General features: G+C 56.6%; 50 protein-coding genes and 1 tRNA gene (2 of these 51 running past the window's edge). 24 read left to right on the plus strand and 27 right to left on the minus strand.

Going from position 1 to position 57671, the window contains the following annotated elements; all coding sequences use genetic code 11:
- On the minus strand, nt 1-929 hold the 5' portion of the coding sequence (hisS, locus tag ACR0JG_RS01970; protein WP_480567389.1) for a histidine--tRNA ligase. 571 nt of this gene lie to the left of the window's left edge; only the first 929 of its 1500 coding nucleotides appear in the window; the start codon lies at nt 927-929; its stop codon lies beyond the left edge, outside the window.
- Nucleotides 930-1054: 125 nt separating this feature from the next.
- Between hisS and ACR0JG_RS01975 the strand changes: the two genes are divergently transcribed.
- Complete coding sequence (locus ACR0JG_RS01975) at nt 1055-1249, plus strand: SlyX family protein (RefSeq protein ID WP_010443294.1); 195 nt, start codon at nt 1055-1057, stop codon at nt 1247-1249.
- A gap of 4 nt (nt 1250-1253) precedes the next feature.
- Here the strand turns inward: ACR0JG_RS01975 and ACR0JG_RS01980 are convergent, their stop codons facing one another.
- The 3 genes from ACR0JG_RS01980 to dnaE all read right to left on the minus strand — a co-directional run bounded on the left by ACR0JG_RS01980 (nt 1254) and on the right by dnaE (nt 5427).
- On the minus strand, nt 1254-1622 hold the full coding sequence (locus ACR0JG_RS01980; protein WP_170392485.1) for a hypothetical protein: 369 nt from the start codon (nt 1620-1622) through the stop codon (nt 1254-1256).
- Between the two features lie 5 nt (nt 1623-1627).
- Entirely contained in the window at nt 1628-1840 is a 213-nt protein-coding gene (locus ACR0JG_RS01985; RefSeq protein WP_170392486.1) for a YMGG-like glycine zipper-containing protein, read from the minus strand.
- An 86-nt stretch (nt 1841-1926) separates the two neighbouring features.
- Nucleotides 1927-5427 carry a DNA polymerase III subunit alpha gene (gene dnaE, locus ACR0JG_RS01990; protein WP_480567390.1) on the minus strand — a complete coding sequence of 1167 codons (3501 nt, stop codon included), beginning with the start codon at nt 5425-5427 and terminating at the stop codon, nt 1927-1929.
- Nucleotides 5428-5769: 342 nt separating this feature from the next.
- Between dnaE and xdhA the strand changes: the two genes are divergently transcribed.
- The 8 genes from xdhA (at nt 5770) to ACR0JG_RS02030 (ending at nt 16427) form a co-directional block, all read left to right on the plus strand.
- Nucleotides 5770-7131 (plus strand): xanthine dehydrogenase small subunit, encoded by a 1362-nt coding sequence (xdhA, locus tag ACR0JG_RS01995; RefSeq protein WP_480567391.1) that lies wholly within the window; start codon nt 5770-5772, stop codon nt 7129-7131.
- Nucleotides 7128-9530 carry a xanthine dehydrogenase molybdopterin binding subunit gene (gene xdhB, locus ACR0JG_RS02000; protein WP_480567392.1) on the plus strand — a complete coding sequence of 801 codons (2403 nt, stop codon included), beginning with the start codon at nt 7128-7130 and terminating at the stop codon, nt 9528-9530. The genes xdhA and xdhB overlap by 4 nt, the downstream gene beginning before the upstream one ends.
- Nucleotides 9530-10465 carry a xanthine dehydrogenase accessory protein XdhC gene (gene xdhC, locus ACR0JG_RS02005; protein ID WP_480567393.1) on the plus strand — a complete coding sequence of 312 codons (936 nt, stop codon included), beginning with the start codon at nt 9530-9532 and terminating at the stop codon, nt 10463-10465. Before xdhB ends, xdhC begins: the two co-directional genes overlap by 1 nt.
- The gene (locus ACR0JG_RS02010) at nt 10462-11979 is read left to right on the plus strand and encodes an ABC transporter ATP-binding protein (RefSeq protein ID WP_480567394.1); all 1518 of its coding nucleotides are present in this window, start codon (nt 10462-10464) and stop codon (nt 11977-11979) included. The genes xdhC and ACR0JG_RS02010 overlap by 4 nt, the downstream gene beginning before the upstream one ends.
- Nucleotides 11980-12017: 38 nt before the next feature.
- Nucleotides 12018-13100: an ABC transporter permease gene (locus ACR0JG_RS02015; RefSeq protein WP_170392492.1), complete on the plus strand. Its 1083-nt coding sequence runs from the start codon at nt 12018-12020 to the stop codon at nt 13098-13100.
- A 1-nt stretch (nt 13101) separates the two neighbouring features.
- The gene (locus ACR0JG_RS02020) at nt 13102-14022 is read left to right on the plus strand and encodes an ABC transporter permease (RefSeq protein WP_170392493.1); all 921 of its coding nucleotides are present in this window, start codon (nt 13102-13104) and stop codon (nt 14020-14022) included.
- 34 nt (nt 14023-14056) lie between these two features.
- The gene (locus tag ACR0JG_RS02025) at nt 14057-15130 is read left to right on the plus strand and encodes a BMP family ABC transporter substrate-binding protein (protein ID WP_170392494.1); all 1074 of its coding nucleotides are present in this window, start codon (nt 14057-14059) and stop codon (nt 15128-15130) included.
- 262 nt (nt 15131-15392) lie between these two features.
- Nucleotides 15393-16427 (plus strand): S41 family peptidase, encoded by a 1035-nt coding sequence (locus ACR0JG_RS02030; RefSeq protein ID WP_480567395.1) that lies wholly within the window; start codon nt 15393-15395, stop codon nt 16425-16427.
- A gap of 195 nt (nt 16428-16622) precedes the next feature.
- Here the strand turns inward: ACR0JG_RS02030 and ACR0JG_RS02035 are convergent, their stop codons facing one another.
- Both ACR0JG_RS02035 and ACR0JG_RS02040 read right to left on the minus strand, forming a co-directional pair.
- Nucleotides 16623-17855: an HlyD family secretion protein gene (locus tag ACR0JG_RS02035; RefSeq protein WP_170392496.1), complete on the minus strand. Its 1233-nt coding sequence runs from the start codon at nt 17853-17855 to the stop codon at nt 16623-16625.
- Nucleotides 17856-17858: 3 nt separating this feature from the next.
- Nucleotides 17859-18269, minus strand: a complete 411-nt coding sequence (locus tag ACR0JG_RS02040; RefSeq protein ID WP_170512621.1) for a hypothetical protein — start codon at nt 18267-18269, stop codon at nt 17859-17861.
- A gap of 203 nt (nt 18270-18472) precedes the next feature.
- On the opposite strand from ACR0JG_RS02040, the gene ACR0JG_RS02045 reads away from it, so the two are divergent.
- The 3 genes from ACR0JG_RS02045 (at nt 18473) to ACR0JG_RS02055 (ending at nt 20598) form a co-directional block, all read left to right on the plus strand.
- Entirely contained in the window at nt 18473-19534 is a 1062-nt protein-coding gene (locus tag ACR0JG_RS02045; protein WP_480567396.1) for an NAD(P)/FAD-dependent oxidoreductase, read from the plus strand.
- 2 nt (nt 19535-19536) lie between these two features.
- Nucleotides 19537-20190: a DUF938 domain-containing protein gene (locus ACR0JG_RS02050; protein ID WP_480567397.1), complete on the plus strand. Its 654-nt coding sequence runs from the start codon at nt 19537-19539 to the stop codon at nt 20188-20190.
- A 72-nt stretch (nt 20191-20262) separates the two neighbouring features.
- Nucleotides 20263-20598: a carboxymuconolactone decarboxylase family protein gene (locus ACR0JG_RS02055; protein WP_480567398.1), complete on the plus strand. Its 336-nt coding sequence runs from the start codon at nt 20263-20265 to the stop codon at nt 20596-20598.
- A 69-nt stretch (nt 20599-20667) separates the two neighbouring features.
- Here the strand turns inward: ACR0JG_RS02055 and ACR0JG_RS02060 are convergent, their stop codons facing one another.
- From ACR0JG_RS02060 to ACR0JG_RS02075, 4 genes are all read right to left on the minus strand, one after another.
- Entirely contained in the window at nt 20668-23175 is a 2508-nt protein-coding gene (locus tag ACR0JG_RS02060) for a GcvT family protein (protein WP_480567399.1), read from the minus strand.
- Nucleotides 23176-23315: 140 nt separating this feature from the next.
- Entirely contained in the window at nt 23316-24644 is a 1329-nt protein-coding gene (locus tag ACR0JG_RS02065; RefSeq protein ID WP_480567400.1) for a hypothetical protein, read from the minus strand.
- A gap of 86 nt (nt 24645-24730) precedes the next feature.
- Nucleotides 24731-26128, minus strand: coding sequence for an FAD-binding oxidoreductase (locus ACR0JG_RS02070; protein ID WP_480567401.1), 1398 nt, complete (start codon nt 26126-26128; stop codon nt 24731-24733).
- Nucleotides 26129-26155: 27 nt separating this feature from the next.
- A complete protein-coding gene (locus ACR0JG_RS02075) occupies nt 26156-27142 on the minus strand; it encodes a 2-hydroxyacid dehydrogenase (protein ID WP_170392503.1) in 987 nt (328 codons plus the stop codon).
- 169 nt (nt 27143-27311) lie between these two features.
- Between ACR0JG_RS02075 and ACR0JG_RS02080 the strand changes: the two genes are divergently transcribed.
- Nucleotides 27312-27800 (plus strand): SH3 domain-containing protein, encoded by a 489-nt coding sequence (locus ACR0JG_RS02080; protein ID WP_480503753.1) that lies wholly within the window; start codon nt 27312-27314, stop codon nt 27798-27800.
- Nucleotides 27801-27827: 27 nt separating this feature from the next.
- Here ACR0JG_RS02080 and ACR0JG_RS02085 read toward each other — a convergent pair whose 3' ends face one another.
- Nucleotides 27828-28337: a ferritin gene (locus ACR0JG_RS02085; protein WP_170401952.1), complete on the minus strand. Its 510-nt coding sequence runs from the start codon at nt 28335-28337 to the stop codon at nt 27828-27830.
- Between the two features lie 370 nt (nt 28338-28707).
- Between ACR0JG_RS02085 and ACR0JG_RS02090 the strand changes: the two genes are divergently transcribed.
- A tRNA-Gln gene (locus tag ACR0JG_RS02090) sits at nt 28708-28782 on the plus strand.
- 572 nt (nt 28783-29354) lie between these two features.
- Here ACR0JG_RS02090 and ACR0JG_RS02095 read toward each other — a convergent pair.
- From ACR0JG_RS02095 to ACR0JG_RS02140, 10 genes are all read right to left on the minus strand, one after another.
- Nucleotides 29355-29807 (minus strand): SRPBCC family protein, encoded by a 453-nt coding sequence (locus ACR0JG_RS02095; RefSeq protein ID WP_480567402.1) that lies wholly within the window; start codon nt 29805-29807, stop codon nt 29355-29357.
- 102 nt (nt 29808-29909) lie between these two features.
- A complete protein-coding gene (locus tag ACR0JG_RS02100) occupies nt 29910-30518 on the minus strand; it encodes a nucleotidyltransferase family protein (protein WP_480567403.1) in 609 nt (202 codons plus the stop codon).
- The gene (locus ACR0JG_RS02105) at nt 30511-31293 is read right to left on the minus strand and encodes an XdhC family protein (RefSeq protein ID WP_480567404.1); all 783 of its coding nucleotides are present in this window, start codon (nt 31291-31293) and stop codon (nt 30511-30513) included. The genes ACR0JG_RS02100 and ACR0JG_RS02105 overlap by 8 nt, the downstream gene beginning before the upstream one ends.
- Complete coding sequence (locus ACR0JG_RS02110; RefSeq protein ID WP_223116889.1) at nt 31290-32471, minus strand: vWA domain-containing protein; 1182 nt, start codon at nt 32469-32471, stop codon at nt 31290-31292. Before ACR0JG_RS02110 ends, ACR0JG_RS02105 begins: the two co-directional genes overlap by 4 nt.
- Entirely contained in the window at nt 32468-33343 is an 876-nt protein-coding gene (locus ACR0JG_RS02115) for an AAA family ATPase (RefSeq protein WP_480567405.1), read from the minus strand. The genes ACR0JG_RS02110 and ACR0JG_RS02115 overlap by 4 nt, the downstream gene beginning before the upstream one ends.
- A gap of 46 nt (nt 33344-33389) precedes the next feature.
- Nucleotides 33390-35819, minus strand: a complete 2430-nt coding sequence (locus ACR0JG_RS02120) for an aerobic carbon-monoxide dehydrogenase large subunit (RefSeq protein ID WP_170465120.1) — start codon at nt 35817-35819, stop codon at nt 33390-33392.
- Nucleotides 35816-36310, minus strand: coding sequence for a (2Fe-2S)-binding protein (locus ACR0JG_RS02125; protein WP_170392521.1), 495 nt, complete (start codon nt 36308-36310; stop codon nt 35816-35818). The genes ACR0JG_RS02120 and ACR0JG_RS02125 overlap by 4 nt, the downstream gene beginning before the upstream one ends.
- A 12-nt stretch (nt 36311-36322) precedes the next feature.
- On the minus strand, nt 36323-37177 hold the full coding sequence (locus tag ACR0JG_RS02130; RefSeq protein WP_170513581.1) for an FAD binding domain-containing protein: 855 nt from the start codon (nt 37175-37177) through the stop codon (nt 36323-36325).
- 111 nt (nt 37178-37288) lie between these two features.
- Nucleotides 37289-38404, minus strand: a complete 1116-nt coding sequence (locus ACR0JG_RS02135; RefSeq protein ID WP_480567406.1) for an MHYT domain-containing protein — start codon at nt 38402-38404, stop codon at nt 37289-37291.
- A gap of 285 nt (nt 38405-38689) precedes the next feature.
- Entirely contained in the window at nt 38690-39034 is a 345-nt protein-coding gene (locus ACR0JG_RS02140; protein WP_480567407.1) for an adenylate/guanylate cyclase domain-containing protein, read from the minus strand.
- 241 nt (nt 39035-39275) lie between these two features.
- Here ACR0JG_RS02140 and ACR0JG_RS02145 point away from each other — a divergent pair, with 241 nt between their 5' ends.
- A complete protein-coding gene (locus ACR0JG_RS02145) occupies nt 39276-40553 on the plus strand; it encodes a tetratricopeptide repeat protein (RefSeq protein ID WP_480567408.1) in 1278 nt (425 codons plus the stop codon).
- Between the two features lie 127 nt (nt 40554-40680).
- On the opposite strand, the gene ACR0JG_RS02150 is transcribed toward ACR0JG_RS02145, so the two are convergent.
- From ACR0JG_RS02150 to ACR0JG_RS02165, 4 genes are read right to left on the minus strand one after another with little or no spacing between them, the layout of a single operon-like run.
- Nucleotides 40681-41529 (minus strand): ABC transporter six-transmembrane domain-containing protein, encoded by an 849-nt coding sequence (locus ACR0JG_RS02150; protein ID WP_223116892.1) that lies wholly within the window; start codon nt 41527-41529, stop codon nt 40681-40683.
- A 6-nt stretch (nt 41530-41535) separates the two neighbouring features.
- Nucleotides 41536-41955: a DUF2141 domain-containing protein gene (locus ACR0JG_RS02155; RefSeq protein WP_170512800.1), complete on the minus strand. Its 420-nt coding sequence runs from the start codon at nt 41953-41955 to the stop codon at nt 41536-41538.
- On the minus strand, nt 41952-45080 hold the full coding sequence (locus tag ACR0JG_RS02160; RefSeq protein WP_480567409.1) for an efflux RND transporter permease subunit: 3129 nt from the start codon (nt 45078-45080) through the stop codon (nt 41952-41954). Before ACR0JG_RS02160 ends, ACR0JG_RS02155 begins: the two co-directional genes overlap by 4 nt.
- Nucleotides 45081-45083: 3 nt before the next feature.
- Nucleotides 45084-46232 (minus strand): efflux RND transporter periplasmic adaptor subunit, encoded by a 1149-nt coding sequence (locus ACR0JG_RS02165; RefSeq protein ID WP_480567410.1) that lies wholly within the window; start codon nt 46230-46232, stop codon nt 45084-45086.
- 101 nt (nt 46233-46333) lie between these two features.
- Here ACR0JG_RS02165 and ACR0JG_RS02170 point away from each other — a divergent pair, with 101 nt between their 5' ends.
- On the plus strand, nt 46334-46951 hold the full coding sequence (locus ACR0JG_RS02170) for a TetR/AcrR family transcriptional regulator (protein ID WP_480567411.1): 618 nt from the start codon (nt 46334-46336) through the stop codon (nt 46949-46951).
- Between the two features lie 327 nt (nt 46952-47278).
- Here the strand turns inward: ACR0JG_RS02170 and ACR0JG_RS02175 are convergent, their stop codons facing one another.
- Nucleotides 47279-48874 carry a GMC family oxidoreductase N-terminal domain-containing protein gene (locus ACR0JG_RS02175; protein WP_170402106.1) on the minus strand — a complete coding sequence of 532 codons (1596 nt, stop codon included), beginning with the start codon at nt 48872-48874 and terminating at the stop codon, nt 47279-47281.
- A gap of 109 nt (nt 48875-48983) precedes the next feature.
- On the opposite strand from ACR0JG_RS02175, the gene ACR0JG_RS02180 reads away from it, so the two are divergent.
- The 4 genes from ACR0JG_RS02180 (at nt 48984) to ACR0JG_RS02195 (ending at nt 53103) form a co-directional block, all read left to right on the plus strand.
- The gene (locus ACR0JG_RS02180; RefSeq protein WP_170402109.1) at nt 48984-50222 is read left to right on the plus strand and encodes a TRAP transporter substrate-binding protein; all 1239 of its coding nucleotides are present in this window, start codon (nt 48984-48986) and stop codon (nt 50220-50222) included.
- A gap of 66 nt (nt 50223-50288) precedes the next feature.
- Nucleotides 50289-50954: a TRAP transporter small permease gene (locus ACR0JG_RS02185; protein ID WP_170392533.1), complete on the plus strand. Its 666-nt coding sequence runs from the start codon at nt 50289-50291 to the stop codon at nt 50952-50954.
- Nucleotides 50954-52312 carry a TRAP transporter large permease gene (locus ACR0JG_RS02190; RefSeq protein WP_170594355.1) on the plus strand — a complete coding sequence of 453 codons (1359 nt, stop codon included), beginning with the start codon at nt 50954-50956 and terminating at the stop codon, nt 52310-52312. The genes ACR0JG_RS02185 and ACR0JG_RS02190 overlap by 1 nt, the downstream gene beginning before the upstream one ends.
- A gap of 11 nt (nt 52313-52323) precedes the next feature.
- Nucleotides 52324-53103, plus strand: coding sequence for an IclR family transcriptional regulator (locus ACR0JG_RS02195; protein WP_170661686.1), 780 nt, complete (start codon nt 52324-52326; stop codon nt 53101-53103).
- Between the two features lie 271 nt (nt 53104-53374).
- On the opposite strand, the gene ACR0JG_RS02200 is transcribed toward ACR0JG_RS02195, so the two are convergent.
- Nucleotides 53375-54427, minus strand: coding sequence for a LacI family DNA-binding transcriptional regulator (locus tag ACR0JG_RS02200; protein ID WP_480567412.1), 1053 nt, complete (start codon nt 54425-54427; stop codon nt 53375-53377).
- Nucleotides 54428-54583: 156 nt separating this feature from the next.
- Between ACR0JG_RS02200 and ACR0JG_RS02205 the strand changes: the two genes are divergently transcribed.
- The 4 genes from ACR0JG_RS02205 to ACR0JG_RS02220 all read left to right on the plus strand — a co-directional run.
- On the plus strand, nt 54584-54775 hold the full coding sequence (locus ACR0JG_RS02205; RefSeq protein ID WP_480567413.1) for a hypothetical protein: 192 nt from the start codon (nt 54584-54586) through the stop codon (nt 54773-54775).
- Nucleotides 54776-54808: 33 nt separating this feature from the next.
- Nucleotides 54809-55954, plus strand: a complete 1146-nt coding sequence (locus ACR0JG_RS02210) for a TRAP transporter substrate-binding protein (protein WP_170392537.1) — start codon at nt 54809-54811, stop codon at nt 55952-55954.
- A gap of 102 nt (nt 55955-56056) precedes the next feature.
- Entirely contained in the window at nt 56057-56572 is a 516-nt protein-coding gene (locus ACR0JG_RS02215) for a TRAP transporter small permease (protein ID WP_170392538.1), read from the plus strand.
- A gap of 15 nt (nt 56573-56587) precedes the next feature.
- A protein-coding gene (locus tag ACR0JG_RS02220) for a TRAP transporter large permease (protein WP_170392539.1) crosses the window boundary here: on the plus strand, nt 56588-57671 show its 5' portion. The gene runs 248 nt beyond the window's last position; the window shows 1084 of its 1332 coding nt (coding positions 1-1084); the start codon lies at nt 56588-56590; its stop codon lies off the right edge, out of view.

Here is a 57671-nt window from a genome sequence, read left to right on the forward strand (position 1 = left end):
CCACGCACGACCGAAGGATCAATCTCGATCCGGTCCGAACCATACCCGCCTGCATCCAGCAGCGCACCAATCTGCTCCAACTCAGCGATCCCGTCCGCACCGATCTTGCTGTCACCCACAGCGGCACGCAGGTTGGCCAGCGTTCCGGCGGTATCTGCAGCTTTAGAAGTCAGGAAGGCAATCACCGGCTCGGCCTGATCACCGCTAAGACCAACACCATCGATAAAAGCGCCAGAGGCATCCAATCGGCCTTTGGTCAAAAGCTCACGCACACCAGCCTCGCCCACCTTGTCGAACTTGTCGATCGTGCGCAGAACGTTATCTCGGGCGGCGGCGTCTTCACCCAAACCCATCGCTTCGAGCACTCCATTCAGAACCTTACGGTTGTTGACCCGCACCAGATAGTCACCGCGCGGGATTCCAACGGTTTCCAGCGTGTCCGACAGCATCGCGCTAATCTCGGCATCCGCAGCCATCGAAGCCGTGCCCACCGTATCCGCATCGCACTGATAAAACTGACGATACCGTCCCGGCCCCGGCTTCTCGTTCCGCCAGACCGGACCCATCGCATAGCGGCGATAAGGCGTCGGCAGATCGTTGCGGTGCTGCGCATAGACACGGGCCAAAGGCGCAGTCAGGTCATAGCGCAGGGCCATCCAGTCGCCCCCGGAACCTTTTGAGCCGCCTTCGTCAAACTCCTGCCATGCGAACACGCCCTCGTTCGGGCGGTCCACGTCGGGCAGGAACTTGCCCAACGCCTCAACCGTTTCAACCGCGCTGCTTTCCAAGGCATCGAACCCGTAACGATGATACACACCCGCAATCGTCCGCAGCATCTCGGTGCGCTGCGTGACTTCCTCGCCGAAATAGTCACGGAACCCTTTCGGCGTTACGGCCTTGGGGCGGGGCTGTTTCTTGGGCTTGGCCATGTGGGGCGTCCTTGGGATTTAGTGTTCCGCGCGCGGTCTATCCCATGGCCCGCATCGGAGCAAGGCGGGGTTTCTCTGGTCAGGGCGTCACAGGGTCGCTATGAGGCGCCTATAAGGAGAGCCCCATGCAGCATCTGGAAGAGCAGATCGCCCATCTGACCCGCACGGTCGAAGAGCTGAACTCGGTCGTCACAAACCAACAGAGCGAGATCGACCGCCTGACCCGCCGTGTTGAGATGTTGCTGCAGCGCGAGGCAGAGCGTGCGCAGGAAGGCTCAGGTGGCGTTGTGTTCGGCGACGAACGCCCGCCGCATTACTGAGGGGTTACAACCCCAGCGTCGACTTCACCGCGTTATCGACCACACCGCCCAGAAGGGCATTCTTGTCGGCGGCACAACCCTCTGACAGAGCAGCAATGAAGGCTTCGCGCAGTTGGGTCTTTTCCTCGTCAGTGGCCGCATGATCTTCGATATTGATCTGGCGGTTATAGAGTGACAGGGCCGTCATTTTTCCAACAACGGCCACGACAAATTCTTCGTCGCCATCAGCCTCCTCTGCGATCGACGCACATGTGTAGTGCATCACAGGCAAGGCATCCTGTACCATCTGCTCTGCTGAATCGTCAGCCAGCGCGAATGTGGGTACGACAAAGAGCGTGGCACAGAAAGTAGATTTTACGAGAATTGACTGCATCAGCTTCACTTCCAGTTATGTCCGATAATCGCACCGGCCACCCCACCGACCGCAGCCCCTTTACCATCGCCTACCAGCGCGCCAACGCCCGCGCCGACCAAGGCCCCGGTAAGAGTGTTTTTCTTCTTTTTGTCGTCTGCATGTACCGCAGTGGCCAATGCCAGTGAACATGCCGCAGCGAGTGTAAATATCCTGAAAACATTGCCTGAACTTGCCATTTCGGTACCCTCCTGTGAAATGACCTTTGAGGATGTTCACCCAGCCTAGCGGGGTCCATCGCGTGTGGCAACATTACGGTTCGGGATCAGATTTCTTCGATCTCCGATATCCCCTCGAGCGACTTCAGCGCGCCTTTGATTTCTGGGTTGATCGGAAATTCCCGGCCCAGATCCATCTCGACCTCGCCTGGCAGTCCGGGATCGATCAGACAAACATAAACAGGTCCCTTGGCCACCCTTTTAGCTGAAGCCTCTGCGCCTTCCAGTACCGTGGCCATGTTCGGCAAAACCTTCGAATCCTCGACAAACACACGCAAACCCGTTGCACCCGCATCGGCCGCAACTGTATCAACCGGACCAACGGAACGGCCCAGCAGTTTCAGCTGATCGGCCTCCATGGTCGCTTCGGCCGTCAGTACCACTTGTGCGCCGGTTTCCAGAAACTCTCGGGATTTCTCCAGTGTTTCCGAGAATAACGTGACCTCGAATGCTCCGGTGGGGTCAGAGAGCTGGGCAAATGCGAACCGATTGCCGCGCGCTGATTTCCTTTCTTGCCGTCCGGCAACGACGCCTGCCATCTTGGCAATAAATGGGCCAGAGCGCGCCTTTTCAGTCACCTGATCCAGTGTCAGTACCTGTTTGCGCTTCAGGGCCGGCATATAGTCATCCAGCGGATGGCCGGACAGGTAGAATCCGATGGCCTTGAATTCCTCGCTCAGGCGTTCGGCAGGTAACCAATCAGGCGAAGGGGAAAGACGCGGTTCAGGTAAGTCATCGCCTGCCTCGCCAAACAGGGAAACTTGGTTGGAATTCTTCTGCTCGTGAATCGCCGCCGAATACTGAACCAACGGATCAAGGCTTTCAAACACACGGCGACGATTTTTATCGAGCTCGTCAAATGCACCGGCGCGAGCCAGCATCTCAAGCGGGCGTTTGCCGACCTTCTTCAGGTCAACACGGCGGGCGAAGTCGAACAGGTTTACGAAAGGCTTTTCGCCACGCCCCTCAACCACAAGATTCATTGCCTCGACGCCTACGTTCTTGAGCGCGCCCAGCGCATAGACCAAATGCCCATCGGCCACATCAAAGGTCGCTTGGGATCGATTCACGCACGGCGGAACATAGGGCAGCAGCAGCCCCTTGCGGACTTCCTCAAAATAGATCGCGAGCTTGTCGGTCAGATGGATATCGCAGTTCATGACACCTGCCATGAACTCGACCGGGTGGTTCGCCTTTAGCCAGCCGGTTTGATAGCTGACCACCGCATAGGCGGCGGCGTGGGATTTGTTGAAGCCATAGTTGGCGAACTTGTCCAGCAGGTTCCAGACTTCGGTCGCCTTGGCCTCATCCACATTGTTTTCGGCAGCACCTTTGAGGAACTTGGGCCGCTCTGCATCCATCGCCTCCTGAATTTTCTTACCCATCGCGCGGCGCAGCAAGTCCGCGCCCCCAAGGCTGTAACCCGCCATTTCCTGCGCGATCTGCATCACCTGTTCCTGATAGACGATGATGCCCTGCGTCTCATCCAAGATATGGTCGATGGACGGGTGCAGCGTGTCGCGTTCGCTAAGCTTGTTCTTGACTTCGCAGAACTTGGGGATGTTCTCCATCGGGCCGGGTCGATAAAGCGCGACGAGGGCGATGATATCCTCGATACAATCCGGCTTCATCCGCTTGAGCGCATCCATCATGCCAGAGGATTCAACCTGGAACACCGCCACCGTCTTGGCCGCCGAATAGAGTTTGTACGTCGCCTCGTCATCCAGCGGGATGGCGTTGATCTGATTTATTGCCCCTTCGGCGGGTTCATAGAGTTCCGTGCCATCGGGAGCTATGTGAAGGTCACGGCCTGACTTAAAGATCAAATCCATCGCGTTCTGGATCACGGTCAGTGTTTTCAGACCCAGGAAATCGAACTTTACAAGCCCGGCCTGTTCAACCCATTTCATGTTGAATTGGGTCGCAGGCATGTCCGAACGCGGGTCCTGGTATATTGGAACCAGTGCATCCAGCGGCCGGTCTCCGATCACCACGCCGGCAGCGTGTGTCGAGGCGTTGCGCAGCAGCCCCTCGACTTGCTGGCCATATGTGAGCAGACGGTCCACGACCTCTTCATTGCGTGCCTCTTCCCGCAGGCGCGGCTCATCCTTCAGCGCCTTTTCGATGGAAACGGGTTTGACGCCTTCGACTGGGATCATCTTGGACAGGCGATCAACCTGCCCGTATGGCATCTGCAATACACGCCCAATATCGCGCACAGCCGCCTTCGACAGCAAGGCACCGAAGGTGATGATCTGCCCCACTTTGTCGCGCCCGTATTTCTGCTGCACGTAGCGGATAACCTCTTCACGGCGATCCATGCAGAAGTCGATATCGAAGTCGGGCATAGAAACCCGCTCGGGGTTCAGAAACCGTTCAAACAGAAGCGAATACCGCAGCGGATCAAGGTCGGTAATCGTCAGCGCATAAGCCACCAGTGATCCCGCACCCGAGCCTCGCCCCGGACCCACCGGAATGTCATGATCCTTTGCCCATTGGATAAAGTCGGCAACGATCAGGAAATAGCCTGGGAAGCCCATCCCTTCGATGATGCCAAGTTCGAAATCCAGCCGTTCCTGATATTCTTCAGGTGTCACGGCGTGCGGGATCACGGCCAGACGTTTTTGCAGACCCTCGTTGGCGATGCGACGCAGTTCGGCGACCTCATCATCTGCAAACTTCGGCAGGATCGGGTCGCGGCGATAAGCCATGAAGGCGCAGCGTTGCGCGATTTCAACCGTATTCTCGACGGCTTCGGGCAGATCGGCGAACAGCGTCACCATCTCCTGCTGAGACTTGAAATAGTGCTGCGCGGTCAGACGTCGGCGACCGTCCTGCTGGTCGACATAAGCCCCCTCGGCGATACAGATCAGCGCGTCGTGGGCCTCGTACATGTCCGAAGTCGGAAAATAGACGTCATTGGTGGCCACCAGCGGCAGGTTCTTGTCATACGCCATCTCGACATGACCGCGCTCGGTCAAGCGCTCGGCCTCAGGTTGGCCTCCTTCGCCAGGGTGACGCTGCAACTCAACATAAAGGCGATCCGGGAAAATCGCGGACAAACGATCCACCAAAGCCTCGGCAGCAGGGCGCTGACCTTGCTGTAACAGCAACCCTACGGGCCCGTCTAGACCGCCGGTTAAGCAGATCAAATCATCTGATCGTTCCGCCAATTCGTCCAAAGTGACCTGCGGCAATTGCCCGCTTTTGTCTACATACAGGCAGGAACTGAGCTTCATCAGATTCTCATATCCCACCTCGGATTGTGCCAGCAGCACCAGCGGCGCGGGTGCTTTGGGCTTTTCTCCCGGCTGCGCCTGAACGTAACTGAGATCGACCTGACAGCCCATGATCGGTTGCACACCTGCCCCGCTGGCGGTGACCGAAAACTCTAAGGCCGAGAACATTGAATTGGTATCCGTCACCGCGACGGCGGGCATCTCCATCTTCAGGCACAGGTCCGGCAGCTTCTTCAGCCGCACGGCACCTTCCAGCAACGAATATTCAGTGTGAACGCGGAGGTGAATGAATCGGGGGGAACTGCTCATACAGGCTAAGCTATCTCAGCCAGCGACGTTGCAAAAGCGGGAACCGGCACCATCGAATGCCGAAAAAATCATCGGTGATTATTCGGATTTTTCAGAAGGTGCTTCGGGCGCAGGAACGCACACCTTCAAAAAAAGTGTTTATTTTCAATTTATTAAGTTTCACACATACACTACAATCATGGGCCGCTCGGGTGCAATGGTGTATCATATAGGCAGTTTTTCTTGCCAGATAAGGTGCGCTGTTTCTAACATCTGACGGCAAGCTACCGCCCGCCACTCTTTCTACGTCGCATCGAAGGAGGGCCGAACGGGCGCAACCGGGTAACGCGACGGGTTTCTCGAATGAACATCACGTTTCTTCTGAACGGAGAGACAGTGGAGCTGCCGGATGTCGATCCGACGGCCACCCTACTGGACTGGCTGCGTGAAGATCGCGGTCTGACAGGCACCAAAGAAGGCTGCAACGAAGGCGATTGCGGCGCGTGCACGGTCATGGTGACGGACGAAGACGGCGCAAAAGCTCTGAACTCCTGTATCCTGTTCTTGCCCCAGCTGCATGGCAAAGCGGTTCGTACAGTCGAAGGGGCAAGCGGCCCGGATGGCGAAGCACATCCCGTTCAACAGGCAATGGTTGACCTGCACGGCTCGCAATGCGGTTTTTGCACTCCGGGTTTTGTCATGTCGATGGTCGCCAGTCATGCGACGGGCGCCACGGATCATGACACCCAGCTTGCCGGAAACCTGTGCCGCTGCACTGGCTATGCACCGATTATTCGCGCTGCGAAAGCGGTCGAGGACCGTCCCGTGCCAGTCTGGGTCAAAGACAAGCCACTCGCATCTTCTGCTGCGTCGCGCATGCTGCCTGAATCTTCCGATGAACTGGCAGCTGTTTATGCTGAAAACCCGAATGCCACGCTGGTTGCCGGAGCAACAGATGTCGGCCTGTGGGTGACAAAGCAACTGCGCGACCTGGATCCAGTAATCTTCCTCAACCGTTGCGATGATCTCAAACAAATCACCATCACCGACGATGAAATTCGCTTTGGCGCAATGGTCGACATGAATCGGATGGGTGAGGCTCTGGCCGATCTTCACCCCTCTTACGCCGAAATGATCCGTCGCTATGCCAGTGTTCAGGTGCGCCATGCTGCAACGGTGGGCGGCAACATCGCCAATGGCTCGCCCATTGGTGACAACCCGCCTGCGCTGATTGCTCTGGACGCAACCCTTCATCTGCGCAAAGGCGACACCCGCCGGTCCCTTCCGCTGGAAGAGTTCTTTATCGACTATGGCAAACAGGACCGCGTTCCCGGTGAATTCGTCGAAGCTGTCAGTTTCCCCCGTCAGCTGGATCGCCTGAAGGCCTATAAACTCAGCAAGCGGTTCGATCAGGACATCTCGGCCGTCTGCGGGTGTTTCAACATCACCGTCTCGGGCGGCATCGTCACGCAGGCGCGCATCGCGTTCGGCGGCATGGCCGGCATCCCGAAACGGGCAACCCATGTCGAGGCCGCATTGGTCGGTAAACCTTGGGCGCGCGAGACGATTGACGCCGCGCTGCCTGCCTTTGCCGACGATTATTCACCACTCACGGACATGCGCGCCTCGGCCACCTATCGACTGGAAACCGCCAAAGCGATGCTCGAAAGATACTTCTTGGAAGATCAGGGCGAAGTGACCAATGTGCTGGAGGTATCGGCATGAGCGTGACCAAACCCCTCCCCCACGACGCAGCACCGCTGCACGTTTCAGGAACCGCGCGGTATGTGGACGATATCCCGACACCCAGGGACAGTTTGCATCTGGCTTTTGGCCTCAGCCCGATTGCCAAAGGCAAGATCACCGCAATGGACCTGTCTGCGGTGAGGGCCGCCGAGGGCGTCGTGATGGTTATGGCCGCGGATGATCTGCCCTTCGCCAACGACGTATCGCCTTCGATCCATGATGAACCGCTGCTGTCGGACGGAACGGTCCACTATATCGGCCAGCCGGTGTTTCTGGTCATCGCCAGCAGCCATCTGGCCGCCCGCAAGGCGGCTCGTTTGGGCAAGATCGACTATGCCGAGGAAACCCCGATCCTAACCGTCGAAGAGGCTCTGACCGCCGACAGTCGGTTCGAAGACGGCCCGCGCATCTATGCCAAAGGTAATGCTGATGCGGCTATTGCAGGATCCGCCCATGTGATCGAAGGGTCATTCGAGCTTGGCGGGCAGGAGCATTTCTATCTGGAAGGTCAGGCCGCTTTGGCCGTGCCGAATGAAGGTGCGGATATGCTGGTTCACAGCTCAACCCAGCACCCGACCGAGATCCAACACAAGGTGGCCGATGCATTGGGCGTTCCGATGCACGCCGTCAGGGTCGAGACGCGCCGTATGGGCGGCGGTTTTGGCGGCAAGGAAAGCCAGGGCAATGCGCTGGCCGTTGCTTGCGCGGTCGCCGCTCGCGCAACTGGCAAGGCGTGCAAGATGCGCTATGACCGCGACGATGATATGACAATCACCGGCAAACGCCACGCGTTCCGCATCGCCTATAAGGCCGGATTTGACGAGAACGGCCATATTCAGGGCGTCTCGTTCCACCACTACGCCATCTGCGGCTGGGCGCAGGACTTGTCCCTGCCCGTCGCCGACCGCGCGATGCTGCATTCGGACAATGCCTATCTGTTGCCAAATGCACGGATCGAAAGCCACCGGCTGAAGACCAACACCCAATCCGCCACCGCCTATCGCGGCTTCGGCGGCCCGCAGGGCATGGTTGGCATCGAACGCGTGATGGACCACGCCGCGTATGAGCTGGGTCTGGACCCGGTGGAACTGCGCCGCCGAAACTATTACGAACCGGCCCATGCGATTGCCGAGATCACGCCGTCCGAGAAGCCTTTGGGTCATCCCGACCCGCATGAGGACCTAACAAGCCGCGGCGCGGTCGAAACCGGGGACGCCCCCGTGCGCCCTCTGCCCGCTGGCGGCAATACCACGCCCTACGGAATGGAGGTCAGCGATTTCGAATTACACGGGATGACTCAGGCGCTACTGAAATCCAGCGATTACGAAACGCGCAAGGCCGCCATTGCGAAATGGAACGCCGAGAACAGCGTGATCAAGAAGGGCATTGCCTTTTCTCCGGTCAAGTTCGGGATTTCCTTCACGCTGACCCACCTGAATCAGGCAGGCGCTTTGGTGCATGTGTATCAGGATGGCTCGGTCCATCTGAACCACGGCGGCACCGAGATGGGTCAGGGTCTGTTCCAGAAGGTGGCACAGGTGGCGGCTTCGCGCTTTGGCATCCCCCTGGAGATGGTCAAAATCACCGCCACGGATACGGCCAAGGTGCCGAACACTTCGGCCACGGCAGCATCCTCGGGCAGCGACCTGAATGGCATGGCCGTGAAGGCGGCCTGCGATACGATCCGCGATCGAATGGCGGACTATCTGGCCGAGCGGCATCAGGCCGATCCGTCGACTGTCACCTTCTCTGATGGCCATGTTTCGGTTGGCGCAGAACGCTACACCTTCGCTGAAGCCGCGGCGCTGGTCTATCAGGGTCGGATCAGCCTGTCGGCGACCGGTTTCTACAAGACACCCAAGATCGAATGGGACCGGATCGCCGGACGAGGCCGTCCGTTCTTCTACTTCGCCTACGGAGCGTCGGTCACCGAAGTGGCCGTCGACACTCTGACTGGTGAGAACCGCATTCTGCGCACCGATATCCTGCATGATGCCGGTGCTTCGTTGAACCCGGCGTTGGATATCGGGCAGGTCGAAGGAGGTTATGTGCAAGGCGCGGGCTGGCTAACGACCGAGGAACTGGTCTGGGACGGCACGGGCAACCTGCGCACACACGCACCCTCGACTTACAAGATCCCCGCCTGCTCAGATCGACCCGACGTATTCAACGTCGCACTCTGGGATGCCGAAAACCGTGAGGACACGATCTATCGTTCGAAAGCGGTGGGCGAACCTCCGTTTATGCTCGGGATTTCTGCATGGCTGGCCCTGTCGAATGCGGTCGCGGCCTGTGGAGAGGTCTACCCCGCTCTTGATGCACCAGCCACGGCTGAAGAGGTTTGGCGCGGCGTCCAAAAGATGAAGGGAGGCATCTGATGGGAATTGACTTGGAGGCTTTGAGGGAGGCGGTCAAAACCCACGGAACAGTGGTCCGGGTGGTCATCGCCGGCATCAAAGGGTCGTCTCCACGTGAAGTGGGGGCCGCGATGCTAGTCTGGAAGGACGGGCAAAGTGGCACCATCGGTGGAGGCACGTTGGAGTATCAGGCAGCCGAAGCTGCGCGATCCCAAACCACCGCCACCCGACTAACGCATCACGCTCTTGGCCCCGACATGGGGCAATGCTGCGGCGGTGCAGTTTCATTGCTGAGTGAAGTATTTGATCATGAAGTGCTGAATGCACTGGACGATACCGTCATCGCGCGTTCGGCCTCGGGCGGAGAGATGCCGCTATCGGTCAAACGTCGGCTGGCGGCAGCGCGAGGACAGGGTGTCGCGCCCGAGCCCCAACTGATCGAAGGTTGGATGGTCGAACCCGTTCACAAACCGACGCGTAATCTGTGGATCTGGGGCGCAGGCCATGTAGGCCGGGCGCTGGTGGACGTTTTGTCCCCCCTACCCGATCTGGCAATCACCTGGGTCGATACCGGACCCGAGCGGTTTCCCGATGTGGTTCCAACCGGTGTAACTCCGGTTCCGACCGCAAAACCCGCCGAGCTGGTTCGCCACGCGCCAACCGATGCCGAGCATCTGGTGCTGACCTATTCGCACAATCTGGATCTGGAACTGTGCAACCGGCTGCTTTCGCACAATTTCCTCTTTGCGGGGCTTATCGGCTCGGCTACGAAATGGGCGCGATTCCGGTCGCGACTTGCAGCCCTTGGGCATCCGCCCGAGCGGATCAGCCGGATCACCTGTCCGATCGGCGATCCAGGCTTGGGCAAACACCCGCAGATGATCGCCGTTGGCGTGGCAGCGCAACTGTTACGCCCCGCCCGACAGAACGAATTGAAGAAGGACCTGAGCGCGTGACCACTCCACTTCTGAGCTTGCAAGGGCTGACCAAAGCCTATCCCGGCGTCGTGGCCAATGATCAGGTGTCCTTTGACATCGGTGAAGGCGAAGTTCACGCGCTGCTGGGCGAGAACGGCGCAGGCAAATCCACGCTTGTCAAAATGATCTATGGGCTGGTGAAGCCCGACAGCGGCTCAATGCTGCTGCGGGGGCAGTCCTATGCACCGCCTGAACCGCGCGCCGCCCGTGCGGACGGGATCGCGATGGTGTTCCAGCATTTTTCGCTGTTCGATGCATTGAACGTCGCCGAGAATATCGCTCTGGGGATGGAGAACCCGCCCCCAATGGGTGATCTGGCGACGCGTATCCGCGAAGTATCCGAAACCTACGGCCTGCCCTTGGACCCCTTCCGCACGGTTGGCGATCTGTCTGCAGGTGAGCGTCAGCGGGTCGAAATCATCCGCTGCCTGCTGCAGGACCCAAAGTTGCTGATCATGGACGAGCCGACCTCGGTTCTGACGCCGCAAGAGGTTGAAATCCTTTTCGAAACGCTGAACAAATTGCGCTCGGAAGGGACATCGATCCTGTATATCTCGCACAAGCTGGAAGAGATTCGAACGCTATGCGACCACGCCACGATTCTGCGGCTGGGTAAGAATGTGGGCGAATGTGTACCAGCCGAAACCTCAGCGCGCGATATGGCTGAGATGATGGTGGGCTCGACCCTGCAGACACCTGAACGTTCCGGCCGGGAGTTCGGTGACGTTGCGCTGGATGTCAGCGGATTGTCAGTGCCGTCGCCGTCGGAATTCGGAACCGCGCTTCGCAACGTCCACATGACCGTCCGCAAGGGCGAGGTTCTGGGGATCGGGGGTGTCGCGGGGAACGGTCAGGATGAATTGCTGGGTGTGCTTTCTGGCGAAATTCCGACCACCGCAGATGCGATCAAATTCAACGGTCAACCCATCGGCAAACTCGGCCCGACCGCGCGGCGTAAGCTGGGCGTGTTGACCGCGCCCGAAGAACGGCTGGGCCACGCGGCTGCCCCTGATATGAGCCTCACTGAAAACGCTCTGCTCACCGGGTCGGTCCGCGAAGGGCTGGAGAACAACGGCTTTCTGAAGTGGTCCGAGACCAAGAGCTTTGCCGAAAAGATCATCAGCGCCTTTGACGTGCGTACGCCGGGTCCTGAGAATGCCGCCCGGTCGCTGTCGGGCGGGAACCTGCAGAAGTTCGTGATTGGTCGCGAAGTGCTGCAAAACCCGGATGTTCTGGTCGTGAACCAGCCGACTTGGGGCGTGGATGCAGCGGCGGCGGCCTCGATCCGGCAGGCCATTCTGGATCTGGCGGCCAAGGGAACTGCGGTCATCTGTATCTCGCAAGACCTCGATGAACTGATGGAAATCTCAGACAGCTTTGCCGCCTTGAACGAAGGACGACTAAGCGCCCCGCGTGAAACTACGGGTCTGACGGTCGATGAGATCGGCCTGATGATGGGCGGCGCGCATGGCATGGAGGTGGCCCATGTCTAAACAGTTAAAAGAAAAGAGAAACGCGGGGGTATGAGCAAATGATTGTGTTGGAGAAACGGCCTCAGCCGTCCAAGGCGTGGTCTTATGCCACCCCTCTGGTCGCGGTCCTGGCGACGATGGTTTTTGGTGGCATCCTGTTCGCCATTCTGGGCAAAAACCCGGTCGAGGCTATTGGAACCATTTTCTGGGAACCCCTGTTTGGCGAGTTCGCCTTCTATTATCGGCCGCAATTGCTGGTTAAGGGCGCGCCCCTGGTTTTGATCGCTATCGGCCTGTCTTTAGGCTTCCGCGCCGGTATCTGGAATATCGGGGCCGAGGGTCAGTACATTATGGGGGCCATTTTCGGTGCGGGTGCCGGTCTGGCATTCTATCCGCTGGATGCATTCTACATCTTTCCGATCATGGTGATTGCAGGCGCGTTTGGCGGCTGGCTATGGGCAATGATCCCAGCCTTCCTGAAAGTGCGCTTCGGTACCAATGAAATCCTTGTGTCGCTGATGTTGGTCTATGTGGCCGAACAGATGCTGGCCTCGGTCTCGCTAGGCCTGCTGAAGAATCCCGAAGGGTTCGGCTTTCCGGGTTCGCGCAATCTGCAATCCTACGACAGCGCGTATAATGCCGAGCTGATTGCGGGTTCAGGCATGCACTGGGGCGTAGTCACTGCCCTGATCGCTGTTATCTTTGCATATGTCTTGCTGAACCGGCACATGCTGGGCTTCCACATCCGCCTGACAGGTGAGGCCCCGCGTGCGGCGAAGTTCGCAGGTGTAAACCCTGCCCGCCTGATCCTGTTCTGTTTGGGTCTGGCCGGCGCGCTGGCCGGTCTTGCGGGGATGTTCGAAGTCTCGGGCCCTGCTGGCGTGGTCAGCATCGATTTCAACGTCGGTTACGGCTTTACCGCGATCATCGTGGCTTTCCTTGGCCGTTTGCATCCGGTGGGCATCCTGCTGGCCGGAGGCCTGATGGCGTTGACTTATATTGGTGGTGAAATCGCCCAATCTCAGCTGGGTCTGCCCGCCGCAGCCATTCAGGTATTCCAGGGGATGCTTCTGTTCTTCCTGCTGGCATTCGATCTTCTGACAAACTACCGCATCCGTGCGGCCCGTAGCGAGGTAGCGTGATATGGACCTTGGTGAAATTAACCCCGTCCTTCTGGTCGCCTCGCTAATGGTGGCCGCAACCCCACTTTTGTTGGCCGCAATCGGAGAATTGGTGGTCGAAAAAGCAGGCGTCCTGAACCTCGGTGTCGAGGGCATGATGATCGTGGGCGCAATCAGCGGCTTCGCAATCTCAGTCGAGACCGGTTCGCCCTGGCTGGGCTTTATTGCGGCAGCAATCGGTGGCGCGGTGCTATCGCTGTTGTTTGTGCTGCTGACGCAGGTGGCGCTGGCCAATCAAGTTGCCAGTGGCCTGGCCCTAACATTGTTCGGCCTCGGGTTCAGCGCGCTGATGGGGCAGAGCTACGTAGGAATAAAGCCGCCCAGCATGGGTGAAATCCATATCCCGGTAATCAGCGATATCCCTGTTATTGGACCAATCCTGTTTCAGCACGACCCGATCCTCTATGTCGGAATTGCCCTGACGGCCGCCGTCTGGGCCACGCTGAAATACACACGCATCGGCCTGATATTGCGCGCCGTTGGCGAGAACCACGATGCGGCGCATGCGCTGGGCTACAAGGTCATCAAGATTCGCATCATGGCGATCCTGTTTGGTGGTGCTTGCGCTGGCTTGGGCGGCGCCTACATCAGCCTGATCCGCGTGCCGCAGTGGACCGAGGGCATGACTGCCGGTGTCGGCTGGATTGCCTTGGCGCTGGTGGTTTTTGCCAGCTGGAAACCATGGCGTGTCTTGCTGGGCGCCTATTTGTTCGGCGGCATCACTGTGTTGCAGCTTAATTTGCAGGCAGCGGGCGTTGCCATTCCTGTCGAGTATCTGGCAATGTCGCCCTACATCATCACGATCCTTGTGCTTGTGATCCTTTCGGCCGACAAGAGCAGCGCACCTGCCGCATTGGGCCGGACCTTCCATGCCTCGCACTAGGCGAGGCCAACTGAACCAACTTGGGGAGTAACACATGAAATTCACTACACTTTTGGCAAGCGCCGCAATGGCGCTGGGTCTGGCCTCGGGGGCCATGGCCCAAGACAAGACCAAAGTCGGCTTCGTCTATGTCGGCCCAGTGGGCGACGGCGGCTGGACCTATGAGCACAACAAGGGCCGTCTGGCCGTGGAAGAGCACTTTGGCGACAAGGTTGAAACCGTGTTCGTCGAGTCGGTGCCTGAGGGCCCAGATGCAGAACGCGTGATGACCCAGATGGCGCTGGAAGGCGCGGACCTGATCTTCACCACCTCGTTCGGCTACATGGATCCGACCATCAATGTCGCGAAGAAATTCCCGGATGTGAAATTCGAGCACGCAACCGGCTACAAGACCGCCGACAACGTCTCGGTCTACTCGGCCCGTTTTTATGAAGGTCGCGCAGTCCAAGGCCACATCGCCGGTAAAATGACGGAATCGAATATCATCGGCTACATCGGGTCCTACCCTATCCCTGAAGTGATCCGTGGTATCAACTCAGCCTATATCCACGCCAAGAAGGTGAATCCGGATGTCGAGTTCAAGATCGTCTGGGCCTACACTTGGTTCGATCCTGCGAAAGAGGCTGACGCCGCCACAGTTCTGATCGAACAGGGCGCGGACGTGATCCTACAGCACACTGACTCGACTGCACCGCAGGCAGCCGCGCAAGAGGCAGGAAACGTTGTCACCTTTGGCCAGGCCTCTGACATGAGCGAATACGCACCCTTCCCACGTGTGTCTTCAATCATCGACGATTGGGCTCCCTATTACATCGCGCGGACCCAGGCCGTGATGGACGGAACATGGGAAAGTGCCAACACATGGGATGGCATCCGGGAAGGCATGGTAGCAATTGGTGAGATTTCGGACGCCGTTCCGGCTGATGTTAAAGAAGAAGCACTGGCGCTGAAAGCAGCGATGGCAGCCGGTGAATACCACCCCTTTACTGGCCCGCTGAAAAAGCAGGACGGCAGTGACTGGCTGGCCGAAGGCGAGACCGCCGATGACGGTACGCTGGCGGGCATGAATTTCTACGTTGAGGGGCTGGAAGGCGAAATTCCGCAGTAGAATCTGACCTGGAAACTAACAACAAGGCCCGCATGTATTTGCGGGCCTTTTTAGTCGCCCTGAGCCCAATCTGGACATTGACGAGTGGCTATGCGCATCGTGAAACATGTCGCTCACGGAAGACCTGAACCAAATTTTAGAAACTGCCCTGCCGACTGATCCCAGTTTTCGACAGATCGAAAAGGCCGTGATTGACGACTGTATTGGTGAAACCCGGCAATATGCCTCAGAGGGCTCTGTCGAAGCCTTTCTGTTGTCAGCGATGCGTTTATTGGCACTTCCCGGCAATGGGCACACACGGCTGATCCCGAATGATGCGATCGCGGTGCTACCGCTGAGATTCGTGAGCGTTGGACGTTCCGTTCAATTCATCGACGCGGCGCCAGAGATAGCCGCACCGCGAGGAGAGTTGATAGCGGTCAACGGCTCAGCTTTGAGCCAGATTGAAGCCACTGCAGAGAAATTTCTGGCGGGAACGTGCCAAAGGAAACGGGTCATCGGCCCGATTCTACTGGCTTGGCCGTACGCTTTGGCACGTTTGGGTTTTTCGTCAAACGGCGGCACGACCGAGTTCCGTGTGCAGGACGAAAATGGGCGGATAGCCAATCTGAAAGTGGCCAATGAACATACAGTTCCTGGATCGATGCTCTACCCGAGAAACGAGCACGGCAAGGCTGATCCAGCCTGGGAACCCGAGATATTTGTAGAGATAAAGGACTGGCAAGAGCTAGGGCTATCAATAGCGTTACCAAGCTTCTTTGATCCGAAGGAAAATGCGCTGCCTAAAGCCATCTCAGCCGCGGTGGAATGCGTGCGCGCATCCTCGAACAAAACACTACTAATTGATGTTCGCGGAAACACTGGTGGCGACTTTCTTCTAACGATGCCCTTGATCGACGCGATCTCAGAAAGTGCAAACAAGCAGGTTGTTATGCTTGTCGATAAATTCACGTTTTCCGCAGCGATAGTGTTTGTAGCCATCCTCAAACATCGATTGGGAAACAGGCTCAAACTCATTGGTGAGGAAATGGGTGATGCGCTGACGTTCTTTGCCGAGGGCGGATTGCTCGAATTGTCGACCAGTGGAGCGGTCGTTCGATACTCATCAGCCTTTCACGACTGGAAGAATGGAACGACTGACGATACCACGCCGCCCGAAATCGCAAGAAAAATCGTACCTGCGGGATCACTGAACTTGGATTTGGAATGGGTCGAAAGACCTGCAGGTGAGGATGCACCAACCGATCTCCATCAACGAGTTCTCAAAAGCATGAGCAAATCGCTAGACAGCCGCTAAGTCCGCATAGCTGCATTCAAAGAAAGCAAATGCTGCACGCACGGCGAAGGTCTACTTGGTGGCCAGTCTTATTGGAGACCCAACACCATCGGCCCGTGGGCAATATTAGCCACGAGCGTTTTGATACCCAGCTGTCGTCGGGTCAGGACTTCAAGCGATTGAATCGCCGCAATGGTTAGGTTCTAGGGCGTGAAATTAGTGTCCGCCCAGCACCAGAGTGTTCACCGGCATCAGGATCAGTCGCAGGCGCAGGCCTGCCGCATGAACGACGCCAATCGTGTCTACCACATGCAGGAACGATTTTTCCCAGAAGCCGAGGCTCTCATCCTCCAGCTTTGCATGATTATCCGTATAGATATTCGCCAGACAGTTGCTGCCTGGAGGCACATCATCGGCCATGCTTTTGTAGAGCGGTTCAAGGTAGACAAGGATCGAACCCGGATTGGTGTTGCTCTGCACGTCCCGTAACTCATCAGATGGCCTGATCTGCCCCGATGGGATCACATCCTGCACCTCGACGACAACCACCGGGATAACGGTAAAGGGCTTGGTCATGCAGCCCAATTCGCCAATCATACCCGGTTTGACCACCTGGGCCGAAAGCTGACTGAACGCCGCCTGGAATCGGTCATGTCCGGAGGAGGATGGCACCAGAATACCCGCCGGGCGCAGCAAAGGGCTGACATAGTCGCCGACCTGAAGCCCGAATTGTTCAACCCTGCCCGTCACTCCAGCATTGACCACAGTCTTGTCCAACTCGGTCAATGCCGCATCCAGCTGCGCATTGGCACTGGCAAGTTGGGCCGGGATCAGCTCTTCGATCTGTTGTACAACCGCTGCGCGTTTTGAGACGGCTGCTTTCACCTGCGCTTCACGCTCGGCAACCAGATTTTCCAACCGATCAATCTCGGCCAAACGCACCGCGCTGGATCCCTCGTCACGCAGGGTGGTATTGCGTTCCAGATCCTCGAGCGACTGATCCAGAGCTGCGCGCGCGCCAGCAATCCCGGCCTCAGCCTCGGCCAGATCGGTTTCCGCCACCTTCAACGAGGCTTGAACCTGAGCAATCTGGGCATGCGCCGCTTCGACCTGCGCGGTTTGCGTGAAGTCTTCGATCCGGAAAATCGGCTGTCCAGCTGTCACCTGCTCATTGTTGCGCACGTAGACTTCGGAAACGCGCCCCCCTAGCTGCGGAAGGATCGTTACCGTCCGGAAGTAGGAAGCCGCTGTTTTGCTGGACGGGTGAAAATAGAACAGCGTTGTGATAACGGTTAGCGCCAAAATAGCGCAAGTCGTCAGCCCCCAGCGCAACTCGTACCACATGGTGAACAGCGTGATCTCGTGTCCGATCCGTTTGCCCTGCACAAAGCGGCGAAACAGATAGTCAGGAAGCACGGTAATCAGGGCGCACAGCATCGTCTCGATCATTGTTCAGTGCCCCTGTGCTGCCGGTTCGGAGGATTTGGATTGTTCGGGCTCAGTTTCCAGCTCAGGAGGGGGTGAAGCGTGTTCTTTGTCCTGCCCAGGCGCCAAAGATCGGATGGCATCGGCAATCGAGCGCAGCGGTGCCGCGAAATCAGGGAACTGGAACCCAGCCACAAGGATGGCGGCAACCCAGAAAAGGCCGTTATGCGTAAACAAAGCCAAAAGCGCCAGAATCCCAACCAATTGGAATTGCGGGTGATTGGTTTCATGCGCCATTTTTTCCGGGATCGAATGCAACGTGAAGTAGGCAACCCCGATCAGCACGACCATCCCGACGGTAAAAAACAACATGAAGGTGAAGAGGAAGTCGCTACCATCTGCTTGTGTCACATATGACGGAATGTGCCCCGTTGCCATCGGGTGAATATCTGCCGCGTTCACGTCCGCCTCCGAATCTTATGTTGTTTGCACTAAAAGCAGGCTGGCCGCCTACGATCAAGTTTCCATTGCGGTGGGCTTGTGTCTTTTCGTTTGGCAGTACGCGTGCCATGGTCCGCCAATGTCGCCAGTCAACTTACCACCGGCTCGATCACTTGGCGGCCGGAAACGGAACAAAACGCATGATTGATTTTCTGATAATCGGTGGCGGTGTCGCCGGGCTAAGCGCAGGTGCGCGCCTGTCAGAGCACGGCACAGTCACGGTGTTAGAGGCCGAGGACGGATTGGGATATCATACTTCGGGTCGTTCAGCCGCCCTGTTCGAAAAGGGTTACGGTCCAAACTCGGTTAAGGCATTGAACGAGGCAAGTGCTGCGTTTTTTGAAACAAATGCGTACCTAACACCACGCGGCCTGATGCTGATTGGCGGAAGGGATCAACAGACGCTGTTTCAAAAAGACGCCCAAGATCTTGGTGTGCAAGAGATTTCGCCGGAAGATGCCATCAGACACATTCCTGTCCTGAATGCTGAAACTGTCGGTTATGCAGCCATAAGTAATAGCGCATATGATATCGATACAGATCGTGTGCTGCAGGACTTTGCGCGAACCGTCCGCAAGAATGGCGGTTCGGTCCTAACCCGTCAGAGGGTCAGCAGCATCCGCAAACCGGTTCATTGGACCGTCGAGACCTCAGAATCCTTTGAGGCACGCAATCTGGTAAATGCCGCCGGAGCCTGGGTCGATGAGGTGGCGCAGATGGCAGGAATCTCCCCCATCGGGATCACACCTTACCGTCGATCGATTGCGCGCATCCCCGCACCGGGCGGACATGACCTGCGAAACTGGCCAATGATGCTGGGCGCAGGCGAGAGTTGGTACGCCAAACCTGATGCGGGCAAGCTACTGGTCTCGCCTTGCGAGGCGGACCCAACCACACCCCATGACGCTTACGCCGATGACATGGTTCTCGCAGAAGGACTGGCACGATACGAAGCGATGGTTACTGAAACTGTAACTCGGGTAGAAACCAATTGGGCGGGGTTACGTAGTTTTGTTGCCGATGGCACGCTGGTGCTCGGACCTGATCCAACCGATCCATCGTTTATCTGGTCGGCAGCACAGGGAGGGTATGGGTTTCAGACCGCTCCTGCTGCCTCGCAACTTGTGGCGGACCTTGTGACTGGCGCGTCGCCGCGCCTTGATGCGGCGATTGTGAAAGCGCTGACACCCGGTAGGCTGTAACGATGACAAAACACAAACTGCCCTCAAATGCCAGCGTCGCCACCGAGGGCGACGGCAGCAAACTCGTCGCCCCTGCCACCAGCCGAAACACGGTTGTGCTGTGCGATCTTCTGGCACGGGTCGCCCCGTCATCAGGACAGGCCCTGGAACTAGCCAGTGGAACCGGACAACACATTTCGGCCTTTGCCCAGCGGATGCCCGGGTTGCATTGGCAACCCAGCGAAGTCACCTCCGAACGGCGCGCCAGCATCGATGCGTACACCAAGGGTTTACCAAACACCGCCGCAGCCGTTCATCTGGATGCAACTGCGGAGGGTTGGCACAAATCAATGGCGCAGCAAGATTTGGTTTTACTGGTCAACCTCTTGCACCTGATCAGTTTGCCCGAGGCTGAAACCCTTGTTGCCGAAGCAGCGTGCGCTCTGAAAACGGATGGGCGTTTGGTGCTTTATGGCCCTTTCAAACGTAACGGACACCTGACAAGCGATGGCGACCAGCGATTTCACGACGCACTGGTCCAACAAGACCCTGAGATCGGGTACAAAGACGACACACATATATTGTCTATGTTAAAGGACAACGCCCTCGAACTGGTCGAAATCGTAAAGATGCCTGCGAACAACTTGGCATTTGTCGCCCAAAAAACTGGAATCTGATCAGGATCAAAGTCTGCTTTGCTCTTCATCATTCATATGCAGATTATCATATGTATAAAGAAGGACGTGATAATGAGCTGGCAGGATTCACTGAACGAAACGCGCAAAAGCTTGCGTAACCTTAACGGAGCCATTCCTGATACGGCGCGTGCCTTCGGGGCGCTGGGAAAATCTGTCAAGGAAGGCGGGACGCTGGACTACAAAACCAAAGAGTTCATCGCGTTAGGCATGTCAATCGCAGTACGGTGTGAGCCTTGCATTACCCTGCATTCCGAGGCGTTGGCCAAGGCAGGAGCCACCCGCGATGAGATTTCGGACGTTCTGGCAATGGCCATCCAGATGGGCGGTGGGCCGTCCATGATGTTTGCCGCCAAGGCACTAGACTGCTTTGATGAATTGAGCGCATGAAAAAAGCCCACCGAGAGCGGGCTTTTAGTAGGCGGCGCTACGTGAGTACCGCCTTATTTCTTGGAAGCGTCAGCCGTCTTTGCGGATGACCTCGTTCTTCGGATCATACGGGCTGTCACAAGTGACGACCGCATCCCACAGCTTGTCCTGAATTTTGACCTGCAGCTTGGTGCCTTCGACCGCCAGCTCAGGCTTCACATACCCCATGCCGATGGATTTCTCGAACGCCACCGAGTACCCGCCCGAGGTCAAACGACCCACGCGCTCACCTTCCGGCGTGTACAGCGCCTCGCGGCCCCAGGGGTCGGCATCGTCCGGTCCGTCGATCAGCAGAGTGCAGCACTTCACGCGCACGCCGGTCTCTTCCAGCTTGGCTTTGCCGTAGAAGTCTTTCGACAGATCAACAAAGCGCGGCAGGTCAGCTTCCAGCGGGGTCGCGTCGCGGCCCAGTTCGGTGCCGAAGGCGCGATAGGACTTCTCCTGCCGCAGCCAGTTCTGGGCGCGGGCACCGACCAGCTTCATACCGTGCTTTTCACCGGCTTTCTCCAGCAGGTCGAACAGGTAGTTCTGCATCTCGATCGGGTGGTGCAGTTCCCAACCGAGCTCACCAGTGTAGGCCACACGGATCGCGTTGACCGGGCACATGCCCAGTTCGATCTGACGGGCCGACAACCAAGGGAAGCGCTTGTTGGACAGTGCAGTTTCCGGATCGGCGTCCTTGATGACCTCTTTCAGAACGTCACGCGACTTGGGTCCGGCGATCGCGAAGACGCCCCACTGGGTGGTCACGTCCTGGATTTCGATGTAGCCGAACTCCTCCATCTTGTCCTCGGCCGCCTTGCGAAGGTAGTCGGCGTCGTACTCGGTCCAGGCACCGGCAGAGACGATGTAGTAATTGTTCGCGCCATTGCGGACGATGGTGTATTCGGTGCGGGTGGTGCCGTGCGCGGTCAGCGCGTAGGTCAGGTTGATGCGACCGACCTTGGGCAGCTTGTTGCAGGTGAACCAATCCAGGAACTGGGTCGCACCGGGGCCTTTGACGACATGCTTGGTGAAGGCCGACGCATCGATCAGGCCAACGCCTTCGCGGATGGCCTTGGCTTCGTCGACCGCATACTGCCACCAACCACCGCGGCGGAAGCTGCGGCTTTCTTTGTCGAAGTTATCAGGCGCATCCAGCGGGCCGAAATAGTTCGGACGCTCCCAGCCGTTGACCCAGCCAAACTGTGCGCCACGCGCTTTCTGACGGTCGTAGGCCGGAACGGTGCGCAGCGGACGGCAGGCTTCGCGCTCTTCGTCAGGGTGGTGCAGGATGTAGACGTGCTCATAGCACTCTTCGTTCTTGCGCGCCGCGAACTCGGTGGTCATCCAGTTCGACGAATACCGCTTGGGGTCCAGCGAAGCCATGTCGATCTCGGCTTCGCCATCGACCATCATCTGAGCCAGATAATAACCGGTGCCGCCCGCAGCGGTGATGCCAAAACTGAAGCCTTCAGCAAGCCACATGTTGCGCAGCCCCGGAGCGGGACCGACCAGCGGGTTGCCATCAGGTGTGTAGCAGATCGGGCCGTTGAAATCGTCTTTCAGACCGGACTCAGCACAGGACGGCACGCGTTCGGCCATCGCCATGTACTGATCGGCGATCCGATCCAGATCCAGCGGAAATAGGTCAGCGCGGAAGCTGTCCGGCACGCCGTGTTCGAACTGCGCAGGAGCGCCATGTTCGTAGATACCCAGAATCCAGCCGCCTCGTTCTTCGCGCGCATACGACTCGTTGTCTGCATCACGCACAACTGGATGCTCGGGGTTGCCCGCTTCACGCCATTTGACCAGCTCGGGGTCTTTGTCCATGACGATGAAGGTATGCTCGACCGGGATCGCGGGCATCTTGATACCCAGCATTTTCGCGGTCCGCTGTGCGTGGTTGCCTGACGCGGTCACAACATGTTCGGCGGTGATCACAACCTGCTCGTCTGACGGAACGAGATTGCCCCCCTTCTCGATCATCTTGGTGCAGGTGACGTCCCAGTGAGTGCCATTCCAGTGGAAGGCATCAGCCTGCATCTTGCGAACGATGTCGACACCGCGCTGACGCGCACCTTTGGCCATCGCCTGGGTCACGTCCGCAGGGTTAATGTAGCCGTCTTCAGTGTGATAGATCGCGCCTTTCAAGTCCGAAGTTTCGATCAGAGGCCAACGTTCCTTGATTTGCTCGGGCGTCAGCCACTCATATGCAACATCACAAGTTTCCGCTGTGGATGCATAGAGCATGTATTCATCCATACGCTCTTGTGTCTGTGCCATACGCAGGTTTCCGACTACGGCGAAGCCTGCATTCAAGCCGGTTTCTTCCTCTAGTGTCTTGTAGAAATCGACTGAGTACTTGTGGATGTGGGTCGTGGCATACGACATGTTGAACAACGGCAACAGGCCCGCTGCGTGCCAGGTGGAACCGGATGTCAGTTCGTCCCGCTCGATCAGCATCACATCATCCCAGCCCGCTTTGGCAAGGTGATAGGCAATCGAGGTCCCGACGGCGCCGCCGCCAACGACCAGTGCTTTGACTTGGGTTTTCATAGCCGGGTGTCTCCCCTTGAATTCAGTTGACACCATATGGCGCATTTGAGGGGCTCGACGCGACATTCATCCGACCAGTGATATAAGAAAAGCGACCTGAGCGTTGCACCAGGTCGCTTTCCAACAGTCGATCTGACGTGTTATCCGCCCCCCAATTTGCACCTTTTGAACGTTCCGGTGGTTGCGCAATCAATGCCCGTTCCGGAACCGCCTCGGTTTACCCGCACGGCAGTTTCTGCTTCGGAATCAGAGCTACCAAAGGCTGACAACAGTCCGGACAGGAAGCCTTCATTTTCGTTTACAGATGCGACTTCTTCAGAGGTTTCCTGATCTTTGAATTTGGCGAACAAATTTCCAAAGAAACCCTCGTCATCTCTGTCTGCCTGCTGCATCTCGTCTTCAAGCAAATCTGTCAGTCCTTTGCGGTATCCGACCTGGACCAAATCATCCGCAGATTCGATTCTGTTCGCGGTCAAGTCGAAGGTGTCTGCCGGCAAACCGTATTGCGCGGCCAAAGTATTTGCGACAAGAGACAACCCATCAATGTTTTCTAGCTTCAAACGCGCCAGCTCGCTGCGCAGCTTGACAAACTCGCCGCGCAAGGCGGCCATGTTTGTCGCCAGTTCACTTTCTCGTTCAGCATCAAAAACGGTATCGTTGCCGACGCCAGGCACTTGCTTTTGAAGCAGTGCGTTCAATCCGTCATAATCCAATCGATCTAGAAACGCTCGCAGCATAGGCGCTGGTGCATCGGAATAGACTTGCAAGCGAATTTCTTCGCCCAGTCCGATTGTAGCCTTGTAGATTTCAAACCGAGGTTCGACCTCAAGGTCCGTCAGGCTCGCCGTGATCATTGACCAAAACTTTCGATCTTTCACTGTGACGGGTTTGTATCGGCTGTTTTCAAACCTGAAATACGCAGCACCACCAATTATGCCGAATGGAGTGTAGCCACTCGATCCTGCGCCCAACCCTTCGACAGACCTGACGATGTTGCCAGTCAGTGTATTGGATTTAGCGTCTTTCCTGAGTTTCGCCTGTAGCCAGACCGTATACTCGCCGCTTTCGTAGACCCAACTAGAATTATCGAGTTTTCTGGCCAGTTGTTCAGTCTCTTGCACAGCAACTCTTTTTGCAATTGGACGAGCAGCTTCACTTATTCCGTCCTGCAAAACACCTTCTCGGGCATCGCGTGTAAAATCTGCATCCACGATCGAACGACGCACCCATCCTTCGCCCGAATCCGGCAGGTACGGCTTGGCCCCCTCACGCCAACGCTTCTGCCTTTCTCGTTCAACTTCTTCCGCGGCTAGCTCCGCCTGATACAAGTTGAACCGCTGATTAATCGTGTCGACATATCCGTTGAAGGACAACCTGCCTTCGACTTTCTTATCCTGCTGATAATAATCCAGACCTACGACAACCACGACGGCAATCAGCAAAAAACCAATGAAACGCAACGCGCCCATGAATAACCTCGGAATCAAATACTGCTCTTTCCTAGATCATTCACCTAAAATTGAGGCGCTGTTATGGCCGAACCCAACAATCGCGGTCAGAGTACCTTGCCCGGATTCATAATGTTATCGGGATCCAGCGCTGCTTTGATCGCCGCCATATAATTTGTCGCCGCACCAAGTTCTTTCACCAGATAGGGGCGTTTACCCTGCCCGATTCCGTGTTCTCCGGTACAGGTGCCCTCCATCGCAATTGCAAGATCATTTAGCCAACCGACGAATTCCTCTGCACTTGCGACCTCTTTTGCGTCATCCATGTCGATTAACAGAAGTGTATGGAAGTTACCGTCACCAACATGACCCACGATTGGGGCCAGCAAACCCAATTCAGCGGCCTTATCCTGTGCGAAGGTCACACATTCGGCCAAACGCGAGATCGGAACACATACATCCGTAGAAATGCCCCGCGCGCCTGGGCGCAGTTGTAGGCTGGCCCAATACATATCGTGCCGGGCCTGCCACAGCTTGTTGCGCTCTTCGGTTGTCGTGGTGGTGGTGATATCGCTGCCACCAAATTCTTCCGCGATTTGGCCAAAGGTCTCTGCCTGTTCCGCTGCACCGCTGTCCGAACCGTGAAATTCCAGCAGCAGCAGCGGCGTTTCTGGCAAATCCAGTCCCGAATAAGCGTTTGCCGCTTTGACCGACATCTGATCCAGCAATTCGATCCGCGCAACCGGGATACCATACTGAATAGTCATCATCACAGCCTGACAGGCTGCATCCACCGATGGAAACGAACAGCGAGCTGAACTGATGGCCTCGGGGATACCCTGCAATCGCAATGTGATTTCGGTGATTATTCCCAGTGTGCCTTCGGCACCGATTAGCAAGCGGGTCAGATCAAAACCCGCCGAAGATTTTCGCGCACGATGCCCCGTGCGGATCACTTGCCCGTCCGGCATCACGGCCTCAAGACTAAGCACATTGTCTTTCATTGTCCCATAACGCACAGCATTGGTGCCAGACGCGCGTGTCGCGGCCATGCCACCTAGCGACGCATTCGCGCCCGGATCAATCGGGAAGAACAACCCCTGATCCCGCAGATGGGTGTTCAATTCGGCTCGGGTGACACCCGGTTGGACAACGCAGTCCAGATCACCGACATTAACCGCCAATATCTTGTTCATCTGACTCAGATCGACGGATATGCCACCAGCAGGAGCGTTCACATGACCTTCGAGCGAGGTGCCGGTTCCGAATGGGATGACTGGCACCTTGTGTTCGGCACAGGTCCTGACGATATCGGTCACTTCTTCGGTTGAATGCGGGAAGACGACTGCGTCCGGTCTCTGGTTTTCAATCCACGTTGTTGTGTGCCCGTGCTGCTCGCAGATCGCAGCACCAGATTGCAGCCGGTCTGCGAACCTCTGCTTCAAAATTCCCAGCGCCGTGTCGATCCCGGCCTCGTTTCGCGGCAAAGCAGTTGCCTGCACCATTGCGTTCCCCTTTTCTCAGGCCACAGCCTAAAGCATTGCAGGCACAACCTGATCTGGCGGGCGATGACCGTCTTCGAAGGTCTTGATGTTGATAATGACCTTCTCACCCATCTCGATCCGACCCTCAAGCGTCGCCGAGCCCATATGGGGCAGCAGCACCACATTCGGCAATTGCCGGAGGCGTGGGTTCACATCTGTGCCCTGTTCATAAACATCCAGACCAGCGCCTGCGATCTCACCGGCGCGGATCATGCGTGTCAGGGCGTTCTCATCGACGACTTCACCGCGTGATGTATTCACGATCACGGCCGTGGGTTTCATCAATTTCAAACGCCTCGCATTCATCAAATGAAAGGTCGAAGGGGTCGACGGGCAGTTGATCGAGATGACGTCCATCCGCGCCACCATCTGATCAAGACTATCCCAGTAGGTCGCCTCCAGTTCCTGTTCAATCTCGGGGCGCAACCGGCGGCGGTTGTGATAGTGAACCTGCATTCCAAACGCGCTGGCACGTCGCGCAACGGCCTGCCCTATCCGGCCCATCCCAAGAACACCCAAGCGGCGACCACCGACCCGGCCACCCAGCAAGGCCGTCGGGGCCCAACCGGCCCAATCGCCCTTTTGCATCACGCCTAACCCCTCGGGGATACGTCGTGTAACCGCCAGGATCAGAGCCATAGTCATATCTGCAGTATCGTCAGTCAGTACTCCTGGTGTGTTCGAGACAAGGATCCCGCGCTGCCTCGCCGTCGCCACATCAATATTGTCGACACCGGCACCATAATTGGCGATCAGTCGCAATTTCTCACCAGCCTGCCCCAGGATACCACCATCAATTGTATCGGTTATCGTCGGAACCAACACATCTGCTGTGTTCACTGCCGCCACCAGCTCTTCGCGAGTCATGGGATCGTCGGTGTCACGCAGTTTTACATCGAAAAGCTCGCTTAGCCGTGTTTCCACCGCTTCGGGCAACCGTCGCGTAACGACAACACTCAGACGTTCTCTTGGCACCTTGACCCTCCTACCGCTTTGCAAACTGCCGCGCGCCATGGCATCGTGGCGCAGGATTACACGGGGCACAAGAACCCCTTGGGCATCGTCTCAACCTTTTTTGCATACGATCCACAGGCATAAGAGCAGACAGGCAGTGAGTGCTAGTTTTTCAGTGAACCGCCATTTTGTGGTGTTGATATCGGTTTTCCTGCTCGTGCTCGGCGCAGTGGCCGTGTCCGCGCAGGAAAAACGCGGTCCAGTGACGAATCTACCGCTTCCACGATATGTCTCGATGAAAGCCGCCGAGGGTAATGTCCGTCGCGGCCCTTCGCTGACTCACCGAATCGATTGGGTGTTCAAACGGCGTGGCATGCCGCTGCAGATCACGGCCGAATATGGAAACTGGCGCAAGGTTCAGGATCGAGACGGTGCCGGGGGTTGGGTGCATTACGCGCTGCTTTCAGGTGTGCGGACAGTCCTTATCGAAGCCGACTTGCTGCCGGTTTACGCGATGCCTGATCCCAAATCGCAGGTGAACGCGCATTTTGAAACCGGCGTCGTCGCCCGGCTTGAAAAATGTTCACCTGATTGGTGCCGCATTTCGGCAGGCGGCTATCGCGGCTGGACCCTGAAAAGCAATCTTTGGGGGGTCGACCCCACCGAGATTCGGGAATGACACGCGTGCGCGATAGCGCCGACTGAGCTACTCCGCGCCTGCAGCGCTGCCGCGTTTGGCCAGTTCCTGATCCAACAACAGCAGGTTCCATCGGTCCCCGCTGGCCGCCTTGGCCTTGTCCAGGATCGATGTGAACAGGTCTTCTTCCTCTATCTGTTCGGCCAGGAACCAGTTCAGCATATTCTGTGTGCTGTATTCTTTGACCTCATGCGCCAGCTCAAACAACGCGTTGATCTGGCCCGTCACGGTTTGCTCCTGCGCCAGCGCCTGCTCCAGTACATCAACGGGTGATTCATAGTCCGTTTGCGGTTTTGCGATGCCGTCGAGATTTACCCTCCCACCCCGCTTGGCGATAAAGTCGAATATACGCATTGCATGGGTTTCCTCTTCGGCAGAATGCCCCCGAAACCAACTGGCGAATCCAGGCAGATCCTGCGCCTCAAAATAAGCCGACATCGCCAAGTAGGTGTACGAAGCGTGGAGCTCATTGTTGATCTGCTTATTCAATGCTTCTGCAACTTGCGGGTTCAATTTCATTGCTCGCTCCTTTTTCGTGCTGGTTAGCGGACTTTATCTAGCTAGGCCCGAAGCCAAAGACATTCAACTGATAAAGGTAATTTTTATCGCTATTAATCAATAATTTAATCCAATTCTTGTGCTATTGAAACGCAGTCGCAGGAACGAGCGTTGTAGCGCATTGCGGATTGTATCTCGCGACCGCAAAACCAAGGATTGCCAGTTGGATTTTCGTTTTAGAGATCTAGCTTCGCCTCAAACAATCGCCTGACCCATATTCGACCATCCCGACGATCCAACCGCCATCAAACTAAATTGCATATCCACATCAAAATTGTCCAAAAAAGCCCTTGAACCCTGAAAGCAACAGTCGTAGATAGCCGCTCACCGTTGGGGTGTAGCCAAGTGGTAAGGCAGCGGTTTTTGGTACCGTGTATCGTAGGTTCGAATCCTACCACCCCAGCCATGAGCTTCCAAAGATACAATAAAATCAAGGGGACAGAACCCACCCCTGACTCGCAGTGTGCTACAGCCCTCAGAAACTGAGACACATAGTGCAAAACACCCGAACCACAGAAGTGTACAATGAGTGAGCGGACCATCCGCCTTCTCAGAGCAATAAGCCGGAGCATTGGCACCGTTTGTGGGCTGACTATCAGAATTTCTACAAGACCTCTGTGAGCGAAGAGATCTACAAGGCATCTTTAGAACTGCTTTTATCTAGTCGTTCTGTTACTTTAACCGAAGGATCGCAGAAGTTGACGGCAAAGCGATAGGATTGTTTCACTTTCGATACCATCGCTTTGAGTAATATCTCGAAGATGCCTGTTATCTAAAGAATCTTAATCGCGACGCCTATGTACGAAGGAAAGGTTTTGGTTAAGCGCCGATCGCAGCAGTACACGAAATGGCTAAGATCATCGGAATCCCTAACACCTTTTCAGCGCGTTTGTTGTTGCTGGAACGGTGCAAATTTCCATTCGGATCGCTAGCGGGTGGAGCAAGCTCAAAGAACCGCTTCATCTCCACCCATTAAGATCAAATCATCGCGTCTTCATTCACTACATCAGCGAAGGACTTGAAGAATTTTCCTGCGAGCTTCTTGGCTGTGCTCTGGATCAAACGACTGCCGAGCTGAGCCAGTTTTCCGCCAATCTCGGCCTTGGCTTCATAGCGCAGGATCGTCGTGTCGCCGTCTGCACTCAGCGTCACATCTGCGCCACCCTTTGCATGACCAGCGGTACCACCATTGCCCTGACCAGACAGCGAGAATGCATCAGGGGCGCCGGTCTGGTCCAGGGTAACATTGCCTCCGAACCGCGCCTTGACGGGCCCTACTTTAAGCAAGACCTTGGCCTCCAGTTCAGTATCAGAATGCTTGATTAGTTCTTCACAACCCGGGATGCATTGTTTCAACACCTCGGGATCATTCAGTGCCGCATAGACGCGATCTTTCGGGGCGCTGATGATGATTTCGTCCTTCAGTTCCATAGTCTAGTCCTTCTTAGCAACAGGGAAATCTGATGTTGTCTGCTTGTTCAGTGGTCATTTTGAGCGATTTAAGACGCCTGCGCATACAGATCAGAAGTCGGCTCATGAGATCGGCTCCTTCGCGGTTTCCAAATGAGTCGTATAGTCATCCGGGGTATCGACATCGGTGTAGAACCCTGGCGATGGCAGCTTAGCGGCTTGTACATGTTCGGGATGATCGCGCGTGAAGCCCGAGCAGCCGGGGCGTGCGGGGTTTTCCAGCAATCGCCGGCGCAATAGCTGCGGGATAGTAATTGGATTGCCTCGTGCGCCGTTATGGACAGGTATCGTCACTTTAGTCGCATCACCTGCAACGTGAGCGGCAATCAGATCTTGCAGATCCTGAGTGGTCAATAGCGGCTGATCACCCAAGCCGATCAGAAGCAGATGGGCGTCAGGTGCACAATGCAATCCCGTGGCAACCGAGCTCTGCTGGCCGCTGGTGAAGTTTGCATTGTGAACCAAAGAAACAGCTAGCCCTGATAATGCCCGGCGCACGGCGCTCGCCTTATGTCCTGTTACCACCGTCAGGTCAGTATCAATGGCGCCTAAGTAAGCCATGGCCACACGGCGGATCATCGGTGCGCCGTCTATTGGTAAAAGCAGCTTGTTTTGCGCCCCCATGCGACGGGAAAGACCGGCGGCCAGAAGGATCGCGGCAACATCAGCCATCGGCAAGCCCCACAGTCTGCCGTCTGACACGGACTAACTGCGCAAGGATCGACAGCGCTATTTCCTCGGGCGTGACCGCCCCCAGGTTCAGACCCGCCGGGGCGTGGACGGTGTTGATGGCCTCGGGCGTTATGCCGGCGGTCTTTAGTTTTTCAGCCAGTGTCGCGAATTTCCGAGCGCTTCCGACGAAGGCAACATAGTCGGGTAAATCTGTCAGTACGGATTTGAGCGCGTCCAGATCTCCTTGGCCTTGCGTCGCAATGACAACGAAGCGTCGTCGATTGCAGTTCGTATCAGTCGACTTGGTGCCAGAAACCGACCAGTGGAATTGCGGTGCCAGGGAACTAAGCGCTTGGGCCACAGGGGATGCGCCAAGCACGACAAGTTCGGGCATTGGCAAACAGGGCTCGATAAAAATGTCGACGGTGCCTTTTGACGGGCAACCATTGCGCGCAAAGCGCGTCCCGTCGATCTCATCCCCCGCTATCACGCCCATTTCTTCCAGGAGTTCCTCGGGCGCGACAGAAACCAGTTGCGGCTGACCGGCGCGCAAAGCCTCTACCGCAGCGCGTTTGACCGCACCACGCGTGCATCCGCCACCAAGCCATCCATGCAGGATTGTCCCGTCCGCGCTGAGCAGCGCTTTGGCACCCGGCTTGGCCGCCGTTGCCCCCGCAGTGCGCACGATTGTCGCGAAGGCGAAAGGTTCTTGCCGGTCACGCAGGTCTTGTACCGCATCGGCAAGGTCCGTGTCTAAGATCTCTGCCGGACTCATAGCGTCACCAATTTTGGTTCCAGGGCGGCAAGATCGGCAAGGGTGTTGGCCGGTTGAAAAAGGTCGAGATAAGGCAAGGCCGCAGCCATTCCGCCAGCTACGGGCGCGTAGTCGCTCCAACCCTTCAGTGGATTAAGCCAGATGATCTTACAGCCGCGTTTTCTCAGCTTCTCAAGCGCTGCTGCCAGGATTGCGGGTGGCTCGGTATCATAGCCGTCCGACAAGATCACTACGACAGACCGGCCATCTACAAAGCGCCGCGCATAGGTATCGGCAAAGCGTTGCAACGATGGCCCGATCTTTGATCCACCGCCGAAGCCATCTGCCATCAGCGACATCCGACCAATTGCACGCAGTGCGTCTTTGTCGCGCAATGCTTCAGTGATGCGTACCAGCCGTGTGTGAAAAAGATAAGCGTCGGCATCTTTGTCAGCGCGCATCAGCCCAGCGAGAAATGCAAGGAAAACTTGCGCATAGACGCTCATCGATCCCGATACATCGCAAAGCGCTACGATTTTGCGGCTGCGATCAGGGCGAGACTTGCGCAAGAGCTGCAGAGGTTCCCCTCCTGTCGCAAGGCTCAGGCGAATGGTCTTGCGAAAATGCAGGCGGTCGCCTTTGCGGGCGGCGATCCGACGGCGCGAACGTCGATCGCGCAAAGCGGCACCGATGCGACGCGCAACTGCTTCGGCCTCTGCGATATCATCCGCGCGGACCAGATCACGCAGATCGCGGCGGCTGAGATTGCGTTGCTGAGTTGCGATAAGTTTACCGGTGCCATCGCTGTCGGCTTCGCCGTCACCGGAATCAGGAGCGATGGCGCTGCCCGATGCGCCCATATCCTGACCCTTGGCTTGACGAGAGGAATGCACGTTATCGCTGAGCGCAGACTGCGCCTTGGGCACGGCCCTTTGCTTCACCCGACCGGAATCCATCCAAAAACTATCGAAGAGGCTGTCGAACCGTTCGGCCTCATCCTTGCATCCTGTGCAGATGGCCCGCAACGCGCGACGGCTTTCATTCGGGACAGCGGCATTGACCTCTCCGAGGGCACGCAAGGCAAGCTCTGCCTCTGCCACACCTAGGCGAAGGCCGTTCTGGCGCAAATGCGCAATGAACCCGGCGACACGGGCCGCTGGCCCCGGATCACGCGCCGCAAATTTGGAAACCCGGCTCATGCGGCCTTCCCCGCGATACGGGCCGCGACTTCGGCGGTGATCTGTGCCTGATCGCTTTGAGTTTTCAGCAGCGTGGTTAAGGTGGAGTGCAACACGGTTGGATCGTTGGTCAGATCCGCAATCCCAAGTCCCATCAAGGCGGCAGCAAAATCGAGCATCTCAGCGATGCCGGGTGTCTTTTCCAGTTCCTCCTCGCGAAGCTTTTGTACAAAGCCTACGACTTGCGCGCCAAGACGCGCCTCAATCGCAGGGCAGCGGGCTTTGAGGATTGCAAGTTCTGTCTGTCGGTCCGGATAATCGACATAGGTGTAAAGGCAGCGACGACGCAGTGCATCGGATAGATCGCGTGTGCCGTTTGAGGTCAGGATCACGATCGGCTTACTAGAGGCCGTGATGGTGCCGAGTTCTGGGATAGTCACTTGATAGTCGGCCAGAACTTCCAGCAAGTAGGCTTCGAATTCCACATCAGCGCGGTCAATTTCGTCAATCAACAAAACAGGCGGCGTGTCCTGGGTAATGGCGGCCAATAGAGGGCGTTCCAACAGGAAATCACGGGAAAAAATACGCTCCTCAACGCTTTTGCCCGTCTCACCATCTTCGGCCGCGGCGCGGATCGTCAGCAATTGCCGCTGGTAGTTCCATTCGTAGATGGCCTGCGCGGCGTCGAGCCCCTCATAGCATTGCAGTCGGAGCAATTTAGTGTCGCGCGCATCGCTCAGGGTGCGCGCGACCTCTGTCTTACCTACGCCCGCGGCGCCCTCCAGAAGAAGGGGCCGCTCCAACGTCAGCGCCAAATGGAGAGCAACTGCTAGGTCGTCGGATGCGACATAGCCCTGCCCTTCAAGAGCGGATTGTAAATCGGTCCAGGTCATGTGTGTCTCCGGGCAGAGCGGAACGTCTCCGCCCTGCCTTTCGCCTTTAGCCGTGCAGGCCAAGCTCATTGGCGGTCTTCCAGATCCGCCAGTGATCATGGGGCATGTTGGTATGCCGCAGACCAAAGGCCCGGAACGCATCCTGCACCGCGTTGGAGAAGCATGGCACCCCGCCCACATGCGGACTTTCGCCCACGCCCTTCGCACCGATGGGATGATGTGGCGACGGCGTGACGGTGTAGTCGGTCTCGTAATTCGGAACCTCCCATGCCGTCGGCAGGAAGAAATCCATCAGCGTGCCCGTCTTCACGTTGCCCTGATCGTCATAGGCGATTTCCTGGCCCAAAGCGACGGCGAGTGCCTCGGTCAAGCCGCCATGCACCTGTCCTTCGATGATCATCGGGTTGATCCGGGTACCGCAATCGTCCAGCGCGTAGAAGCGGCGGATGTCTGGCACGCCTGTATCCACATCAATATCCATCACGCAGACATAGGCACCGAACGGATAAGTCATGTTCGGCGGGTCATAGTAGCTAACCGCTTCAAGCCCTGGCTCAATCCCTGGAATGGCCTGATTGTAGGCGGCGAATGCGATTTCTTTCATGGTCTTGAACCGCTCGGGCGCTCCTTTGACCACGAAACGGTCGACGTCGAACTCGACGTCATCGTCATGCACTTCCAACAGATAGGCCGCGATCATTTGCGCCTTGGCGCGGATCTTGCGGCCAGCCATGGCCGTAGCCGCCCCGGCAACCGGGGTCGAGCGCGAGCCGTAGGTGCCCAGACCATAGGGCGCGGTATCGGTGTCGCCCTCTTCGATGGTGATGCTATCGGCAGGTAATCCGATCTCGGAGGCCAGTATCTGTGCGAATGTCGTCGCGTGGCCTTGCCCCTGCGAAATCGTTCCAAGCCGTGCAATTGCAGAGCCCGTGGGATGGATGCGAATTTCGCAGCTATCGAACATGCCGAGACCCAGGATATCGCAATTCTTCACTGGGCCAGCACCCACGATCTCAGTGAAGAAACTGAGACCGATTCCCATAAGCTTGCGCGTTTCGCCCCGTTTGAACGCCTCTACACGCTCGGCCTGTTCCTTGCGCAATCCCTCGTAGTCGACGGTGCTGAGCGCTTTGTCCCATGCAGTGTGATAATCGCCAGAGTCATATTCCCAGCCAAGCGCGGCCTGATAAGGGAATTGCTCTTTCTTGATGAAGTTGAGCCGGCGCAAATCTGCCGCGTCCATGTTCAACTCGATCGCCAGCACCTCGATCATCCGTTCGATGAAATAAACCGCCTCTGTCACGCGGAAGGAACAACGGTAGCTGACCCCGCCCGGCGCTTTGTTGGTGTAGACGCCATCAACCTCAAGGAATGCGGTCGGGATGTCGTAAGATCCGGTGCAGATATTCATGAAACCCGCCGGGAATTTGGTTGGGTCGGCGCAGGCGTCAAATCCACCATGGTCCGCTGTCACATGGCAATGCAACCCGGTGATCTTGCCGTCCTTGGTGGCAGAAATGCGGCCCTTCATCCAATAGTCGCGGGCAAAGGCGGTGGTCATCAGATTGTCCATCCGGTCTTCGATCCACTTTACCGGTTTGCCGGTGACGATAGAGGCGACGACCGAACACACATAGCCCGGATAGGCCCCAACCTTATTTCCAAACCCGCCGCCAATATCGGGAGAGATCACACGGATATTGTGTTCCTCGATCCCGGAAATCAGGCTGACCACAGTGCGGATAGCATGAGGCGCCTGGAACGTGCCCCAAAGAGTCAGCTTGCCATTGACCTTGTCCATTGAGGCGACGCAGCCGCAGGTTTCCAGTGGGCATGGGTGCGTACGGTGGTAATACATGGTCTCTTCGGCAACGACCTCGGCATTGTCGATTGTCTCGAATGTTGGATCCTTGTCGCCCGCTTCCCACGTGAAGATATGGTTGTGGTGCTTTCGAGGACCATGTGCTCCATCGATTGGTTTGCCATCCTCGCCCACGGTGTCTTCACGCAGAACTATCTGTGATTCCATCGCCTTGAACGGATCGACCAGAACCTCAAGCTCTTCGTATTCGACTTCGACGGCCTCGATTCCATCTGCCGCCGCATAGCGGTCTTCGGCGACCACAAACGCCACTTCCTGGCCTTGAAACAGAACCTTGCCATCGGCCAGAACCATCTGCTTGTCGCCGGCCAGCGTCGGCATCCAATGGAGGCCGAGCGGTTCAAGGTCCTTGGCGGTCAGCACAGCGAGAACGCCGGGCACTTCAAGCGCTGCCGCCGTATCGATGTTGGTGATCCGTGCGTGAGCGTAGGGAGAGCGGACGAAATCTCCAAAGAGCATCCCGTCAAGCTTCACGTCATCGACGTAGTTGCCCTTGCCTTGAGTAAAGCGGGCATCTTCCACCCTTTTGCGCGAACAGCCCATGCCCTTGAGGTTCGCGGTGCGTTCCTCACGATCTGGTGTCATGTCATTCATTGGGCCGCCTCCTTGGCTGCATTCATCTCGGCCGCTGCGGCTTTGATAGACTTCACGATGTTCTGATACCCGGTACAGCGGCAGATATTACCTGCCATGCCAAAACGGATCTCTTCCTCGGACGGGTTCGGGTTCTCTTCGAGCAACTTTGCCGCGCGTGTGATCATGCCCGGTGTGCAGTAGCCGCATTGCAGCCCGTGATGTTCCTTAAACGCCTCTTGCAGCGGGTGCAGCGCGTCAGGCCCACCGATGCCTTCGATGGTTGTGATATCCTTGCCATCGGCCTGCGCCACGAACATGGTGCAGGACTTGACTGATTTGCCATCAATGGTGACGGTGCAAGCGCCACAATGGGAAGTCTCGCAGCCAATATGCGGGCCGGTGATGTTGAGCCGCTCGCGCAGCGTGTAGATGAGAAGTTCGCGTGGCTCGGCAAGGAATTCCTCTTCCTTGCCGTTCACCGTGATCTTGTAGTGTTGTTTCTTTGACATCGGACGATCTCCTCACGCACGCGACCAGGCGCGCTCAATGGCGCGGGTTAGAATGATACCTGCCACGTGTTTTTTGAAAGCGACGGGACCGCGGTTGTCCTCGGTGGGGTCAATATCACCGAGCATGGCGGCCACAGCGGTCTTAATGGCATTTGCATCGACGCCGGTGCCAACCAGAGCGGCCCCAGCCGCCTCGGAAAAGACCGGTGTGTCGCTCAGATTGGTCATTGCAATCGAGGCGGAGGCACAGGTGCCACCTTCTTTCACGATCTGGACTGCAGCAGCAGCGGTAGCATAATCGCCAATCTTGCGCTTTTGTTTTTCATAGGCGTAACCGCCATGCGGCGTTGGGATGGTGACTGCAGTCAACACTTCTTCGTCTTCCCGAGCGGTCATGTAGGCGGCTTCGTAAAACTCGCGGGCAGCGATTTCGCGTTCCCCGTCAGGACCCTCGACAGTGAAACGCGCATCCAGGCACTGCATCAGGCCGGGCATGTCATTGCCGGGGTCGCCATTGGCCACGTTGCCACCAACTGTACCCATGTATCGGACTTGCGGGTCTGCGATCTGAAGGGCAGCTTCGCGCAGAATCGGAGCGGCGTCAGCCAGTGCGTCGTGATCAATAATCGCGTGCTGGGTGACCATCGCACCGATGCGAATACTGTCACCTCCGATCTCGATATCAGACATGCCGCCAACATCCTGAAGATCGATCAGATGCGGCACATCCGCCATCCGCAGCTTCATCATCGGAATCAGGCTGTGCCCACCGGCCATGACGCGGGCATCATCGCCATGCTCTTCCAGGATCGACAGCACACCGGCCATGTCCTTGGGTCTGTAGTATTCGAATGCCGCTGGAATCATCGGCTCTCCTCCCTTCAAGCAAATGTTCTGGCTGAAAGGATCACTGCATGCGCTTGGATGGCGACGCTTCAGTAAATCAACAAAAAACAGGTATTTTGCACGAAATGCGCCCTAGGTCGCACGAATTGCGCCGACCTGCGATGCAAGCGCATCCTGAACCGTCTTGAGTTTGGATCGACTGACCGGCGCGGGTGGCAAACCATCCCCGTCGAACAGGCATCGGCCCTTATCCTTGGTACGCTCAAACCGCGCCACGCGCTGAGGATTGACAAGGTAGCTGCGGTGGGTCTGGAGAAATCCGGTGGGCACCAATCGCTTGGCGGCCTCGGTCACTGGCCAGACACAAAACAAACGATCCGTTTCGGTGTAAACTTGAGTGTAGTGCCCATCCGCGCGCAAAAACAGAACATCTTCGGCAGAGATGAAGACCTTTCCACCATCCCGTTCGCAAGGAATTTGCAGCAATGGTTTTACATCCGCGGTCGCTTCTGTTGGCTCCGGGTCTTTCCTCGAAGGTCCTGGCAGGTAGGTCACGCTGACCCACAAGCAAGCACCAAATATGATGAAACTGAACAGGATTACGCCAATGGCCAGCGTCTCATTGCTCATCAACGGGCCAAACTCAACCCCACTTGGCACGGCGACGAAACGGGTGCTAGCCAGAGCAAGAAAATGAACGGTGCAAACCGCCGCTGCAAAACACAACGTGCCCAGCAAAATGTTTCTGTTTGTTCGCTGCCCGTAGGCAATCGCGAAAGCCAGCATACAAAGCGCTATTGCAGCAATCGAGGACAAGATGACGCCACTGGGCGTATACACTGCCCGGCAAAGCTCCAAGCCAGCCATGCCAATATAGTGCATCGCCAAGATGCCCAACCCAACAACGCCTCCTGCCATCGCAATCGTGGCGCGGTTGCGTTCGGTGAAATGCAACAGAATAAGCGCAGCTCCGACGAGCAGGATCGCGACAAGGGCAGACACAAGTGTGATTGCAGCGTCGTAATAGAACAGGATCGGCATCTGAAGCCCGAGCATGGCCACGAAGTGCATGGCCCAGATTCCACCGCCAAGCGAAACAGCCGCAAGAGCCACCGAGGCCTTCTTTTCAAAGACCGGCTTCGTCGAAAGATCTCGCGTCATCGACAATCCTGTAAACCCTGCCACGAAGGCAACAATGCAGGACATGGCGACGAGGAAACTGTTGTGGCTGACGTCGAGAAACTCCATTGTCGCAAATTGGCTAAAAAGTATGCGTTTGGCAAATGGATCAACGATGTCGGACGTTCAAAGAGCGGTTACACATTAGGCGATGCCCAGCTCCGAAGCATTCGTGCCGAGGTGGCTAGCATGCTGCTATTCGGCGGCTTTGAGGCCTAATCCGCCGTTCATATTGATTGGGTGAAAACCACAATTTATGGCTAATGAAGGTCTGCTCGACCCCTCCCGCCGTCATCATTTGATGTTTAATTTGTGACTTCCGAAAGCTGTTGGGTGGAATGGCTAGAGATGCCTTTAGACCGCTCTAAAAACTTGCCAGTCTTCGGATAAGCCCTTCAGTTCTTTTGTTCCAAGACTTTCGAAGTCCAGACCGGACCCAGCCACCAGATCTTTTAGTGTTCTGGAAACGACGATGTCGCCGCCTCCGCCCAATTCTGAGATACGCGCTGCAATGTTAACGGCAATTCCGCGCACATCATCCGCAGAAACTTCGACCTCGCCTGTGTGACCCCCTAAGCGAACTTCCAGATTCAGCTTGGAAATGGCATCGCCAATCGCCTTGCTACGATGGATCGCCTGGCCGGGTCCGTCAAACGTAGCGAGAAAGCCATCGCCATATACTTGGTAGGCAATGTGCACCTCATCGCTGTGCCTCCTTAGGACAACCCTATTGGCAAAGAAAGGCTATGAGGCACGCTTGGTTCAATCAATATCTTTTCAATCAGCAGTGAATGCCAGAAGGCCAGCCCGTTAACCGATGGTTCGATCCTTATAGCAATCGATTTTCCACAATAGTGCTTATGGTTTCGCTTTTTGTGCTAGCGTTGGGCAGTTGCGAGCACGCACGTTTGAGTATGCTGACGAAAGTGGGAGTATGGAGATGCTGGTTGACCGATATGGACTGACGCTGACGACCAGCCTGCCAGAGGCGCGGGACGCCTATGTCGCGGGGCTTGATCACATCCTTGCAGCAACGTTTGGTGCAAGCGAAGCTTTTTCCGCCGCCATCACGGCCGATCCCGGCTTCGCCCTCGGTCACGTTGGGCTTGCTCGAGCTCGAATGTATGAAAACGATATGTCTGGCGCTCAAGAGGCAATGGCGTCGGCCCGCGCCTGCGCATCTGGGTTGACTGAGCGCGAGGAGGGTCATCTCGCGGTATTCGATCTCTTGCTTCAGGGACGTGTTTCACAGGCACGAAGCACAGTTCTGAAGCACGCTGCTCATCACCCCCGCGATGTCCTTGTCGCGCAAATCTGTACCAACATTTTCGGCTTGATTGGGACATCGGGTGAGCCTGGTCGGGAAAGCACGCAACTTGCCTACACGACCAAATTATTTGATGCCTTGGGCGAAGACTGGTGGGTAATGAGCGTACACGGTCAGGCGCTGTGCGAAGTTGGGCGTCTTGATGAGGCCATGTCCATGATGGACGGCTCGCTCGCTTTGAACAACGCCAATGCAAACGCGTCACACTTCAAAGCGCACACGCTCTACGAGCAAGGTTATGGAGAGGCCGGTCGCGCATACCTTGCCGACTGGATCGCGGATTATGATGTGCGCTCGGTATTGCACGGCCACTTAAGTTGGCATCGCGCTCTGTGGGCCTTGGAGCAAGGGGATGAGGCTGAGCTATGGACGATTTACGAAGGAGCTATCGCACCCGCAGCGTCCTATTCGTTGCCGATAAATGTTCTAACCGATGCTGCTGCACTTTTGCACCGCACTGAAATTGCAGGTCTTACAGTTGCGCCCAAACTTTGGCGCGACCTGAGCGAATACGCATCACGGTTTTTTCCAAACCCAGGCATGAGTTTTGCGGACATACATGGCGCGCTGGCTCATGCAATGGCAGGGGAAGGTGAACACCTTGCGGTTCTGACCGAAACAAGCTTGGGTTTTGCGGCAGATCTTGTTCGCCCGGTGGCACGTGCTTGGGGTGCGATTGCGCGACAAGATTGGACGGATGCGCTGCAACAGCTGACTCCGGTCATGGCAGATCACGCTCGTCTGGGTGGCAGCCGCGCACAGCGTGACCTTTTGGAGCTGACTTACCTGAATCTGCTATTGAAATCCGGCCATATTCAAGAAGCTCATCGAACGATTACAGCGCGACGCCCGATCTTCAGTCATACTGCGCCCGTTGCAGGCTTTGTCTGAATTCACAAAGCTCTAGTTTATCAGCTCTTCTTACCCCTCCTTTAGCTAGGCTGCGCACGACCGGAATGGACTGGTTACTTCCTGATTACAAATCCCGTATCACGCCATTTATGGTATGCAAGCCTGATCAATCGCTCTGCAACCTGGTCGTAATTTCTGACAGGCGAGACCAGGATTGTAAGGTGACGGGCAAAGCAAGTGCGGCTTCCGCAAACTCCCACGAATAGCTGATAATCGAAAATATCATGCCCGGTGTCGCATCCAGGTTTTGGGTCGCGAACCACAGGTTGAATAGGAGCAGACCTATTAACAGAATGAAGATTACGCCATACAGAACGGCTTCGGTATCCGAGAGCTTTACTTCGAACCGGCGCAGTTTACTCAGGTGGACGAAAACCGGACGGTCACGTCGTTGTTCCAGAACACTGACCTGATGCTCCATTTGCTCATTCAGCGCACGGTTCCATTGCCAAAACGTCGAATGAAACAGAGCGTATACAGATATCATTCCGACAAGAACCCCACAGGCAGACAGGGCCAGAACTGGCGAGAAGTAAAACAGCAAAATTGCTGATACGACGAACTGCACCACCCCCGCGATTGCCGAGGGCAGGATCTCCTCAAGAAAGTCGGCCAGTTCGCGCCCCATGCCGATCCGGGCGTTCAGCGACGAAATTGGAAGATTTGAAAACCGTACGGCAAGCGCCTTGCCCAACTCGACACGGATCATACCGTAGACACGTGTATCGTAAATCCGCCGGATCACGCTGATCATAGTGAGGGCAACCATGAGCGCACCTAACTGCACAAAGGGCTCAAAATCTTCGCTCAGCAATCCATCTATGGCGAAGCCGACGAACAGCGGAATCAGAACCGTCAGGGCAGTTTCAGCCAGGATCAGGAACCACGTAATCCCTACGCGCCAGCGGAACACACTCAGAAGCGTGCCGATTGTCAGTTTTCGATCTGTCAGCATGGCGAATTACTGATCATAGTGAATGCGAACACGCACATCGCCCGGCCAGACCGAGGCAGCCTTGAAATCCGGCTCGTCCTGAGGGTCTGAGGCACCTGTTGAACCCAGCCCCTCCAACAGTTTCGTCTCAGTCATGTTCAGGTCATCGTCCTTGTTTTCGTCATGAAACAGCAGCACAGCGTATGGGCCCGCGTTCAGGTCAGAAAACTCATGGCTGACGCTGCCTTTACGTGACGGAATCTGGGCGTAGTCAATGGCGCTCCAGACATCCAAACTGTCAAAGGCGCGCGCGTTATCGAATACAAGGATCACGATGTTGCCCTTGGCGTTGCGGATGCCGTCCACAGTCACATTCAGACCCTCGGCGGAGGCCGGAGTCGCAAGCGTTACCACGGCGAATGCAGGGGCTAGAAGGTTCCGTATCATGGCTTTGTTCTTTCTTCAGAAGGCTGCGGAAGGGGTGACTTGAAAATGGCAATGACATCCTCGGTGATGGCGATCAGTGCCGGCACCAACAGCAGCATGAGGGCTGTGCCGAAGAGTTCTCCAAAAGCTAAAGAGATTGCCGCAGGGATCAGATACTGCGCTTGCTCAGAGGTTTCGGTCAGCAAAGGCAGCAGACCAATCACTGTAGTTGCGGTGGTCAGAAAGATCGCCTTGAAACGTCCAATGCCTGCGCTTCTCAGCGCCAGATTCACGGGCTGACCTTCCTCTCGCGCCTGATTGTAGCGGGTGATCATGACCAGACTGTCGTTCACAATCACACCGGTCAGAGCAAGCATGCCGAAGAACGAAAACAGCGACAGTGAGACACCCATGATCAGGTGCCCGACGGCGGCTGCGATAAAGCCGAATGGCACGATGGCCAGAATGACGAAAGGCTGCCAATAGCTTTTCAACGGCACGGCCATCAGCACATAGATCAGAACGGCTGCCAGCAACAGCGCGCGCTTCAGGCCATCGCTTATATCGGCCATTTCTTCCAGTTCACCGGCCAGCAGGACGGTTACGCTGGGATATTTGGCACGGAGTTTCGGGACCAGCTGCTCGAACACCGCCTGCCCCACCTCTTCGGGAGCAACAAGGTCGCGGTCGATGGACGCGGCTACGATGTTCATGCGCTTGCCGTCACGGCGATCGATAGTGCCAGAGGCATAGGTGCCCTCGATTTCGGCGACGGTCTCAAGCGGCACCCAGGCGCCGGATGCGCTGCGCAACCGGGTCTGCACCAGATCCGCCAACGTATCGCGGTTTTCACGCGCGTTCTGTACGACTACGCGGACTTCGGACCCATCGCGTCTGACCTTGGTCACCTCGGCCCCGCCGAACCCATAGCCAATCTGTCTGGCCAGAGCCTCTGCGTTAAAACCAAGGTGCCGCGCGTCCGGGCGCAGGCGGAGTTTCAGTTCAGGTTGGCCGCCCACCAACCCATCCCTTACATTTGCCACGCCCTCGATGTTCGACAGGAAACCTTTCATTTCGGCGCTGGCTTGCTGCAGAAGGTCTTCGTCTTTTGACGCCAACCGGATTCGGAACCCTCCGGCAAGCGTTTCCGATCCGGTGAACTCCAACTCGGTGGCGCCCTCGACCGCACCGACCCGGTCGCGCCATTCGCGGACCACGGAAAGGATCGGGACATTCGGACGCTCAGCTACCGGGATCATTTCAGCGAATACTTGCGCATTTCCAGCGCTGTTGATGATGGTGAATACCGTCTGAACGGGTGGAGCAGACATACTCGCCTCTTCTGCAAGCTCGACGTTCAGCTCGTTCAACACGGCTTCGATCCGATTCACGTTCGTGCGGGTCAGTGCAAAGGGGGAGCGGGCATCCATTTCCAGGTTCATCGTGATGACCTGACCGGGCACCTCGGGAAAGAACACCGTCCTGACCTTGCCCTTGTACATCAGGCCAAGCCCCAGCGTTGCGGCGGCAATGAACAAGATCAGCACGGAATAGCGCTGACGCACCGCCGCGACGAGCAAAGGCTGGTAGATGCGATCCCGCACCCAGTACAACCCGCCCTGTGCAGAATCCTGTACCCGCCCCAACAAGCGGGTCAGCAGGTATCGACGCTCTTGCCGCATCGAAACCTGCGCCAGATGGGCGGGCAGGATGAATTTGCTTTCGATAAGCGAAAAGATCAGCGTCAGGATCACGATGCCCGCGAACCCGGCAAGTACCTTGCCCAGCGGATTGTCGATCAACAGCATCGGGAAAAAGGCTGCGATTGTGGTCAGCACGCCAAAGACGGTCGCAACAGCCACGCGATGCACGCCGCGTTCCGTGTCCCTAATCGGGTCCTTCCCCTTGCGGCGTTCTTCAAAAACGCTTTCGCCGACTACAACGGCATCATCGACCAGAATTCCCAAGGCAATGATCAGACCAAAAGTCGTGACATCGTTCAGCGAATAGTCCACCCATTTCGAGCCCGAGACAGCAAGCGCCCCCATGACCGAAACGGGAATGCCTATGGCAACCCAGAAGGCCAAACGCACGTTCAGGAAAATCGACAGCATCAGGGTCACAAGGATCAAACCCTGCACCCCGTTTGAGCGCAACAGCGCCAGACGGTCCGAGATGTAGCCAGCGCCATCACCCCAGACCTCGACCTGAACCTGCGACGGCAGCTGTCGGCTGAACTCGTCAACCGTGCTGCGCACGACATCACTGATCTCCAGCAGGTTCTCCTTCTGCCCGACCAGAACCTCCATCCCTACGGTTGGTTTGCCGTTCAGGCGAAACAGGTACTCGCCGTCCTGAAACCCGTCTTCGATTTTGGCAATATCGCCCAAAGGCACATAGGAACCGTCGTCACGTTCGATGATCGGCAGAGCTGCGTATTCCGGCACGTATTTCGCCCTGTCATCGGCCCGCAGATAAATCGTGCCACCATCGGTCCTCAGACGACCTGCCTGAAAGGCCAGCGAATTCCCTTCGATGGCGCGGGTCACATCCGAAACCGTCAACCCATAGTGGCGCAGCAACGCCGGGTCGATTTCGATGCGTAATTCACGCGGTATCAGGCCCCAGATTTGCAACCGCGACAATTCCGGTTGCGCCAGCAACTCTTCTTTCAGGCGTTGCGCCAAGCTCTGTAATGTGGCGGGGTCTGTTTCTCCGAACAAGTTCAGATACAGCGCCGGGAAATCGAAACCCGAGGCTTCGATCACGGGTCGGCGCGCAGTATCAGGCAGATCAGTCAAGCCGTCGATCCGAATACGGACACGATCCAGGACGGCTTGTAGTTTCTGGCCACCTGCGCGGCGAACAGTCACGACACTTAGGTCATTTTGGGATTGTGAGGTCACACTACGCACGCCCTCCAAACCTTCGAGGGCCTGCTCAACTTTCTGGGTCACCAATTCATCAACCTGTTCGGCTGTGGCGTCCGGAAACTCGATCGCGATTGTAACACTTTCCGGCGGAATGCGGGGGAAGCCTTCGATCCGAATGTTCAGCAGCGTTTGCACCCCAAGAAATAGGATCAGAGCCATCATCAAATTGGCAGCGACCGGATTTCGAATAAACCAGGAAGTCAGAGCGTGCATGGCTCAGCCCCCATCTGATTGCGGCGTCACCCGCTGACCCGGTAGAAACGAGGCCAAAGGTGTTTTGGCCACGCGCCACGGGCCGGTCCCTTCGGGAGCCGATACCGTCACTGTACTTTCGCTGCGGAACAGGATGTTCGGGCTAAGCCTCTGCAATTGGTCCTTATCGTCTACAAGCCAAATGTATCCCGCACGGGTCAGGACGCTTTCGGGTAGGGTTAATGTGTCCGAGATCCGGCGTCCGGGTATGTGAACCTGCAGGAAGTCTCCGGCGAGTATGCGTTCATCGGGCTTTGTGACATCCAGAAAGACCCGCACCTGCCGTGTGTCTTGATCCAGAAACCCTCCTCCACGCCGGACTTGAGCCCGCCCCAACGCTCCGCCCGAGCGCTGTGTCAGATCAGCAGTGGCGCCAGAGATCGGATGATCCAACAACGCCCAGTCCGCCTGACTAAACTCGGCGACCAGTTCGAATTGCTGGTCGTCCGAAAGGTGTATCAGGGCATCGCCTGGGTTGACCGTCTGGCCCAGGCTGGCAAAGCGATGGGTTACAAATCCCGAAAAAGGGGCGACAACCTCCGCGTCCTTCAGTTCATTTCGCGCCGCATTCAGCCGTGCCTGCGCAGCTGCAACGGATTTCTCGGCAATGCGCAATTGCGGTAGATTCACAGCCAGTTCGTTTGGCGGTTCTGATTCATCCCGGTCAAACTGTCGTTGCGCGACTGTCACTTTGTTCTGCGCGCGCAATAACGCCAGTTCCGCTTGCTCAAGCTCCATCTCAGCGGCTGCAACGGCGCTTTGATAAGGTGCATTTTCGATTGAAAACAAAGGGGCACCCCGTTCCACCTTAGTCCCTGCCAAAGCGGCGTTGTGCACTGCAATGATGCGCCCGGACACAGCAGATCGCAGCTTGGCATCCCACCGAGGCCGAACTTCGGCAAACGCCGAAACCCGCGCTTGTACGGTTGCTGAAGCAACTGTGACGACCGAGACGGTCGGTGGCGGAGGTGAGGTCGTTGTTGCCTGAACATCAATTGTATCTTCTGTATCAAACAGGAGGATGACGATCGCTACAAACAGTGCCAACGATAGTCCAATCCAAAGCCACCGCCGGGTCGGTCTTTGCCGAGTTTCCAAAGTTTTGTCTGTCATAGACCAGTCTTTCCTGTGCCGCCGAATCCATTGCACCTTGTGGCGTTCGATAGAGTGTCATATACTATGAACGATCGTTCGTTCAATATTAAGTTGAAAAAATGTCCGATGACACCAGGAAGCCAGAATCAATCCGGGAAAAGGCAACAGCCAAGCGTCGCAACCAGATTTTGGAGGCCGCAGTTATGTGTTTCCTTGAGCGCGGCTATCATCAGACCGGTGTCCGCGATATCGCAGCGCGGGCGGGCGTCAGCCTTGGAAATCTCTATAATCATTTTCGCGGTAAACATGATGTGCTTGTAGAAATCGCAATACTCGAACGCCGCGAGATGGAGCCGTTTATGAAAATCCTGAACTCAGATGCGCCCGCGCCCAAAGTCATAAGAAAGTTCATCAAGGCCTACGCAAAATACCTTGCTGCGCCGGAAAACGTTATTCTCACGTTGGAAATTTCGAGCGAAGCAGTTCGTCAACCGGACATCGCGCAGCTGTTCGTCGAGAACCGGTCGAGTTTGACTGAGGCCCTGGAAGCCGTAGTGAAGCGAGGAATTACTTGCGGTGAATTGCGCGCCGTTCCGGATCCCCTTCAGGCGTCACAACTGGTGATCGAAGTTCTGGAAGGCAGTGCATATCGTAGTGTGCTGTCAGAAATGCCCATGACCGGGATCATTGTGTGCGCTGAAGACTTTATTATGAGTTCCCTGCTGGCACGTCATTAGCACGTGGGTAGCGTGTCGTTTTGGAATTCGTGAATGTTAGCCAAAGGGAGCTGCCTGAGACATTCATGTAGGCAGCAAAGATCGACTTTGAGCCGGCCGAAACGCGGGGGAGGTCAAAAGAAAGTTGGAGTTGCGGTTAGGACTATTTGCTAACGCAATATCATCCGAGGTTCGGTTACCAGACTTCGTTTAGTCACAAGACAAAGCGGTCGCAAAGCGAATGCAGGTTCCAACCACCGGCACAGCGCCAGATCGTTTTTGAGGCGATTGACGCACTGATCTATTGATACTGTAGGGATCAGGCGATCAGATACGATGGCAAATTTCTCAAGCATCCGCCTTTATCAGGTCGCTTGCCTTTTCGCCAATCATGATCGCTGGTGCGTTGGTGTTGCCGCTGACGATTTCCGGCATGATCGAACAATCAGCCACCCGCAGGTTCGAAATACCGTGTACCTTTAGTCTTGCGTCGACAACAGACGTCTCGGCGTTCCCCATCGCGCAGGTGCCGGTTGGGTGGTAGATCGACACGCTGTTCGATCTGGCCCAATCCAGAGTGCCTTCATAATCTTCGCAGCTCAGCTCTGCAGTTGGTCGAAACTCTTCTGAAATCTTCGAGGCCAGAGGGTTTTGTTTGGCAATCCCGCGCGCGATGTTCACGCCGTCGACAATGGTTCGGCAGTCCGTTTCAGTGGACAGATAGTTCGGGATGATCTTGACATGTTCGGATGGGTCCGGTCCGTTCAGGCGCAGCTCTCCCCGACTTTCCGGACGCAGTTGGCAGACCGACATCGTGAAGGCCGAAAACGGATGCACACCTTCGCCTGGGCTGTCGGCGGACCAGGGTTGCACGTGGAACTGAATGTCGGGCGTCTCAACATCGGGCCGGGTTTTCATGAAACCAGTTGCAAGGCTGGCGGCCATTGTCATCGGACCTGCACGAAATAGTGCGTATTTCAGCGCGATTCGCGCCTGATTGAACAGGCTGCGAACTTCGTCATTCAGTGTGGGCTCATTGCATTTGAACACCAGCCGCGCCTGCAAGTGATCCTGAAGACCTTTGCCAACACCCGGCAGGGCGTGCAGCGGTTTGATACCATTTTCCTTTAGATGATCCGGCTCTCCGATCCCTGACAACATCAGGATTTGGGGAGAGTTGATCGCCCCGCCGGACAGGATGACCTCGCGCCGAACAGTCAGTGTCTGCTCGTTACCAGAACGATCCCGGTAGACCAGCCCGGTTACTTTTTTCCCATCCAGAACCACACGCGACACAAGCGCTTTGGTGATGATGTTGAGGTTCTGACGACCGCGAATGGGCTTGAGATAGGCGACGGCGGCGCTACAGCGGCGCCCATTGCGCGTGGTCAGTTGGAAGTAACCCACGCCTTCTTGCTCGGCCCCGTTATAATCTGGGTTGAACGGGTAACCGGCGGCCTGTGCTGCTGCGACCCAGGCATCGCAGATCGGGCGCTGAATGCGCATGTTGGACACTGACAAGGGGCCATCGACGCCATGATATTCATCCTCGCCGCGTTCTTGATCCTCACAGCGTTTGAACAGGGGTAGCACATCGTCCCAGCCCCAACCCTCGTTGCCCATTTGCCGCCAGCGGTCGTAATCTTCCTTCTGGCCACGCACATAGAGCAACCCGTTCAGCGAAGATGAGCCACCCAGTACCTTGCCCCGTGGCCAGTCGATGGATCGACCGTTAAGGCCGGGGTCGGGCTCAGTGCGATAGCACCAGTCAACCGAGGGGTTATGCATCGTTTTGAAATAGCCGACGGGGATGTGAATCCACGGGTTGGTATCGCGGCCACCTGCTTCGAGCAGCGCAACAGTTGTGTTGGGGTCTGCGCTCAACCGATTGGCAATGACACAGCCCGACGATCCTGCGCCAACAACTGCATAATCCACCTCCATGACCGCCTCCTTCCAAACTCGCTGAAAAAAACTCTATGCAAGATGCAAGAATTATACTAGCCTTTTTTGATACAAAACGTCTCAATAATTGCGATCAGGGAGGTAAGCAATGGAGATCGGACGGAAACTAAGTGGTATTTCACGGCGAGATTTCTTCCGCGTGGCCGGGCGTTACGGCATGAGTTCGACACTGCTGGCGGCAGGCGGGTTCGGCGGCGCGATGAGTCTGGCGAATCTGGCGCAGGCCGCCGAATCCACCTATGAGAAGCGCTTTTCGAAAGAGCCGAAGCACACGCTGAAATTCGGCGCGTCGGGTTTCAACACCCGCAACCTGTTGATTGAGCGCGCCGGCGCAATCGAGTTCGCGCGCGACCTGGAAGAACGCACGGACGGCGAGATTCGCATCGAATTCATCGGCGACAACCAGATCTGCGGCCAGCTGAGCTGTGTCGAAAAGACCCAACAGGGGATCGTCGATATTTATGCCGCCTCAACTCAAAACTCGGCCGGAGGCGCACCTTATCTGAACGTGCTGGACTATGCCTATATGTTCCCCAGCCGCGCGGCGCAGTATCACTTCTTCTATAGCCCGGCGAGCCAGCGCATCCTGCGTGATCCGCTGGAAAAACGGCACGGGTTGAAGTTCCTGTTTACCCATTGTGAGCTACGCGGCCTGCAAATGGGTTCGACCTTTGCCGACAAGCCGACCGTCACCAAACTGGAAGAGTTGTTTGGTACCAAGAACCGCGTGACGGGTACGCAGTTGGGCCGGATTGCAATGCAATTGCTGAATCTGAACCCAGTCCCGGTGGCTTGGGAAGAGACACTGGATGCGCTTAAGACAGGTCTGATCGATGGGGCGGAAACCTGGGCCTCGGCCGTGGCTTACGCCAACATGGCGCCGGTGGTTTCGCAGTCGGTCAATCTGAAATTTTTCTGCGGCACTGAACATACGTCCATGTCGGCCGAGGTCTTTGACGGTCTGAGTGGAGAATTGCAAGACGCAGTTATGGAGTCTTCCTACTTCACTCAAGCGTTGATCCAGGGTGCGAATGAAGCCGCATTGCTGAATACGGTAGGCTTCTCGGAGCCGCAATTGCCGGACACTATCTTCGCCGAAAATGGCGTGCGCCCGGCATTCCTGGCTGACGATCAGATCAAGCTGGCCGAAGAGATGTGCGCTCCGAACTACAACCCAGAGCCTTGGGCCCAGTGGCGCGAACGTCTGAATAAATGGGCAGGCGGCATTGATACCTATCAGGAAATCTACGACATCGCGCGCGAGATTCCGGCCGACACCCTGCCGGAAAATGTCGAACCGCGCCGTTGGTGGAAAGGCGAAGCCTGATAGACTGTTACGAACCGGCCCTGAGCGGGCCGGTTCAACTTTATACCGACTGGGAGGACGGGGTTCATGTCGTTTTGGGCAGACATCGGCGCGATTTTCAGCGCCTTTCTCAGCCAGGATTCGTTCGAGATTCAATCCGCACTGGAATCCGACGCCGCCTGGGTGTTGGGCGCGATTGTCTCGGCGATTGGCGGAATCGTGATCATGTTGATCTATCGGGCGGTGCCCTTTGTTGAACGTCATCTGGAACGGTCGGTGATGGTGTATTCCTACCTTGCGATCGCATTAATCATCTTCTGGGGCGTGATCGACCGGTTTGTGTTCAACGATCAGGAACCCTGGTCGACCACCATCCCCCCGCTGCTGTTCATGGTCATGGCGTGGTTTGGGGCGTCGTATAACGTCCGCCTGCGCACACATTTGAGCTTCAGCGAATTCCGCACTGCAATGCCGAGGGCTGGGCAATTGGCTTGCCTGATACTCGACGCGATATTGTGGTTCATCTTTGCGGTGATCGTCATCGTGACCACAACACGGCTGGTGGCATTGTCGGCATCAAACTTTCAGATCGTTCTGGGCACAGACAATATCATGCAGTGGTGGTTCCTTCTGGCCGCACCGCTGTCGTTCTTTCTGATGGTCGGGCGGGTTTTCCAAAACCTTGCCGATGATCTGAACAACTGGAAAACAGGCGAGCCGCTGATCAAGCAGGCCGTGATCGGAGCAGACTGATGACAGACGGAACTATGGTCACACTGATCTCTCTTGCGGTCACCTTTCTGTTCATGCTGGGCGTGCCGGTTTTGCTGGTAATCGGCTATTGGGTCATCGGCTGTTCGTTTGTTCTTGGCCTGACGCTGGACAACATGGGTGCTGAACTTCTGAACGTGTTCAACAAGGGTTTCGCCTTGCTGGCGATGCCGCTGTTCATCCTGACCGGAGACCTGATCAATAAATCGGGGATCGCGCGGCGGCTCAGCGATTTCGCTTATGCCTGTCTGGGCTGGATACGCGGCGGGTTGGCGATGGCATCCCTTGGGGCTTGCGGATTGTTCGCAGCAATCTCAGGCTCAAACTCGGCCACAACCGCCACGATCGGTTCGATGCTGCACCCCGAGATGGTCAAAGGGGGTTATGACGAACGTTTCAGCGCAGCCACCGCTGCGGCTGGTGGAACTGTCGGGATCATCATTCCTCCCTCGATTATCTTCATCGTCTACGGCTTCCTGATGAACCTGCCGATTTCCGAGCTATTCGTCGCGGGTATCCTTCCGGGCGCGCTGATGGTCTTTGGCATGCAGTTCGCCTGCTGGATCATTTGCCGCATGAACGGCTGGGGTCATCTGATCCCACTGCAACTGAACCGGGTGTTGAAAACTGCATTCGGTGCCTGGCTTGGATTCTTCGCCATCGGGCTGGTGCTGTGGGGTATATACACAGGCAAATTCTCACCAACTGAGGCAGCCGGAGTGACGGTCGGCTTCTGCGTTATTGCAGGGTTGGTCAGCTATCCGATCAATCGGATCATGGGCGCGCGGAACGACATCTCACCCACCGAAAAAAGCTATGCCGAGATGTTCGTCGTCGAAGGCTTCACGATCCCCGAGATCCCCTCAATCGTGATCCGCTCGGCCCAGATCACAGGTATCCTCGCACCGCTGATCGCGATTTCTGTGGTGATGCAGCAGATCCTTTCATTGCTTGGCGCTCAGCAAACCATTGGGGATTTCGTAACCTCGATGGGTGGCTACTATGCGGTTCTGTTTACTTCGATGGTGATCGTTTTCTTCTCGGGCATGGTACTCGAAAGCCTGCCTGTCACGATTATCCTGGCCCCGATCCTGGCACCGATTGCGGCCTCGGTCGGGATTGATCCGATCCATTTCTCGGTAATCTTCCTTGTGGGGGCTTCGATTGGCTTCATCACACCACCCTACGGTCTCAATCTCTACGTGGCATCAGGGGTGACTGGCGTTCCCTACTTCCGTCTGCTTCGGTACACTGTGCCCTATCTAGCAGCGCTGATATCAGTGTGGATTTTGATCTCGCTTGTACCCGATCTGGCCTTGATCCTGCTGCCAAATAACTAGACTGTTGCGGGATGGCCGAAACGGAAACACAAGACAAAGAAACTCAGATCCCAACTAACTTGCGCCTTCTCCTCATCCTTGAGGAGGTGGCGCGTCGCGGGGTTGCCGTCAAACCATCGGACCTGATCGAGACACTCGGTCTGGCGAAACCAACAATCCACCGTTTGTTGCAAACAGCAGAGGCCGAAGGTTTCCTGCAGCGTGATCTGGATGGCCGCTCATACGGTCCCGGGCACCGTCTAAGGTTGCTTTCAGTCAACACCATGTCGTCCGAGCATCTGCGCACAGCGCGTTTGGCGATCTTACGCAGTGTCGCCGAGCAGGTTGGTGAGACCTGCAATCTCGCCATTCCTGACCGAGAGGGCATGATCTATCTTGACCGGGTTGAGACGAAGTGGCCTTTGCGCATTCAATTACCGGTCGGGACACAGGTTCCCTTTCATTGCACCGCCAGCGGCAAAATGTACTTGTCCACGCTCCGGCAGAAAACACTGGATGGATTTCTTTCAGCAGGAAATCTGCAGCCACAGACTGAAAGTTCCCTGACCGATCCGCAGTCATTGCGCACGGAAATCCAACATATCGCTCAGAACGGTTATTCCACTGATGATGAAGAGTTCATGAGTGGAATGGCAGCCCTAGCAGTACCCGTTCAAGATGGGCAAGGCCGATTGGTGGGCACACTTTCGGTTCATGCACCGACACAACGTCACAACGTCAACAGCCTGATGTCGTTTCTGGGTATCCTGAAAAAGGGGGCAAATGAACTTTCGGCTCTGTTAACCACGTGACCAGAACCTGAAAGACAGCCGCGACAAAATAATTTTTGCCCGATTGCCGCGGCAGGCATCGTCCGGTTCGGGGCATTCTGCATCGCAACGGATGAGCCGCGTACAAAGGCCTTCCTCACAGCTTTCTTAGTCTGCTAACCATAAACTCTTAGTCTAAGAAATACTCACACCAGTAGTTCAAGTTGGATTGGCCGTGCATGCCGAATCCGGGTCGTACATCGTTGGTAGATTCGAGCGGGTAGATTTCCAGAGATAGCCCTCAAGGTTGGGATCACACAATAGTGCGGGCAGGACCGAGTGATTGACGTAGTCTTATTTCTGTCGGCAATTCAACACTTTGACCGCTGTGCGCATCACGGAGTATCTGGATCAGCATCCCAGCGGCGCGACGCCCCATCTCGCGATGCGGGACATGTACCGTCGTAAGAGCGGGTTCGGCGAGCATTGCAATTTCGATATCGTCAAAACCGGTAATTGAGAGGTCTCTAGGCACCTCAAGCCCCATTTCCCGAGCCGCACGTAAGGCTCCGACCGCCAAAACATCATTGACGCACATCACGGCAGTCGTTTCTGGTGCGGCTGTCATGACCTCGCGCAAAGCAACTTCACCAGTTTCAACGCCGTAAGCGGTCTCGACAAGAAACATTGTATTCGGGTCTTGACCGGCCTCTTGTTTGGCATCCCGAATGCCTTGAACGCGTTCCCTTGCCCGATCATTCGAAGCGGTTGGTGCAGAGATACACGCGATATGCCGATGCCCATATCCAATGACCTGCCGGGCAAGGGCAAACATCGCAGCCCGATTGTCAAAGCCAATGGCCGGCGGGGATTGGTCAGGATCAAATGACCAGGCGATCAGAGTTGGTACACGCTGCTTTTCCAGAAACGCATAGATTTCCGGTTCGCGATCGTACCCAATCAGCAGCAACCCATCTGCACCCCGCGCTACCAACGCACGCACCTGTTGTTCTTCCAGCTCTGAATCATAGGCGGACGAAGCAACCAAAAGCGTTTTACCATGCCGCACCAGTTCTTCCTGAAACGCCTGTAGTCCGCGTGCAAAAACAGCGTTCTCCATAGTCGGTATCACGGCGGCAATCGTATTTGTCTGCCTTGCTGCAAGGGCTTGGGCTCCGAAATTTGGCGCGTACCCAAGTTCTCGTACGGCTGCCAGAACTCGTTCCCTTGTGCTTTGCCCTACTCGCTCTGGCGAGTTCAGGCACCGCGAGACGGTTGCGGTGGACACGTTCGCATGTCGGGCAACATCTGCAAGGGTTGGGACTGTGTTTTCGTGACCGCTTTGAGGCATGGTTTTTCTTGTCATTCTGGATGGGCAACTAGCTCAAGACGAATTCTATCAAAAGCACGATTTGTCGGGAACCTACAGCACATATGCAATGTAAGCGCTTGCATAACAAAATGTAAGCGCTTACATTGCGGGCGACTCAGTGCGAGACATTGGATGGGTTGGGGAGGACGCATGCCATATTTGATAGCTGGAATATTGCTGCTCGCGTTTGTAGCGAATGTGGTGATCGGAGCGGTCACGAAGGCGCCTCTGGTCAATAATGTCTGGGAAATGCTGATTTTGTTTGCGGCGGCCATCGCCTTTTCGGTCGGCATACTTCGCAGCGAAGCACAAGAAATTTCGGAGGAAAAACCAAAGGAATAAATCCGAAAAAGTCCAAACGGGAGGAGAACACACATGGACAAGACCAAACAGGAGCTCGCGTCGGCCGAGCGGCGAAATTTTCTAAAGCTAGCGGGCACCGGCTCGTTCACGGCGGCCATGGTCGCCGGCGCGGCTGGTACATTGTGGTCCAGCGAAGCGGCAGCACAGACCGCCGCCGAGGAACGCGATCGCGAAAACGCGGCTGAATTCAAGATGACGCTGGCAACGGCCTATGTTCTGGGCGCGTCTCGCAGCTATCCGATCATGCAGCTGGACCTGAAAGAAAACATCCAGAACATGACGAATGGAAAGGTCTATGTGAAACTGGCCCCCGGTGGTCAGCTGGGCGCTGGAGGAGCTTTGGCGCAGGCTGTACAAGGTGGAACCATCCAGGCCGCGCAACACTCGTTGTCAAATTTCGCGCCCTTCGCAAGCGTCGTCGATCTGATCAACCTTCCGTATTTCTGCGGGTCCAATCAGCGGTTCACGAACCTGACTTCCTCCGAAGCTTGGAAGGCGGAAGTAGACCCTAAGATCGCGGCATCCGGCTTTAAAGCGCTGATGTACATCGTGATCGATCCGCGCGTCGTCGCTGTTCGCCAGGGAGGCAACGCAATTATCACCCCCGGCGATATGTCCGGTGTCAAATTCCGCGTACCCGGATCAAAAATGCTGCAGCAGTATTATGGCATGGTGGGTGCGAACCCGACGCCTGTTGCGTGGGGTGAGACTCCGTCAGCGATCCGGCAAGGCGTCGCAGACGCGCTTGATCCCTCGGTGGGCGCGTTGCATGTCTTTGGCTTTGGTGAGATCCTCAGCCATGTGACCTTCACTCAGGCGGTGCCGGACAGTCAGGTCTATTCGATCAACCTTGAATGGTTCGACAGCCTGCCGATGGACGTCAAGGAAGGTATCGAATTTGCGGGCGAAGTCACCCAGCAGCAGAACCTGTCCAAAGTGCCTTCGGCACGTGCCTACGCCATGTCTCAATTGATCGCGAACGGCGTCGAGTTCCACTCGCTCAGCGAAGATCAGTTGGGCGAATGGAAAGAGGCCGGTGGCTATCAGCGCAGCGAATGGGACAGCTTCAAGACCGAGCTGGCCGGATCGATGGATGCGTTCGCCAAGCTGGAAGAAGCCGCAGACACGCGTGCGAAATACTACGTGCACGACGCCTGATCGCGTCTTCGGGCCGGCGCGTCCAGCGTCGGCTCATCCGATGTTTGCCCATTAAAAACCCACTAGAACACGTCGCCGCCGCGTGACGGTAGTGAGGATGCTATGTCTCAGCTCTTTCGAGCGATTGATAAAAATGCCGAACGTTGGCTGCTTTTAGTCTTCTACGTCATGCTCGTCGGCACGATGTTTATCGAAGTGGTCCGGCGCGAAGTCTTTGCCTACTCGTCCATCTGGGGCGAAGAAATCGTCCGGTATGCGTTCATCTATCTCGCATGGATCGGTGCCGCAGCTGCAGTCAAGGAACGCGGGCATATCCGCATTGATGTTCTGATGCACTACGTCCCGCGCACGGTCAAAACGCTGCTCTATATCTTCGGCGACATCGTGATGTTCATCGTGGCACTCGTCGCGATCTATTGGTCGTGGGAGACAGTCCACGTGTCCTGGAAATTCGGGTCTGTCACACACGGCCTGCGGATCAGCCAGGTCTTTTTCCTCATGGCGGTGCCGTTTGGCTTCGCGCTGGTCATCTTTCGGCTGGTGCAGTCCTTCCTCCGCGACATTGCCGACCTTCGAACGGGCCGTCCCGTCTACGAAGGCGACAAGCTGTTTGATTAAGGGAGGGCCTGAGCCATGATGTGGCAACAACTCGGCGGTCAAACGCTTGAACTTGGGTGGGATTTCTACGCCTCCGTCATTCTCTTCGTCGCTCTTGTCGCGCTCGCCGTTCCGGTCTGGGCCGCGATCGGCGCAGCATCGATCACAATGCTGATCATGTCCGGCGCATTGCCGCTGAGCCTTGTCGGCGAAAAGCTGTTCTCGGGCATCGATGCCTTCGCGCTGACAGCTGTGCCGTTGTTTATCCTGACCGGCGACGTGCTTGTCCGAACCGGGCTCAGTCGAAAGTTTCTGGACGTCGCCGAAGCCCTGACCTGCTGGGCCAAGGGTGGCTTCGGTTCGGCCACCGTCCTGGTCTGCGGCATGTTCGCGGCGATCTCCGGGTCGGACGCAGCAGGTGCGGCAGCGGTAGGGCGCATGACTATCGACCGGCTGGTCGAGAGCGGTTATCCCCGCCCCTACGCCTGCGCTTTGGTCGCGGCGGGGGCCTGTACCGGAATCCTCATCCCGCCCTCTATCGCCTATATCATCATCGGCCTCGTGCTGGGTATAGCGGTCTCGACCTTGTTCCTTGCTGCGCTGATCCCCGGCCTCTTGATCCTGACGGCCATCCTGATCACCAACGTCGTGATGAACCGGCTGAACCTTTGGGAAGGCGGCGGCATGATGACCGCAGCTGAATGGCGCGCGAACCTGTGGAAGACGGTCAAGTCCGGCTGGTACGCTTTCCTTGTCCCCGGCATCATTTTCTACGGCATCTTCTCGGGGAAACTGACCCCGACCGAGGCAGGTGCCGTGGCGGTCGTCGTGACCATATTCATCGGGTTTATCCTGGGCACACTGAAATTGTCCGACTTCCCGGCCATGCTGGTCAGTTCGGCCAAGGTCAACGGTGTGATCCTTCCGATCATCGCCTTCTCGATCCCTCTGGCCGAAGCTCTGGCGATCATTGGAGTGCCGCAAGGATTTGTCGGAGCTTTGACCTCAGTCAGCAGTAACGAATTCGTACTGATCGCCATGATGGTCCTTATCCTGATCATTGCGGGCTGCGTTATGGAAACGACGCCCAACATCGTGATCCTGGCACCGATCCTCTACC

This window comes from Ruegeria sp. AD5 (assembly GCF_056542345.1).

What these genes read in the sequence shown, in the direction of transcription:
- ACR0JG_RS02190 (WP_170594355.1), top strand. Translation starts at nt 50,954, where the DNA reads ATGACAGACGGAACTATGGTCACACTGATCTCTCTTGCGGTCACCTTT.
- ACR0JG_RS02100 (WP_480567403.1), bottom strand. Translation starts at nt 30,518, where the DNA reads ATGGCTGATGTTGCCGCGATCCTTCTGGCCGCCGGTCTTTCCCGTCGC.
- ACR0JG_RS02160 (WP_480567409.1), bottom strand. Translation starts at nt 45,080, where the DNA reads ATGCACGCTCTGACTTCCTGGTTTATTCGAAATCCGGTCGCTGCCAAT.
- ACR0JG_RS02135 (WP_480567406.1), bottom strand. Translation starts at nt 38,404, where the DNA reads ATGGAGTTTCTCGACGTCAGCCACAACAGTTTCCTCGTCGCCATGTCC.
- ACR0JG_RS02030 (WP_480567395.1), top strand. Translation starts at nt 15,393, where the DNA reads ATGCGTTTATTGGCACTTCCCGGCAATGGGCACACACGGCTGATCCCG.
- ACR0JG_RS02040 (WP_170512621.1), bottom strand. Translation starts at nt 18,269, where the DNA reads ATGGCAACGGGGCACATTCCGTCATATGTGACACAAGCAGATGGTAGC.
- ACR0JG_RS02095 (WP_480567402.1), bottom strand. Translation starts at nt 29,807, where the DNA reads ATGGAACTGAAGGACGAAATCATCATCAGCGCCCCGAAAGATCGCGTC.
- ACR0JG_RS02060 (WP_480567399.1), bottom strand. Translation starts at nt 23,175, where the DNA reads ATGAAAACCCAAGTCAAAGCACTGGTCGTTGGCGGCGGCGCCGTCGGG.
- ACR0JG_RS02120 (WP_170465120.1), bottom strand. Translation starts at nt 35,819, where the DNA reads ATGAATGACATGACACCAGATCGTGAGGAACGCACCGCGAACCTCAAG.
- ACR0JG_RS02150 (WP_223116892.1), bottom strand. Translation starts at nt 41,529, where the DNA reads ATGCTGACAGATCGAAAACTGACAATCGGCACGCTTCTGAGTGTGTTC.
- ACR0JG_RS02045 (WP_480567396.1), top strand. Translation starts at nt 18,473, where the DNA reads ATGATTGATTTTCTGATAATCGGTGGCGGTGTCGCCGGGCTAAGCGCA.
- ACR0JG_RS02210 (WP_170392537.1), top strand. Translation starts at nt 54,809, where the DNA reads ATGGACAAGACCAAACAGGAGCTCGCGTCGGCCGAGCGGCGAAATTTT.
- ACR0JG_RS02070 (WP_480567401.1), bottom strand. Translation starts at nt 26,128, where the DNA reads ATGGTGCAGGCAACTGCTTTGCCGCGAAACGAGGCCGGGATCGACACG.
- ACR0JG_RS02055 (WP_480567398.1), top strand. Translation starts at nt 20,263, where the DNA reads ATGAGCTGGCAGGATTCACTGAACGAAACGCGCAAAAGCTTGCGTAAC.
- xdhA (WP_480567391.1), top strand. Translation starts at nt 5,770, where the DNA reads ATGAACATCACGTTTCTTCTGAACGGAGAGACAGTGGAGCTGCCGGAT.
- ACR0JG_RS02165 (WP_480567410.1), bottom strand. Translation starts at nt 46,232, where the DNA reads ATGACAGACAAAACTTTGGAAACTCGGCAAAGACCGACCCGGCGGTGG.
- ACR0JG_RS01975 (WP_010443294.1), top strand. Translation starts at nt 1,055, where the DNA reads ATGCAGCATCTGGAAGAGCAGATCGCCCATCTGACCCGCACGGTCGAA.
- ACR0JG_RS02175 (WP_170402106.1), bottom strand. Translation starts at nt 48,874, where the DNA reads ATGGAGGTGGATTATGCAGTTGTTGGCGCAGGATCGTCGGGCTGTGTC.
- ACR0JG_RS02020 (WP_170392493.1), top strand. Translation starts at nt 13,102, where the DNA reads ATGGACCTTGGTGAAATTAACCCCGTCCTTCTGGTCGCCTCGCTAATG.
- ACR0JG_RS02125 (WP_170392521.1), bottom strand. Translation starts at nt 36,310, where the DNA reads ATGTCAAAGAAACAACACTACAAGATCACGGTGAACGGCAAGGAAGAG.
- ACR0JG_RS01980 (WP_170392485.1), bottom strand. Translation starts at nt 1,622, where the DNA reads ATGCAGTCAATTCTCGTAAAATCTACTTTCTGTGCCACGCTCTTTGTC.
- ACR0JG_RS02115 (WP_480567405.1), bottom strand. Translation starts at nt 33,343, where the DNA reads ATGACCTGGACCGATTTACAATCCGCTCTTGAAGGGCAGGGCTATGTC.
- ACR0JG_RS02185 (WP_170392533.1), top strand. Translation starts at nt 50,289, where the DNA reads ATGTCGTTTTGGGCAGACATCGGCGCGATTTTCAGCGCCTTTCTCAGC.
- ACR0JG_RS01985 (WP_170392486.1), bottom strand. Translation starts at nt 1,840, where the DNA reads ATGGCAAGTTCAGGCAATGTTTTCAGGATATTTACACTCGCTGCGGCA.
- ACR0JG_RS02205 (WP_480567413.1), top strand. Translation starts at nt 54,584, where the DNA reads ATGCCATATTTGATAGCTGGAATATTGCTGCTCGCGTTTGTAGCGAAT.
- ACR0JG_RS02025 (WP_170392494.1), top strand. Translation starts at nt 14,057, where the DNA reads ATGAAATTCACTACACTTTTGGCAAGCGCCGCAATGGCGCTGGGTCTG.
- xdhB (WP_480567392.1), top strand. Translation starts at nt 7,128, where the DNA reads ATGAGCGTGACCAAACCCCTCCCCCACGACGCAGCACCGCTGCACGTT.
- ACR0JG_RS02195 (WP_170661686.1), top strand. Translation starts at nt 52,324, where the DNA reads ATGGCCGAAACGGAAACACAAGACAAAGAAACTCAGATCCCAACTAAC.
- ACR0JG_RS02085 (WP_170401952.1), bottom strand. Translation starts at nt 28,337, where the DNA reads ATGAAATTGAACCCGCAAGTTGCAGAAGCATTGAATAAGCAGATCAAC.
- ACR0JG_RS02110 (WP_223116889.1), bottom strand. Translation starts at nt 32,471, where the DNA reads ATGAGCCGGGTTTCCAAATTTGCGGCGCGTGATCCGGGGCCAGCGGCC.
- ACR0JG_RS02105 (WP_480567404.1), bottom strand. Translation starts at nt 31,293, where the DNA reads ATGAGTCCGGCAGAGATCTTAGACACGGACCTTGCCGATGCGGTACAA.
- xdhC (WP_480567393.1), top strand. Translation starts at nt 9,530, where the DNA reads ATGGGAATTGACTTGGAGGCTTTGAGGGAGGCGGTCAAAACCCACGGA.
- ACR0JG_RS02015 (WP_170392492.1), top strand. Translation starts at nt 12,018, where the DNA reads ATGATTGTGTTGGAGAAACGGCCTCAGCCGTCCAAGGCGTGGTCTTAT.
- ACR0JG_RS02155 (WP_170512800.1), bottom strand. Translation starts at nt 41,955, where the DNA reads ATGATACGGAACCTTCTAGCCCCTGCATTCGCCGTGGTAACGCTTGCG.
- ACR0JG_RS02035 (WP_170392496.1), bottom strand. Translation starts at nt 17,855, where the DNA reads ATGATCGAGACGATGCTGTGCGCCCTGATTACCGTGCTTCCTGACTAT.
- ACR0JG_RS02170 (WP_480567411.1), top strand. Translation starts at nt 46,334, where the DNA reads ATGTCCGATGACACCAGGAAGCCAGAATCAATCCGGGAAAAGGCAACA.
- ACR0JG_RS02050 (WP_480567397.1), top strand. Translation starts at nt 19,537, where the DNA reads ATGACAAAACACAAACTGCCCTCAAATGCCAGCGTCGCCACCGAGGGC.
- ACR0JG_RS02130 (WP_170513581.1), bottom strand. Translation starts at nt 37,177, where the DNA reads ATGATTCCAGCGGCATTCGAATACTACAGACCCAAGGACATGGCCGGT.
- dnaE (WP_480567390.1), bottom strand. Translation starts at nt 5,427, where the DNA reads ATGAGCAGTTCCCCCCGATTCATTCACCTCCGCGTTCACACTGAATAT.
- ACR0JG_RS02180 (WP_170402109.1), top strand. Translation starts at nt 48,984, where the DNA reads ATGGAGATCGGACGGAAACTAAGTGGTATTTCACGGCGAGATTTCTTC.
- ACR0JG_RS02215 (WP_170392538.1), top strand. Translation starts at nt 56,057, where the DNA reads ATGTCTCAGCTCTTTCGAGCGATTGATAAAAATGCCGAACGTTGGCTG.
- ACR0JG_RS02200 (WP_480567412.1), bottom strand. Translation starts at nt 54,427, where the DNA reads ATGACAAGAAAAACCATGCCTCAAAGCGGTCACGAAAACACAGTCCCA.
- ACR0JG_RS02065 (WP_480567400.1), bottom strand. Translation starts at nt 24,644, where the DNA reads ATGGGCGCGTTGCGTTTCATTGGTTTTTTGCTGATTGCCGTCGTGGTT.
- ACR0JG_RS02145 (WP_480567408.1), top strand. Translation starts at nt 39,276, where the DNA reads ATGCTGGTTGACCGATATGGACTGACGCTGACGACCAGCCTGCCAGAG.